Origin of the sequence: Amycolatopsis albispora, from assembly GCF_003312875.1 — a bacterium.
Lineage (GTDB): Bacteria > Actinomycetota > Actinomycetes > Mycobacteriales > Pseudonocardiaceae > Amycolatopsis > Amycolatopsis albispora.
In genome coordinates this window covers 7,054,890-7,111,445 of sequence record NZ_CP015163.1, presented here as the reverse complement: position 1 = coordinate 7,111,445, position 56,556 = coordinate 7,054,890, and the positions used below count along the sequence as shown (strand labels likewise).

Sequence of the window (56,556 nt, the reverse complement as noted above, 5' to 3'; positions counted from 1 at the left end):
GACCCTCGTCTTCCGTGGAGTGACCTGTGAGAACGACGTTTTCCTCGGACCGAACGTGGTGTTCACCAATGACCTGCGCCCTCGCGCGCACATCAAGCGCGGCCCGGATTCGCTGCTGCTGACCAAGGTCCGCCACGGCGCGACGCTTGGCGCGGGCGTGGTGGTGGTGTGCGGCACGGAAATCGGTGAGCACGCCTTCGCCGCGGCCGGTGCGGTGGTCACGGGGGACGTGCCGGCGCACGCCTTTGTCGCGGGCAACCCGGCACGGCAGAAGGGCTGGGTGTGCGAATGCGGTGAGCCGCTGGACGCCTCGCTGACCTGCGCCGGGTGCCAGTCGGTCTACGAACACCGCGACGACGGCCGCGGCCTGCGGCGGCGAACGGCATGAGGGCGGCGCGGCAGGCAGCGCTGTGCGGAACCGTGCTGGTCACGCTCGCCTGCGCCCCCGCCGCGCCGGTGTCCACTGGGTCCACCAGCAGGCTCCCGGCACCGGTGACCTTCGCTTCGGTGCCCTGGGAAGGCGGCCCGTCGTACTATTCGGCGTTCGACAAGGCCGCCGCCTGGACCGACCCGTCGTTCTTCCCCATCGGCGTCTGGTTCGAATCGGTGCTCGCCCCGAAGGACACCGAGATCGACAAGGCCGCCGGGATCAACACCTACTTCGAACTGACCGCGAACAGCTCGCTGCCGCTGGTGCGCGAGGCCGGGATGCACGCCCTTCCCAGCGGTCCCAACGCCGAAGCCGGGCCGGAGACGGTCGGCTGGACGCTCACCGACGAACCCGACATGTGGGCGGGGCCGGGCCACGGCACCTGGACCGGGAACTCCCCCGGCCAGGGTGAGGTGTGCGTCGGCGGCCCGTGCGGGTACACCGTGCTGAAGTCCCTTTTGGACAAGCTGCCGCCCGACGGCCGCCTGCGTTATGCGAACTTCGGCAAGGGCGTGATGTTCTGGGAGACCGACGAGCAGGCGCGGCCGTTCGTCAACGACTACACCACCGCGGTGTCGGCGGATCTGTACTGGTACACGGATCCGAACATCTGCACGTCGCCGTCGGAAGGCCCGGCGATCGGGGTGCCGCCGTCACAGTGCCGGGTGGCGTCCAACTACGGGCGCACCATGGACCGGATGCGGTCGCTCGACCAGGCCGACGGGGAGCTGCAGCCGATCTACGCCCTGATCGAAACCGGCCACCCGTTCACCGAAGCGGATTCGCCCACCATCACCGGCGAGCAGCTGGCGGGCGCGGTGTTCAACTCCCTGATCCACGAAGCGCGGGGCATCATCTACTTCAACCACAACTTCGGCGGCGAGTGCATCTCACAACACGTGCTGCGCGATGCCTGCGGTGCCGCCATCCGGCCCGCCGTGACCGAGGTGAACCGGCGGATCACCGAGCTGGCGCCGGTGCTGAACACGCAGTCGCTGGTGCACCGGTTCAGCCCGGACCTGGACACCATGTTCAAGCGACACGACGGCGCCACCTACATCTTCGCCATGCCAGGCCAGGGAAGTGCGCCGGGCGCGCACACGCTGACCCTGCCCGCCGGACTGGGCGGTGAGGCGACCGTGCTGTTCGAAAACCGCAGCATTCCCGTGGTGAACGGCACCCTCACCGACACCTTCACCGCCGAACACAGCTACCACGTCTACAAAATCACCGGAGGTTAGGCGTCAGCGCAATTCGCGCAGCACGTGACGCAGCCGCCACACAAAGGGAACGTAGGCGAGCAAACCAAGACCAATACCCAAGAACAACTGCAACGCCGACGGCTCGGTGACAAACCGCACGCCGAACATCACCACCACCATCGCCACCACCCCCACCACCGGCCGCCACAACGCCACGCCCAACGCCCGCAGCGAAACGCCCGTCCGCCGCACCATCCACGCGAAAGCGGGCAGGATCACCAGCGCGGCCACCAACGCGTGCATCGCCGCCACCCCCGCGATGCCGTCCACCAACGCGCCCACCGGCAACGCGACCGCCAGCGCCAGGAACCACCCCACCTGCAACCACAGGCAGACCCGCGACTTGCCCAGCGCCACCAGGAAGTCGTAACACAGCTCGGCGAAAACCCGTACCACGCCCAGGATCGCCAGGAACTGCACCACAGCCGCCGCCGTGGCCCACTTGGCCCCGTACAAAGTGGTCACCGCGGGCAAGGCCAGCACCCCCAGCGCCGCGCACACCGGCAGCGTCGGCACCGCCAGCAGCACGGCCAGCCGCGTCAGCGCCTCCCCGCGCGTAGCCACCTCGTCCTGCACCCGGGCGAAAGCCGCCAGTGAAACCCGGCGCATCACCACGGAAAACGTGTTCACCGGCCAGCTCGACAGGTTGAACGCGACCACGTAGAAGCCCAGCGCCGTGACGTCCAGCAGCCGCCCGATCACCACGTAGTCCACGTTCAGCATGGCAAAAACGACAAAGCTCGCCGCCGCCAGCGGCAGCCCGAACGCCAGCAGTTCCCGCGCCTGCCGCCGGTCGAACCCCGGCCGCGGCCAGTAGTCGACCAGCTTCAGCAACATCAACGCCGACAACGCGTTCCCGGCCAGCTGCCCCCACGCCAGGCTCCACGCCCCCGCGCCGTCGAGCGCCAGCGTCACCGTCAGCCCGCACGTCACCACGAGGTTCAGCAGGTCCGCGGCGAGTTGCGCGCCCTGCCGGAACGCCCGGTTCACCAGCTGCACCGCGGTCGCGGTGACCCCGTCGATGAGCACCGACACGCACAGCAATCGCAGCACGCCCACCGCCTCCGGTGAGCCCATCGCCTCGGCGAAGGCGGGCGCGCCGAACCAGCACCCGGCGTACAGCAGCGCGCTGGACACCGTCGAAATCGTGGTCACCGTCGGCGCGATCGTGCGTGGATCGCCCTGCCACCGCACGATCGCCAGGCTCACGCCCAGCTCGTTCAGCGACAGCACGGCCTGCAGGGCCACCAGCGCCACCGCGAACACCCCGAAGTCCTCCGGCGCCAGCAACCTGGCCAGCAGCAACGAGACGAAAAACCCGCCGAACTTGCCGAGCACCGTGTTCAGCAGGCTCAGCACCAGCGCCCGCCGGACCTTCGGCGGCGCCTCGTCCTGGGTGGTCATTCCGCTCCCGCCTTCAGGCTCGCCTTGAACTTCTGCGTCCAGGTCACGCGGCCGATCCGAGCCGGCGGCGGGTTCTCCGCACGCGCGATCCGCAGCAGCGCACCGCACAGCCCCACGGAGAAGAAGCTGAGCCCGGCGATCACGCTGAAGCTCAGCAGGTCGAAGGTGGCCGCCGAGATCAACGCGATGAGCATCGCCGAGATCATCGCGCCCGCCAGGCTGCGCAGCTCGCGGTTCCGGCTGATCACGCACACCCGCACCGCCGCGTACAGCCCCACCACGAACATGCCGACGAAGGTGACCAGCCCGATCCAGCCGGTCTCGATCAGCGTCATCAGGTACTGGTTGTCGAGGATCAGGTACTTGTCCGGCAGGAAGGTGCCGAAGCCGCGGCCGGACACCGGGTGCAGCGCGATGTGCCGCCACGCCTCGTCGTAGTCGTCGGTGCGCGAGGTGACGCTCGGATCGGTGTCGATGTTGGCGAAAAGCGCGTAGATCGTGCCGAACAGGCCGGGCACCGCCAGCACCGCGGCCGAGGCGAAGCCGAGCGACATCCCGGCCACCACCAGCCTGCGCCGGCCGCGCACGGTGGCGAGCACCACCAGCAGCACCACCGCGAGGCTGAGGATCGCGGTGCGGGACAACGAAACCAGCGCGCCACCGCCGACCGCGCACAGGCACAGCGCCCACAGCCAGCGCGGCTCGCCGCGGTCCATCGCGCGGAACAGGTAGTGCGCGGCGAACGGGATCGCCAGCGCGCACACCACGCCGAATTCGATCGGGTGGTTCGTGGTGCCGGACGGCCGCCGGAAGCTGGCGCGTTCCGGGTTGCTGTACTCCGAGGTGGCGCGCAGGCCGGGGAAGTTCAGGTACTGCGTCAGGTCGAGGTCCAGCGCGAACTGCACCAGCCCGATGCCCGCGCAGATCGCGATCACCGTGACCAGCACGCGCAGCACGCGGTTCAGCCGCTCGCGCACGGTCACCGTGTCGCAGACAAAAACGCCGAGCGCGGTCATCGCGGTGATCCGGATCATCCCGCTGTCGGCCAAGTTCAGCTCGTCGTCGGGCAGGTACCGCCGGGTCGCGACGCCGTAGGTGATCAGGTTCGCCGCGAGGAAGCAGGCGAGCGCGACGCGGGGTGCGTTGTGCCCCTTGGCCACACCGAGCGTGTCGACCAGCTGGCTGCACAACCACAGCACGCCGAGCAGCGCGGCGAAGGCGATGGTCGGCGCCAGCGTCATCGGGATGCGGGAGAAGACCAGGCGCGCCGGGACGATCAGCAGCATCGCCAGGTAGACGCACACCAGCCCGGCGCCGTCGATCCGCTTCCAGATCGGCTCGGCCAGGGGCGCGGTCGGCACGCCGGTCTCCGTCAGCGTCTTGGCTCGGACTGCAACGGCCCGACGCTCGCGATGAAAACGGTCGCGTCGTCGTCCGGCTGCCCGTTCTCCAGCCGCGGCCGTGCGGGCTCGCCCTTCCCTTCCTCACGACGGCGCCGCATCGCGCGCGCCACGCTGTCGAAGGCGAACGTGCCCGCGAGGGTGAGCAGCAGCGACAGCACGAGCGCGGCCCCGGCGAACCGGATCTTGCCGCCGGTCAGCGGTTCGGGCTGGGTGGGCTGCACCAGGTCCTGCACCTTGATGAAGGTCGACTCGGGTGCCTGCACGGCGCGCTGCCGGTTGTCCAGCTCGGTCCTGGCCCGCTCCAGCACCCGTGCCACCAGGTCGCGGCTCTCCTGTTCGGAGGTGGCTTCGGTGGTGACGAACACGAAGGGCCCGTTGGTCTGGCCGTTGTTGGCCAGATAGGTGCTACCCGATTCCGGCCCGGCGCCGACCTGCTCCTTGGTCTGGGGGTCGTTGAGGATCTGGGAGACGATCTGCGCGGAGATGACCAGGCTGCCGTCGAAGGAGAGCAGGGGGTTGGTGAGGGAGCCGGTGGTGTCCTCGGCGGAAACCTTGGCACCGGTGGAGGGGGCGGTCAGGACCAGCGTGCCGGACGAGCTGTAGCGGGTGGGGATGGAGAGGTAGGTGAACGCGGTCAGCCCGAGCGCCACCGCGAGCGCGGGCAGTACCACGTACCACCGCCTGCGGGCGAGCTGAACGAATCCCCAGAAGTCCATCTACCCCTCCACGAGCCGGTCCTGGGGCGCCCAGGCGTCACTGGTGTAGTCGCACCTCGCGAGGATTCGTTACCGCTGCTCAGGGGGTTCGGTGGAGGTTGCCGATCGCCATGTCGAGCACCTGACGCGCGGCTTCGCAGGGATCCTTCGTACCGACGTTCTGCTTCGACAACGACACCGATGCCTCCACCGTCGACTGATCCGACGTGCCCACCGCGACATGGCACTCGCCGTGTGTCATGGTTTCGTCGTTAGTGCCCCAGGCGACCGCCGGGTAACCCCGAACGGGGGTCATTTCCTTGAAGAACTTGTACCTGTGGTCCTTCGCTGCGGCGTAGATGGCGGTGAGGCCGTTGTCGGTGATCTTCGGGAAGTCGACCGCAACGGAGGCCTGCGACTCGTAGCTGTACCACCGGCAACCCGGGCCACCGCGGTCGCCTCTGACTTCGTTGATGTCAGTGCCGAGCAGGCCGGTGACCTGCGCATCAGTGAGCATTTCACACGGCTGCGCTTCCGCCCCACTGGTATCGAGCGGGTTCTCCACCTTCGGCGCACCAAACCCGGGAACCCCCGCTTCGACCGACCCCGCTAGCGGCTTACCAGGCACGTCCTTGCCCCCGCAGCCACTGAGCAGCAGCACCAGGCAAAACACGCTCCAGGTGACGCGGCGCATCTACAGCGAACCCCCTCGCTTACCGGTTCGTCAGTTGGACCCTTGAATATTGCCGATCACCATGTCCAACACCTGATGCGCCGCCTCACACGGATCCTTCGTACCGATGTTCTGCTTCGACAACGTCACGGTTGCTTCCACGGTGGCCCGGTCGGACGTCCCCACGGCAACGTTGCACACGCCCCTTGTCATGGTGTCGTCATTGGTGCCCCAGGCCACCGCCGGGTAGCCCCGAACGGGGGTCATTTCCTTGAAGAACTTGTACGTCTGGTCATTCGCCGCAACGTAGATCGCAGTGAGACCGTTGTCGGTGACATTCGGGACCCCGACTGCGACCGACGCGGACTGAGACCCGTATCGGTACCACCTGCAGGTCGGGCCCGAGCGATCATCCCGGGTCTCGTTGATGTCAGTGCCGAGCAGGCCGGTGACCTGCGCATCGGTGAGCATTTCGCACGGCTGCGCTTCCGCCCCACTGATGTCGAGCGGGTTCTCCACCTTCGGGGCACCGGAAACATCTGCTGCTGGTTCGCTGGGCGGCGGTGAGGGTTCGATCGCGCCCGCGGTGGGCACGGTCGGCGTGCCAGGCACGTCGTTGCCTCCGCAGCCACTGAGCAGCAGGACCAGGCAGGCTGCCCAGCACAGGTTCCGGGTCGAGCGGCGCATCTAGAGCGAACCTCCTTGGTTGCCGATCTGGTCACCGGCACTGGCTTCGGCCTCGGCGTATTGCCCGGCGGCCGCGCGAAACTTCTCGGCCTGGGACCGGCAGTATTCGATCCGGCTCCACAGCGCGGACAGGAGCGCTTCCCCCGATTGACGTACGCACAGGGCGTTGTCCCCCGATGCGTATTCGGCACCAGGCCCCTCCACCCGCGCGAGCCGCTCGGCTAGCAATATGTCCCCCGTGTAGGCCTCCGCCAGGTCATCCCACTCTCGGGCGATTTCGTTCAGTTGATCGGGTTCGAACGAGTAGCCACCCGAAGGCGCCCCCGCGGAACTGCCGGTGGCATGTGCCAGTTTACCCAGGTCTCCAACCGCGTCGCCCAGTTGGTCCAGGAAGCCGCCGCTTCCGGGTGGGGTGTCGGGCGTGGTCAAGCTGGTCTCCTCCCCCGAGGCCATCGGCGACCGACGGGTCACCATCCGAACGCCGTACGTAACTTACACGCCGCCGCCCGGGCTTGTCCGCCGTTCAGCTGATCAGGGCGCCACGGCCGTCGCGAGCAGGTTGTCCCGGAAGCGAGGGACGCGCAGCAGGGGCTTGCCGACGCGCATCAGCAGCCGGTCCGTGCGGCGGTGCGGGACGTGCGCGAACTCCCGCAGTTCCAGCTCGATGTCGGCGAAACCGGCCCGTTCGATCTGCCAGCGCAGGTGCTCGGCCGAGTACTCCAGCACGTGCCCGCAGCCGCGATCGCCCGGGGTGTCGAAGTGGTCGAAGATCGGCCGCCCGAGCGCCAGGTAGACGACGTTCCGCAGCCGGTACAGGTTCGGCGTGGTGCAGATCAGGTGCCCGCCGGGGCGCAGCATGGCCCGCAGCCGCCGCAGCGCGACGTGCCCCGGCACCGGCAGGTGCTCGATCACCTCCGACAGCAGGATCACGTCGAACCGGCGATCGCCGCCGCTTTCGTCGAGCGCCAGGTTGAAGCGGAAGGTCTCGATGCCCTGCTCGGCCAGGGTCGGGAAGCACGCGTCGGTGATGTCGGCGACGGTCGCGCGATCGGACCACAGGTGCCGCGCCATCGCGGCCAGCTGCCCGCCGCCGACCTCCAGCACGTCCACCGGCTCGCCCGGCGCCAGCGCGGCGAACCGGTGCAGCACGGCTTCGTACCTGCTCTGGTACCGCGGGTAGTACCGCGGTTCCTCCTGCCACCGCCCGGCGAGCACCACCTGCTCGAAGGCGCGGGCGAAGTCCTCGGAGCCGAATGCGCGCATGCTCAGTCCTGTCTGGTCGCGGCCACGCACGCCCGCAGGGCCGTGTGCCGGTTTTCGGGTGAGGTACCGGACTTCGCGGAGATCATCACGGCCAGCGCGTCCGGGGCGAGGCGGCCGGCGAACTCCAGCGCACCGGCTTCGTCGAGCGGGGTGGTGTCCCAGTAGGTGTGGCAGTACAGCGAATCCGACGGCACCCGCGGCACACCACCGAGCACCTCGTCGGCGAACACGCCATACAGCACGAACTCCGAGATGTGCAGCCGCCCGGTGAACAGGTCCAGCCAGCTCTTGCCGCTGACCTCCTGAATGCGTTCCTGCAGCAACCGGACCACGGCGGGTTCCCACACGTTGAACGGGCTGACGTAGTCCGGCAACGGCAGTCCCGGCGACGGCGGCAGCCCGAGCAGCTCACGCGCGACGGCGTGCCAGCGCACGTGCCGCGGCATGCCCGCGTGCACCGCGTTCTCCGCGCGGAAGAGCCCGATCCGGCCGTTGACCGCGAAACTTTCCGCCGTGGTGCGGCGGACGAGCACCACGTCGGAGTCCATCATCAGCACGGCACGGACGTCGAACCGCGCGGCGGCCGCCAGCTTCACCGCCTGCTGCAGCACCCAGCCGCGCACCGGCGGCCACGGCCGCCTCGCGTTGAGCCAGATCCCCGCCTTCGGCGTGGCCAGGTACCGCTTCGGCAGCAGCTCGGGGTATGTCCAAATGCGACACCGATCGCCCTCGAACCGGGCAAACAAAGCGCGATCTGCGGGCGGCACCACCACGTGGTGCACCGCGTCGGTGTGGTCGAGCACGGACCGGTGCAGCGCTTCGAACAGCGGCGCGTCCGGCGCGTAACTCGGCGTCAGCACGGCAAAATCGGTCATCCGGCGCATTCCCGTCTCAGTACGGCCATCAAGGCGGCGCGGTGCCCGGCGTCGCGGAACCGCAGGAGTTCGTGCAGCACCACCAGTGAGCGGAACATCGCGACCGCGACCCGCCCGTGGTATTTGGCGAAGTACCGCACGCGGTTGACCGCGAGCAGCGCGGTCAGCGCGGGCCCGGAGCCCGAACCACCACCGCGGTGGACCACCGTGGCCTCGGGCACAAAAACCGTGCGCAGGCCGGTGGCGCGGACGCGGCGGAAGAAATCGACCTCTTCGGAGTACAGCCAGAACCTTTCGTCCCAGTCCCCGACCAGTGCACGGCAACGCGCGGTGATCAGCAGGGCCGCGCCACACGCCCATTCGGGATCGGCGGCCCCCGGCCGGTACGCGCTTTCGGCCCATTCCGTCTCGCTCCACCCGGCGGGCAGCCACGCCGCCCGGCGGCCGAGCAGGGCGTCGGCCAGCGCACGCCGCCGGGACGGCTCGAAGCGGCGCGACCGGGCCACTGCCCCGTCCGCCGTCCTGAGCGCCGGCACCGCCACGCCCACTCCCTCCCCGGCCGCGCGCACCAGCGCGGCCACCGACTCAGCGTCCACAGTGGAATCCGGATTCAGCACCAGCACCGCGTCGTCGGCGCCGACGTGGCGCCAGGCCACGTTGAGCGCCCCCGCGTACCCGAGATTGGCCCCGGTTTCGACCACCCGCGCCCCCGCCGCCCTGGCCACGGCGGCGGAGCCGTCGCCGGAGTCGTTGTCCACCACCAACGCGGGCAGTTCCGCTTCGGCGAGGCCCGCGAGCAGCGCGGGAAGGTCACGGGCACTGTTGTGGGTCACGACCACCGCAACCGGCATGCCCGGCTAATCGGGAGGTTTCGGCGGCCCGTTACGAAGGATGCCGATCCGAGACCTGGCGGCCGATAACGGCACGCGCCCGATAATCGATGCAACAGCCGGACGAAAGGCGCCGGCTGGTGTACCTCACTACGCGGAACGGACCACCGGTCACCGAAAAGCCGGTGACCGGCGGAAAACTGCCGTCGACGGTGTTCGCGCTGGGCGCGGTCAGCCTGCTCACCGACGTCTCCGCCGAAATGATCACCGCGTTCCTGCCGGTCTACCTGCTGTACACGCTGCAGCTCGGTTATGTCCAGTTCGGACTGCTGGACGGGCTGTACAACGGGGCCACGGCGATGCTGCGGCTGCTCGGTGGTTTTGTGTCCGATCGCCTGCGCCGCCCGAAACTGGTCGCCATGGCCGGGTACGGCGCCTCCGCGCTGGCGAAACTGGCCTTTCCGCTGGCCGGTGCCTCGGGTGCGGGCATCGGCGGGGTGCTGGCCTTCGACCGCGCGGGCAAGGGCCTGCGCACCGCCCCGCGCGACGCGCTGATCACGCTGGCCACCCCGCCGGGCAGGCTCGGCCGCGCGTTCGGGGTGCACCGGGCGATGGACACCTTCGGCGCGTTGCTCGGCCCGTTGGTCACTTTCTGGATCCTGGCGGAACTGGGCACCGGCGCTTCCCCGGTTTTCGCGGTCAGCTTCTGCTTTGCCGTGCTGGGCTGCATCGTGCTGGCCACCTTCGTCCGCGAGCACGTGCCGCCGTCACCAAAACCGGCGCGCTCGCCGGTGTCGTGGCGTGCCTGCGCCGGGTTGCTGCGTGACCGCCGCGTCCGCCGGATCACGCTCGCCGCCGGGCTGCTCGGCCTGGTCACCATCAGCGACGCCTTCGTTTTTGTGGTGCTGCAGAAGACCTCCGGCGTGCCGCTGGAACTGCTGCCGCTGCTGCCGCTGGGCACCGCGCTGGTATTCCTCACCGCGGCCGTGCCGATGGGGCTGGCCGCCGACCGGTTCGGGCGCTGGCCGGTGTTCTTCGCCGGGCACGTGGTGCTGCTCGGGGTGTACGCGGTGCTGCTGGTGCCGGGCGGCGGTTTCCCGGTCGCGATCGCCGCGCTGCTCGGGCACGGCCTGTTCTACGCGGCCACCGACGGCGTGCTGATGGCCTGCGCCGGGCCGCTGGTGCCGGAGCCGTTGCGGGCGAGCGGGCTGGCCGTGGTGCAGACCGGGCAGGCCGTGGCGCGCCTGCTTTCCTCGGTGGGCTTCGGTTTCCTGCTGGCGGCGATGTCCATGCGCGCGGCGGTGCTGCTGGTGCTGGCCGCCTTTGTGCTCGCGCTGGCCGGGGCCGCGCTGCTGCTGCGACGTCGGAGGCCGGATGCGCTGGCTGCGTGAACACCGGGTGGCGGCCGGGATCGTGTCGATGCTGCTGGTGGTGCTGGCCGGGGGCGCGTACGTCTTCTGGACGTCGGCGAGCGAGCGCGGCGGCGCCTCGGCGAGCGCGGCCGGGCCCGGTGACCTGCTGTTCATCGACCAGTCCGACGGCCGGGACGTGGTGCAGCGGGTGCGGATGGCCGATCCCGGCGGGCCGCGGCAGGACACCGCCGAACGCTGCCAGCGGGTGTATTCGGCGGGCGGCACCACGGTGTGCCTGCGCCTGGCCGGGCCCGGCCCCAGCTACGAGGTCGCCGTGCTCGGCGCGGACGGCAGGCTCCTGCGCACGCTGGGCCTGGCCGGGATCCCGAACCGCGCCCGGGTTTCGGCCTCCGGCCAGATCGTCTCGTGGACCTCGTTCGTCACCGGTGACTCCTACGCGGTTCCCGGCGGGTTTTCCACCCGCACCGGGGTGCTCGATCTGCGCACGGGCGCACTCGTGGAGTCACTGGAGGACTTCTCCACCACGGTGGCCGGAGAACCACTGCTCTCGGCGGATCGCAATTACTGGGGCGTGACGGTCGCCGGTGATGATCGCACCTTCTACGCGACGGTTTCTTCCCAGAACCGAACGTGGTTGGTGAAAGGCGATCTGCCCACCAGAACCATGCAGGAAGTGCGACCTGGACCCGAATGCCCGTCACTTTCACCCGATGGCACCAAAGTGGCCTACAAAAAGCGAGTGGGCAGGCTGGGTTCGTGGGAACTCGCGGTACTCGATCTGACCAGCCGTCACGAGCAGGTTCTGCCCGGTACAACGGGAATCGACGACCAGGCGGTCTGGCTGAACGACACCCGGTTGGCCTATGGACAGGTTCCCGGCGACGGTCGGAAATCTTCCGTCTTCGCCGTTCCCGCCGATGGTTCGGCCCCGCCGGAACTGCTGGTCGCCGACGCGTCCTCACCGGTTCCGCTGCGCTGAACGAACCACTGTAACGTTTCCGGGTCCCGGTCGACTAAATTCCCGGCGGCCGCATTCGCACCCGGTCGCGCAATTCCCTTCTCCCGGAATTCGAGGCGGCGTGCATGACTGCTGAGCTGGTCGGCGTTCGGACTAGTCCGGAAAGAGCAAAGGTCGGTGTGCTGGAAATAGCGGCGCTGACCGAAACCGATCTCATCGACCACGTCGGCCACGCGTGGACCCGCGGGGACGGCGGCTGGATCGTCACCGCGAACGTGGACATCGCCCGCGCGGCCGCCCGCCGCCCCGAACTCGCCGCGCTGATCGGCCAGGCGGACCTGGTGATCGCCGACGGCATGCCGCTGGTGTGGGCCGCGCGGATCGCCGGTGACCACCTGCCGGAGCGGGTCACCGGTTCCTCGCTGGTGTTCTCGCTGTCCGCCGCCGCGGCCGCCGCCGGTCGCTCGGTCTACCTGCTCGGCGGCGAACCCGGGGTGCCGGACGCCGCCGCCGACGCATTGACCGCGCGGTACCCTGCGCTGAAGGTGGCCGGGGCGCACTCGCCGTCGTTCGGCTTCGAGCGCGACCCGGGCGAACTGGCCGAAGTGATCGAGGCCGTGCGCGGCGCGAACCCGGACCTGGTGCTGGTCGGGCTCGGCTTTCCCAAGCAGGAACACCTGATCCGGCGATTGCGCGAGGTGCACCCCGACGCCTGGTACGTCGGCTGCGGAGCCGGGATCCCGATGGCCGCCGGCGAGTTCAGCCGGGCCCCCGAACGGCTCCAGCGCCTCGGCGGCGAGTGGCTGCACCGGCTGGCGCTGGAGCCGAAGCGGCTGGCCCGCCGGTACTTCGTCGACGACGCGCCGTTCGCCCTGCGCCTGCTGGCCGGGGCCGCCCTCCGGCGGGTGAGGGGATGACCGAACCGCTCGCCGTGGTGGTGGTGACCTACCACAGCGCGGACGTGCTGCCCGAGTGCCTGGCGTCGGTACGGACAGCGCTGGACGGCATCGAAAACGCGCGGATCATCGTGGTGGACAACAACTCCGGCGACCACACGCTCGACGTCACAAGATCCGCCTGCCCGGAAGCCGAGATCGTCCAGCTGCCCGAGAACCGCGGTTTCGCCGCCGGGGTGAACGCCGGGATCGACGCGGCCGGTGGGGCCGACGTGCTGGTGCTCAATCCGGACATCCGCCTCGAACCCGGCGCGATCCGGGCCCTGCGGGACGCGGTGACCGTGCCGGGCACCGGCATCGCGGTGCCGTTGCTGCTGGACAAGATCGGGCGCCCGGCGTTCTCCCTGCGCCGGAAGCCGACCGCCCTGCGTGCACTGGGTGAAGCCCTGCTCGGCGGCACCAGGGCCGGGCTCGTCCCGGCCTTCGGGGAGCTCGTCGTCCGGCACAGCCGCTACCGCGAACCGGGCACCGCGGACTGGGCGACCGGCGCCGCGTGGCTGGTGTCGCGGGAGTGCCTGGCCGCGACCGGCCGCCTCGAAGAGCGCTACTTCCTCTACTCGGAGGAAACCGAATACATGCTGCGCGCGGGCGATGCCGGTTACGCGGTCCGCTTCGCGCCGCGTGCCGCCGCCACGCACCTCGGTGGCGAGCAGTCGACCTCACCCGAACTCTGGTCGATGGCCACGACGAACCGGGTGCGCCTGCGACGCCAGCGTGCCGGCCGCCTCGCCGCGCTGGCCATGTGGTTCGCCGTGGTGCTCAACGAACTCCTGCGGATCCGCCGCGGGCCGAAGCACCGGCTCGCGTTGCGTGACCTCCTCCGCTGGCGGCGCTGGCCGTCACCGCCGGGCGCGGACATCGGCTACGTCTGCTTTTCCGCGCAGGACTGGTGGTACCACAACAAGGCGCATTCGGACTTCCAGCTGATGCGCGCGGTCGCCGGGAACCGGAAGGTGCTGGTGGTCAACAGCATCGGCATGCGCATGCCGTCGCCCGGCCGCAGCACCCAGGTGACCAGGAAGATCCTGCGGAAGCTGCGCAGCGTGGCGATGCTGGTGCGGCGGCCGCTGCCGGAGCTGCCGGACTTCCACGTGATGTCCCCGCTGCCGCTGCCGTTCTACGGTTCCCCGCTGCTGCGCCGGATCAACGCCGTTGTGGTGCGCGCGCAGGTCCGCGCGGTCAGCGCCGCGCTCGGGCTGCGGCGGCCGGTGCTGATGGTGACCATTCCGACCGCGTGGGACGTGGTGCGGCCGATGGCCCGCCGGTCGCTGGTGTTCAACCGGTCCGACCGGCATTCCGACTTCCCCGAAGCCGACCGGGCGACCATCGAGGAACTGGAACGCGGGCTGCTGCGCGAGGCCGACGCCGTGCTCTACGTCAGCCAGGCGCTGATGGACGAGGAGCGCCCGCTGACCGGCGAGCGCGCGCACTTCCTCGACCACGGCGTGGATTTCGACCACTTCCGGCCGCGGCCCGCCTCCGAGCAGCCCGCCGATCTGCGCCGGATCCCCGGGCCGCGGCTCGGCTTCTTCGGCGCGCTCGACGACTTCGTGGTCGACTTCGAACTGCTCGAACGCGTGGCCGCCGAACTGCCGGAGGCCTCGCTGGTGCTGATCGGCGATGCGAGCCACCCCATGGACCGGTTCGACAAGTACCCGAACGTGTACTGGCTGGGCTTCCGCGCGTACGAAACCATTCCGGCGTACGGCTCCGGATTCGACGTCGCGCTCATGCCCTGGCAGGACAACCCATGGATTCACCACTCGAACCCCGTCAAGCTCAAGGAATATCTTGCGCTCGGGCGGCCCGTGGTCAGCACGGGATTCGCCGAACTGGCGAAGTACGAAGGCCGCGTGCGGGTGGCGCCGGGCCACGCCGAGTTCGTCGAAGCGGTCCGCGAGAGCCTGCGCCTGGGCGGGTTGTGCACTCCGGAGCGGCTCCGAGCCTCGGTCGCCGGCTACTCGTGGCGCTCCCGTGCGGCGGCGCTCACCGAAATCGCCGAGAGGGCCCGTACCTGACCCGCGAGGGCAAGCTGCTGCTGGCGCTCGCGGCCGTCAGCGTGCTTGCCCTCGCCCTGGTGTTCGTCTAGCTACTTGCGAATCTCCATGGTGCAGCACTTCGGGCCGCCGCCCGCCTTGCGCAGCTCCGAGATGTCGACGTACACCGGCTCGTAGCCGCGTTCGGCGAGGCGGTCGCCCAGCGCGGTGGCCTCCACCGGCAGCACCACGTTCCGGCCGTCGGAAACCGCGTTGAGGCCGAAGCATTCGGCGTCGGCGTCGGTCGCCTCGACCGCGTCCGGGAAGAGCCGCCGCAGCACGCGCAGCGAGCCGGCGGAGAAGGCGGCCGGGTAGTAGGCCACCTGCGCCGGGGTGCTGTCGGTCGCCTCCGCCAGTACGAAGAGCGCGGTGTCCAGGTGGTAGTACTTCGGGTCGATCAACCGCAGCGACACCACCGGCACGCCCAGCACTTCCTGCGCTTCGGCGTGTGCCTCGGGATCGGTGCGGAAGCCGGTGCCCGCCAGCAGCAGCCGCCCGGTCCAGGCGAAGTCGCCCTCGGCCTCGTTGATCTTGGACGGCATGGTGAGGTCGCGGTAGCCGTGCTCGACGAACCAGCGGCGGAAGTGCTCGGCCTCGGCGGCCCGCTGCGGCGCGCGGAAGCGCGAGCCGAGCACCCGGCCGTCGATCACGGTGCCGGAGTTCGCCGCGAAAACCATGTCCGGCAGGCCGGGCTGCGGGGTGATCTCGTCGACGGTGTGGCCGAGGCGGCGGTAGGTGTCCCGCAGCTCGCGCCACTGCGCGACGGCGCGTTCGGCGCTCGCCGGCTTGCTCGGGTCCATCCAGGGGTTGATCGAGTACTCGACCGCGAAGTACCGCGGCTCGCACATCAGGTACCGGCGTGTGGTCGGCACGCGCACCGAGGCCCGCATGGCCTGATCGACAACCGTCATAGCGCCAAGGTAAGGGTGACCTCAGTGTGCAAGCAATCGCCGTTCCTTGCGCATATTCATGCTAAACATTGCGAATGAACACCATCGACCAGCGGATCGTTTCGTGTCTGGTGACCAACGCGCGCTCCAGCTACGCCGAGATCGGCAAGGTGGTCGGATTGTCCGCGCCGGCGGTCAAGCGCCGGGTCGACCGGCTGCTGGAAACCGGGGTGCTCAAGGGCTTCACCGCGGTGGTCAATCCGGAGGCGCTGGGCTGGGGCACGGAGGCCTTCGTCGAGGTGCACTGCCAGGGCAACATCGCCCCGGCCCGCATCCGCGCGCGCCTCGAACCGCTGCCCGAGGTGGTTGCCGCGTACACCGTGACCGGGGCCGCCGACGCCATCGTGCACCTGCGCGCCGGTGACATCCACCAGCTGGAAACCGCGCTGGAACGCCTGCGCGGGCTGGAGATCGTCGATCGGACCGTGTCCACCGTGGTGTTGTCGAGGCTGCTGGAGCGCCCGCCGAACCCGGGCGCATGATGGACCGATGATCCGCAGCGAGAAGCGCGGCAAGGTCGCCGTGCTCACCATCGACGCCCCGGACACCCGCAACGCCCTCACGCTGGACCTTTCCGCGCGGCTGGCCGCCGAGGTCGCCGCCGCGGAGGCCGATGAAGGCGTCCACGCCGTGGTGGTCACCGGAACCCCGCCCGGCTTCTGCGCCGGCGCCGACCTCTCCGCACTGGGCGAAGCGAAGGAAGCCGGACTGCGGGCGATCTACGAGGGCTTTCTCTCGGTCGCGCGCTGCAAGCTGCCGACGATCGCCGCGGTCGGCGGTGCCGCCGTCGGCGCCGGGCTCAACCTGGCACTGGCCGCCGACGTCCGGCTGGCCGGTCCGCGCGCGAAGTTCGTCGCCCGCTTCCTCGAACTCGGGCTGCACCCGGGCGGCGGCATGACCTGGATGCTCCAGCGGGCCGTCGGACGGCAGCGCGCGGTCGCGATGACGTTGTTCGGCGAAGTGCTCGACGCGGCCGCCGCCGAGGCCGCTCGTCTCACCATGCGGACGGTCGACGGTGACCACGGGCGACTGATCGATGCCGCGCTGGAACTGGCCGCGCCCGCCGCCGGCGCGCCTCGCGAACTCGTCATCGCGACCAAGGCGTCGATGCGCGCGACCGCCGCCGAGCCGTCGCACGAGGCGGCGGTCAACATCGAGATAGCGCCCCAACTGGACTCTTTGGAATCCCCGGAGTTCGCCAGGCGCCTCGGCGAACTCCGGTCGCGCCTTAGCCGCGATACAGATCGGGGCGCTATCAAGTAGCGGGGTGATCGGGCCCACGCGGGGATACCGGCGGTAACTGTTACCATGAGTCACAGGTAAGTCGGCTCACACCACGAGATACACCAGAAGCTCTCCAAGTAGCCTTGAGGTAGAGGCGGCATTGTGAGATCCCCGGTGCTAGGCACTGCCAGTCGGGAGAGAGGGAATCCCTGACCCATGAGCACGAGTGCGAACGGCAACGGCGCAGACGCACCGACCGCGCTGTCGCCTGCCAGGCGGACCGAGGTCAGCAAGCTGGACCGGGTGGTCATCCGCTTCGCCGGCGACTCCGGTGACGGCATGCAGCTGACCGGGGACAGGTTCACCTCGGAGGCGGCCGCCTTCGGCAACGACCTGTCCACCATGCCGAACTTCCCGGCCGAGATCCGCGCCCCGCAGGGCACCATTCCCGGCGTCTCCAGCTTCCAGGTGCACTTCGCCGACTACGACATCCTGACCCCCGGCGACCGGCCCGACGTGCTGGTCGCGATGAATCCCGCCGCGCTCAAGGCGAACCTCGGCGACGTCCCACATGGCGGGACGGTCATCGTGAACACCGACGAGTTCTCCGGCCGAAACATGACCAAGGTCGGCTTCGACGCGAACCCGCTCGAGGACGACACGCTCGCGCCGTTCCAGGTGCACAAGGTGGCCATGTCCACGCTCACCCGCGGGGCGCTGGAGGAAACCGGGCTGTCGAAGAAGGACGCCGAGCGCGCGAAGAACATGTTCGCGCTCGGGCTGCTGTCCTGGATGTACCACCGGCCGACCGAGGGCACCGAGCGCTTCCTGCGCGAGAAGTTCGCCAAGAAGCCGGACATCGCCGAGGCGAACATCCTCGCCTTCCGCGCCGGCTGGAACTACGGCGAAACCACCGAATCCTTCGCCACCACCTTCGAGGTGGCCCCGGCGAAGCTGGCGCGGGGCACCTACCGCCAGATCACCGGCAACACCGCGCTGGCCTACGGGCTGGTCGCCGCCGGGCAGCGGGCCGGGCTGCCGATCCTGCTCGGCACCTACCCGATCACCCCGGCTTCGGACGTGCTGCACGAGCTGTCCAAGCACAAGAACTTCGGCATCCTGACCTTCCAGGCCGAGGACGAGATCGCCGGCATCGGCGCCGCGCTCGGCGCCTCCTACGGCGGCGCGCTGGGCGTCACCTCCACCTCCGGCCCCGGCGTGGCGCTGAAGTCGGAGACCATCGGCCTCGGCGTGATGACCGAGCTGCCGCTGGTGGTCATCGACGTGCAGCGCGGTGGCCCGTCTACCGGCCTGCCGACCAAAACCGAGCAGGCCGACCTGCTGCAGGCGCTCTACGGCCGCAACGGCGAAAGCCCGGTGCCGGTGGTCGCGCCGCAGACCCCGGCCGACTGCTTCGACGCCGCCATCGAGGCCACCCGGATCGCGCTGAAGTACCGCACGCCGGTGCTGCTGCTGTCCGACGGTGCCATCGCCAACGGCAGCGAGCCGTGGCTGATCCCGGACGTGGACAGCCTGCCGGATCTGCAGGTCGAATTCGCCAAGGAGCCGAACGCCACCGACGGATCCGGCGAATTCTGGCCCTACGTCAGGGATCCCGAGACACTCGCCCGCGCGTGGGCGGTCCCCGGCACGGCCGGGCTGCAGCACCGCATCGGCGGGCTGGAGAAGGCCGACGGCACCGGGCACATCTCCTACGACCCGGACAACCACGACAAGATGGTCCGGCTGCGCCAGGCCAAGGTCGACGGCATCGACGTGCCGGACCTGGTGGTGGACGACCCGAGCGGCGGCAAGGCCAGGGTGCTCGCGCTCGGCTGGGGTTCGTCCTACGGCCCGATCGGCGCGGCCTGCCGCCGGGTGCGCAAGAACGGCATGCCGATCGCGCAGGCGCACCTGCGGCACCTGAACCCGTTGCCGGCCAACCTCGGCGACATCCTGAACTCCTACGACACCGTGGTGCTGCCGGAAATGAACCTGGGCCAGCTGGCCATGGTGCTGCGCGCCAAGTACCTGGTCGACGTCCGCTCCTACACCAAGGTCGCCGGACTGCCGTTCAAGGCCGAAGAACTGCAGGGCGTCTTCACCGACATCATCAAGGGGGTCGAGGGCAAATGACCGCGATCGATCTGGGCCTGCCCACGCTCGGCGGCCTCGACGGCGTGCCGACCACCGACGAGCCGCAGAAGGCCAAGGACTACAAGAGCGACCAGGAAGTCCGCTGGTGCCCCGGTTGCGGTGACTACGTGGTGCTCAACGCCGTGCAGTCGTTCCTGCCGACGCTGGGCCTCAAGCGCGAGAACATCGTGTTCATCTCGGGCATCGGCTGCTCGTCGCGCTTCCCGTACTACCTGAACACCTACGGCATGCACTCGATCCACGGGCGCGCGCCGGCCATCGCGACCGGGCTGGCCACCACGCGGCCGGACCTGTCGGTGTGGGTGGTCACCGGTGACGGCGACGCGCTGTCCATCGGCGGCAACCACCTCATCCACGCCCTGCGCCGCAACGTGAACCTGAAGATCCTGCTGTTCAACAACCGGATCTACGGGCTGACCAAGGGCCAGTACTCGCCGACCTCCGGGCCGGGCATGGTCACCAAGTCCACCCCGATGGGCAGCCTGGACACCCCGTTCAACCCGCTGTCGCTGGCGATCGGCGCGGAGGCCTCGTTCGTCGGCCGCGCGCTGGACTCCGACCGCAAGGGGCTGACCGAGGTGCTGCAGGCCGCGGCCGAGCACCGCGGGTCGGCGCTGGTGGAGATCTACCAGAACTGCCCGATCTTCAACGACGGCGCGTTCGAGGTGCTCAAGGACAAGGACGAGGCGCAGCGCCGGCTGATCCCGCTGAAGGCCGGTGAGCCGATCCGGTTCGGGCCGGAGGGCGAGTTCGGTGTCACGCGCAGCGGCTGGGGCGGCCTGGAGGTGGCCAAGGTCAGCGAGATCGGCGAGGACAGCCTGGTCGTGCACGATCCGTCCATTGAGGACACTTCGTACGCGTTCGCGCTGTCGCGGATCGGCGACCAGAACCTGAACCACACGCCGATCGGCATCCTGCGCCAGGTTTCCCGGCCCACCTACGACGACCAGGCCCGCGCCCAGGTGGCGCAGGCCGCGGCGGCGAAGCAGCCGGACCTGCAGTCCCTGCTGCACGGCAAGGACACCTGGACCGTCGTCTGAGGTTTTTCAGCCGAGCGGGCGGAAGCCGACCCGCTCGGCGTCGGTCGCGCTGCGGAACCAGACCTCGGCGACCATGCGCGGGAACTGCGGTGAATCCTCGGTGCAGTAGCGCAAAGCGGTCACACTGGCCTTGACGGTGAACTCCTCGGACGGGCGGCCACCGCCCGGCTTCGGCATGGCCGAGCCGGGTCCGAACGGGCCGATCGGCACCGAGACGTCGGGGGCGAACTCGCGCGCGGGCGGGGCGTCCGGAATGGCACCGTTGGCGCCCGCGGGCACCGCCGGTTCGAAGAGTGAGCCGCTGTTCTGCTCCAGTGCGGGCTCACGACGCTCGACCTGGCGGACCGACGGCTCGATCGGCTGCGGCGGATCGAACCCCCCGGGCGGCGCCTGGCGGGGCTGGCGCTTGGGCAGCACCTGGGTGCGCTCGGCGGCCAGTTCGTCCTCAAGGGACGGTTCGGGCTCGTCGTCGCTGAAGGCGTAGGCGGGCGGCTCTTCGTCGACGGGCGCCGGGGTGAAGAGACTGCCGGGACGTTCGTCGTCGAGTACGCCACTTCCGTTGTAGTAGGCGGTTTCCTCGGCTTTGCCGCGGTCGCGGTCGCGGTCGCGGTCGCGGGAAAACCAGCTCTGCTCCACGGATTCATGGTGGGGCTGGTCTTCTTCGTCGTCTTCGCGTGCGTGAGCGGGCCGGGATTCCTCGGCTTCGTAGTGATTGCCGATCTCGATGTCCGCCTGAATCGGCTCAGGCTGGTACGCCTCGGTGACCGGCTCCTCGTCACGCACCGGCTCGTCCTCGAACGCGGACTGGTACCCAGTCGCTGACGGCTCCGGCTCGCTTGGCGCCCGATGGAACCCAGTGGGCTCGGGCTCCGGCTCCACAGCAGCCTGCCGATAGCCCGTCGGCTCAGACTCGGCACCAGCCTGCCGAAAATCCATCGGCTCGGGCTCGACACCAGCCGGGCGATAAGCCGTCGGCTCAGAGTCGATGCCAGCCTGCCCATAACCAGTCGGCTCCCGCTGGCCAGCAGACTGCCCATAACCAGTCGGCTCCCGCTGGCCAGCAGACTGCCCATAACCAGTCGGCTCCCGCTGGCCAGCAGACTGCCCATAGCCAGTCGGCTCGGGCTCGGCCGCAGCTGGGCGGTATCCGGTCGGCTCAGCGTCCGCGGCAGGCTGGAGATACCCCGTCGGTGCGGCGGCCGGCGGCTCGAAGGTCCGGGTCGGCTCGGCCCGCGGCGCGTCCGGCGTGAACTGGCGAGTCCCCTCGCGCGGCGCCGCCTCCGCGGCGGTCAGCCGCCGCTGCAGCTCCTTGACCTGCTTGCGCGCGGGGAGAACCAGCAGCAGAACGGTCAGCAGCACTCCGATCGCGAACGCCGCCACGCTCCACAACCAGACCTGCGTGAAAATGGACATCTCCGCCGCGTCCCTCCTTCCGGTCCCCTCCGTGGGGTGACGGGACCGGGCAGCCTTCCTTACGCCCCTTTCGGGGGACCCCTCAGCCGGTCCGCGCCACCAGGTAGTCGGCGACCGACTCACAGGCATCCCGCGCCGGTGACGCGGGCAGCGCGGCCAGTTCGACCCGTGCGCGCTGAGCGTAGTCGGCCAGGGTGTCCTTCGCCCGATCGAGTCCGGAAGAAGCCCGCAGCAAGCCCAGCGCCTCGTCTACCAGGTGGTCTTCGGTGATCGGCCCGGAGAGCAGTTCAACCAGTCGAGGGTCGGTCGCCGGGTCGGCCAGCGCGTACAGCATCGGCAGCGTGCGCACGCCCTCGCGCAGGTCGGTGCCCGGCGACTTGCCCGACTGCTCGGAGGCCGAGGCGATGTCGATGACGTCGTCGGAGATCTGGAACGAGGTGCCGATGATGTCGCCGAAACGGCGGAGCGCGTCGATGTGCTCGGCGGGCGCGTTCGACAGCATGCCGCCGAAGCGACCGGCGGTGGCGATCAGCGAACCGGTCTTCTGCGCGATCACCGACAGGTAGTGCTGGACCGGGTCCTCCCCGTCGAGCGGGCCGACGGTTTCCCGCATCTGGCCGGTGACCAGCTCGCCGAAGGTCTCCGCGATGATCCGGGCGGCGTCGGTGCCGAGGTCGGCGACCAGCCGGGAGGCGTGCGCGAAGAGGAAGTCGCCGGTGAGGATGGCGATCGTGTTGTCCCAGCGGGCGTTCACGCTCTGCGCGCCGCGGCGCATGGTCGCCTCGTCCATCACGTCGTCGTGGTACAGCGTCGCCAGGTGCACCAGCTCGACCGCGGCCGCCGCGGTCACCACCGCGTCCCGGCCACCGGTGCCGAACTGCGAGGCGAGCAGCGTGAAGAGCGGGCGGAAGCGTTTGCCACCGGCCTCCACCAGGTGCGATGCGGCGTCGTTGACCGCCTTCACGTCGCTGCGCACGGTTTCGCGCAGGAGCGCCTCCACGTCACTCAGGCCGCCGGCCAGGTCGCGCAGGAGTTGCTCGTCGGCGATCTGCAGGCCGACGGCCGCGCGCAAGTCCTCCATAGCGCCATCACGCACTGCCACTTCGGCTCCGCCCTCTCAGCACTGGGTCACGGGTTCACCCAAGCCTAATGGCTGTGCTGCTACCGCCGGTGGGCTCCTGCTACTCGCCACAGGTGACGAACACGACAAACCACGGGTGACGCGGGTCCGAGTGAACGTTGAACAAGGGGGTGGGTGGCGTGCTAGCTTCGGTGCGTAGCGAACTGCGTGTGCCTCCGTGACGACGCGCTGTCGCCGGAGCAAACGGCCCTTGGGGAGGGGACCTTTGACCACGCCCGACCAGTCACCGCAGTACACCCCGCCTCCGCGCGGGGGCGGCGGTGGCAGCTGGCTGGACGAGATAAGCGCCTGGGCGGCCGCGGCAGGCGAAGCCGCCGCCGCACCAGCAGGCGGCTACTCGTTCGAACCGGACGAACTCATCTCCATCGCCCGAGAATGGGACGACCTCGCGGCGGGCTACGAGCGGGACATCCGCTACGCCGACCAGCTCTGCACGGTCGAGGGGCCAGGTGCCGAGTACGCGTCGGGCGACAACGCCCAGCTCGTCCGCCAGTCGGGGCAAACACTGCGGTCCACGTTGCAAGAGCGGATCGACTACTGCCACGCCCAAGCCAAGAAGTTCCGCGCCGCCGCCGGCCACTACGCCGAGGCCGAAGCGGACGCGGGGGCCGAGATCGGCAAGCAAGGAGGCTCGCTCTAGATGCGTCGACCAGTCAAGCGCGTGCTGCCGTTGGCAGCAGGCCTGTTGTTGCTGGCCAGCGGCTGCGAAGGCAAGGACGTGCCGGGCACGCCCGCGCTGCCCGCCGCGAGCGCGAGTGAACCCTCACCGTCCGCGGGCGAATCGGACGTCCCCGCCTACGGGGCACCGAAGGTGGACAACCCGCTCGAAGTCGGCGACCTCGTCCAGCGCCCGTGCACGGCCCTCACCGACGCTCAGGTCACCGAACTGCTGGGCTCGGACACCACCGAAAAGGAAGAGAACGTCACCGGACCGGCGTGCTCGTGGCACAGCTACGGCTCGGAAGGCGCCTTCATCGCGGTCGGCTTCCCGACGGTGAACGACCTCGGGCTCACCGCGCTGTACCGGGGCAAGGGCCAGCAGTTCCAGTTCTTCAAGGAGATGCCACCGGTGCGGGGCCTTCCGGCGGTGGCCTGGGGCCAGGTCGACGACACGAAAACGCAGGGACGTTGCGGTGTTTCGATCGGCATCACGGACAGGTCGACCATGGACGCCACCGTCACCCTTTCGGACAAGAACATCGGCAAGAAGGACCCGTGTGAGGCCACGCATGATGTGCTGGACATGGTTGTTGGCAATCTCCAAGGGGGTAACTGATGAACGGCCCTCTTAACGCCTCTCAGATCTACGAACAGATCAACGGCGGCCCGGGCACGAACTGGCTGGTGGCGGCCCAGGAGAGTTCGGTCAGCCTGACGTCGAACCTGTCCGAGCGGGCGCAGCAGATCGCGAATCTGGCGTCCAAGATCCAGGCGGGCTGGACCGGGGAAGCCGGGAACAACGCGGCCAACGCCGCCCTGCCGCTGGCGAAGGCCTCCCTCGAGGACGCGAGTTTGCTCGCCAAGGCTGGCTCCGCGCTGGAGGACCAGACGTCCGCCTTCGGCACGGTGAAGAACAGCGTGGTGCCCGTGCCGCCGAACAAGCCCGAGCTGACCTCGGCCGATGTTTTCGAGGCGATCACCACCGGCAACTGGAACAGCTACAACGACAAAGTCGGTGATTGGCAGGCGAAAAGCCAGCAGAACATCGACGCCTTCGCCGGTTACCACGCGACGAGCATGGGCAACGGCGACACCATGCCGAGTTCCTTCACCCCGCTGGTCGATCCCGGCGCGTCCGTGTCGCTGGCCGAAGCCGGAGGCGAAAAGAACGCGCCTCCCGGGGGTGGCCAGCCGAACGGCCCGACCGGCGGAGTCGGCGGCGGTCAGCCGCACCCGATCGGTGGCGGGCAGCCGAACACGGGCCAGCCGAACGGCAGTCAGCCGAACGCCGGCCAGCCCAACGTGCCCGCCCAGGGCACGCCGCCCGCGCCGAATCCCACCGACAACACAAAGGCGGCCGCCTACAACCCGCCCACCACGCCCAAGATGCCGCCCACGACGCCGTACCTGCCGCCGAGCGGGCCGACCAATCCCGGCGTGCCCACGCCGGTCGGCGCGTTCAACACGAACTTCGGCCCTGGCGCGAACGGGCAACCGGGTGGCACCGGCCGCGTCGGCGGCGGTACCGGTCGCATCGGCCCCGGTGGCCAACCGGGCGTAGGCACGGGTGGACAGCCCGGCAAACCCGGCGCACCCGGGCCGGTGGCCGGCGGCCCCGGACGCCCTGCGGTGCCAGGCAACCCGGCCGGACCTGGCCGGATGGTCGGCGGCGGCATGCCCGTCGAGGGCGTCGCCGCGCGCGGTGGTGCGGCCGGTGCCACCGGACGGCCCGGCGCCCCCGGCGGCGCACCGATGGGCGGTGCCGCGCCCGGCGCCAACCGCGGCGAGGAGGACAAGGAGCACCAGCGCCCCGACTACCTGCTCGGCCCCGACCCGGACGTGCTGTTCGGCGGCGATCGGGAGAAGCCGGTGCCGCCGGTCATCGGTGAGACGAGAAAGCCCGACTGATCGTGGTTATCGGGCACCGCACCGAAATATCGCTGAACACCTTGCTCACCGCCATGCGGTGGACCGGCTACGACCACCCGCACCTGGTTTTCGCGGGTGGCGAACGCTACATTCCGCCGTCCGCGTCAACCGGGCTGGAAAAGGCCGCGATGGACGAGCTGCGTGACCTCGGATTCGCCGCGGGCAACCGCCTCACCGGCGATTTCGAGGACACGCTGCACCTGCTCAACCGCCCGCCGATCGAGTATTTCGCGCACGTCCGCACCCGGGACGAAAGCTACGAAATCCTCGTCGCCGGCCACGACCGGACCGCCGTGGTGGCGGTGCACCAGGACGAGCGGGTGTGGCTCAAGCCGTACCGCGGCAAGGACGCGGCGACGCTGCTGGTGGACCACCTGCCTAGCTTTCCCGCCGCCAGTTTCACGCCGTTCACCGTGCCCAGGCACGAAATGGCGGAGGCCAACGGCGTTCAGGGGATCTACGACGAGAAGCGTTCGCGAAGCCCGGAAGCCAAGGAGCTGGACGAAATCTTCTCCGTGCCGCACTACGGTTCCGGTCTGCTGCACGCGGCGAGGCGGGACTACCGCGGTGATCGGCACCAGGCACCGTCCGGGCTCAGCTATCTCGACCTCGACGCCGGTCGCGTCGGCCTGGCCAGCGGCGGCCCGCGCGGCAACGAGCACATCGTCGTGCTGCCCGGTGACCGTTCCCGGCTGAGCGAAAAGGTCGCCTCGTTGGGCGCAAGCGCGCACTGAGCCACACCCCGGTGTGCCACACTCGGCCTCCGGATGACTACGGACGTGAACAGGGGAGGTTCGCGCGTGACGAGCCCTGACCAGCTCTTCGCTGACTTCGAAGCCAAACTCGCCGAAACGCAGCGCAAAGCCGAACAGATGCGCGCGGAAATCGAGCAGATCTCGGTCAGCGAACGCAGCAAGGACGGACAGATCAAGGTCACCGTCAACCACGCCGGCAACCTCACCGGCCTGGAAATCGGCCCCATCGCCCGCACCAAGGCCGACCTCGACCAGCAGATCATGCGCACCATGCAAACCGCGCAAAGCAAACTCGCCGAAGCAATGCAAGGCGGCGTCCCCTCGATCGCAGGCACCGAAACCATGGCCGAACTGATCGAACAACTCAACGCCGCCTACCCCGAACCAGAACCCGACGACTACATCGAAGGCGGAGGCGGCTACGGCACCACCCCAGCCGACGACGACCACCGCTTCATCGCCGAAACCGACACCCCAGCACCCCCGCCACCACCCCCGGCCCCCACACCAGAACGACGACCCCGCCCCGCCCGCTCCACCGAAGACCCCCACGACGACGACTACTTCTCCGGCAACGACTTCCTCACCGACGAAGGCGACCGCCGATGAGCCGGGACATCGAAGCCGACCCGGAGGAGCTGCGGCACCACGCCAAGAACATCCAGAACCTGCAGCACGAGCTGTCAGCCGCACTCGGCGCGGTCACCCAGGTGACCGACCCGGACGCCTTCGGCATGATCGGCCGGCCGCTCGCGATGATCTGCGCCAACTTCATCGACGAGACGACGACCCAGCTGCGTACCGCGGCGGACACCACCAACGATCACCTGCAGAAGGTGCAGACCTGGGCCGAGCGCACCGATGACAACGAGGAGTCGATCAAGGCGCTCTTCGCCACCATCGAGGAGCGGAAGTGACCGAAGAGCACCAGCCGATGACCCAGAAGGATCTTCTCGCCGGAGCCCAGGAGGACATCGAGAAGAACAAGACCCGGTTATGGGACGGCGCGCCTGATTTCGAGGGCGCGGGCCTGATCCAGGACATCGCCGACGGCTACACAAAATGCACGAACGGGGAGTGGACCGAGGGCCTGCTCGACGTCGCGGTCGGCGCCGTCGTCGATGGTGCGGGCTACCTCAAAAACCCCGTCGAGTCGCTGCTCAGCATGGGATTCGGCTGGGTCATCGAGCACCTGTCGCCGTTGAAGGACCTGCTCGACTGGTTCGTCGGCAACCAGGACCAGCTGAGCCTGGCCGTGAACGCGTGGAGCAAGGTTTCCGACGGGGTGCAGGCGGCCGCCGAGCACTTCACCGCCAAGGTGATGGAGGACAGCGCCACCTGGTGGGGCGTCGCCGCGGAGCAGTACCGGAAGTACGCGCAGCAGCGCGTCGACATCCTGCGTGCCCTTTCCGACTCGGCCCGCACCGTGGCCACCGCGGTGGAGATCAGCAAGTCGATCCTGAAGGTGGTCCGCGACATCATCCGCGGCATCCTCGCCGACACCGCGGCCAAGGTGATGATGATCCTTTGCCGCACCCCGCCGCCGGGGTATGCCGTCGCGGTCGCCACCGAGGTGGCGCCGACCGTCGCGCAGCAGTCGACGAAGGCCATGTCGTGGACCCAGCGCCTGGTCAAAGCGTTCCAGAACCTGCAGAAGCTGCTTTCCGACCTGATGGGCCGGCTCGGCGGGCTCGGCAGGCTGATGACGAACCTGGGCAAGGAGGGCGGCGCGTACGGCAGCGTGCTCAAGAACGCGACCACCCAGGCCTTCAACGAGCAACTGCTGAACCTGCCCAAACGCGTGGGGACGGAAATCGGCAAGGAAGCAACCAAAAGCGCTGGCGGCAACTACGTAAAGAGCCAAACTTCGGAAGGCAGAACCGAAGCAGACAAGCAGGCTCGCTGGAGTGAGTCGGACGCCAAGCAGCAGAGCGACCAGCAGAAGACCCACATCTACGACACCCGGCCCGAGTACGACGTGCCCGAAGAACCCGCGGCGGCGCAACCGGTCATGCCGTTCCAGACCAAGGGTGACAACACGATCAGCGGATCGATCGACTGAGCCATGCACGTCTCGGTACTGAGGAGACTGGCCCAAGAGCAGACCCTGCTGGAGAAGCTCGGCGGTCTGCTCCGGTTCGTGGTGTTCTGGCTGTCGATTCCGGGAATTTTCTTCCTTGGCTTGACCGTCATGCACGCCGACCAGCTGAACAAGCGCGGCGCTGCTTACACCGTCGAGGAAACCGACCGCGTCGCCTACGTCAAGGAATGCAACCAGTACGGGCCGTTCAGCCACGCCGGCTTCGGTTTCCATTGGGAGTGTTCGGTCGACTACGGTGCCCCGGGTGGAAAACTGAAGCCTTTCAGTCAAAAAACCAGGAGCAGCATCTTCACCCCGGCCGACATCGGAAAGACCTTCGCGGTCAAGAAGATCGGCAAGTTCCTCGAGCGCTATCACGAGGTGGACCGGTTCAACTGGGCGTCTCTTCATAGCGTGTTCCCGTTCGCGATAGTGGCCTTGATCGCCACCGGTCAGTATTGGGGACTCATGCGCTGGGCGGTGGGCAGCCTAGCGCTGGGCATCAAGTTGAACCCTCACGTCGGACGCAAGTTCGTCGAAAAGCTGATGCGTCAAGGACGACTCGAAGCTCGGCCCTACAACCCCGGCTACTACCCCGAAGCGGCCGCGACCGTGGAACTGAACCGGCAGCACGGGAACTCCGTCAAGTTCGGCAAGATCGGGATCACGCATTACCATTCGGCGAAGTACAGAAAGAAAGTGCACACCTGGACGCTGAAGTGGGTGCAGCTCGAGAAGGTCGAGCTGACCGCGTTCTACCGGCCCGACGACAAGGACGGCGAGTACCCCATCGCCAGGGTCATAGACATCTACACCATTCCCAGGGAGTGGGCTTCGGTCGAACCGGGGCTCAAGAAGCACTGGGGCGCAATGGGAATCCAGGGCGGCGCGCGGTTCGAGTACTTCCTCAGCCGGGAGAAGGCGCTGGCCATCAACACCACCGTCGCGGCCTACACGGCCATCAACGCGAAGAAGCAACAGGGGGAGGTTCGCCCGTGACGAGCCCTGACCAGCTCTTCGCTGACTTCGAAGCCAAACTCGCCGAAACCCAGCGCAAAGCCGAACAGATGCGCGCGGAAATCGAGCAGATCTCGGTCAGCGAACGCAGCAAGGACGGACAGATCAAGGTCACCGTCAACCACGCCGGCAACCTCACCGGCCTGGAAATCGGCCCCATCGCCCGCACCAAGGCCGACCTCGACCAGCAGATCATGCGCACCATGCAAACCGCGCAAAGCAAACTCGCCGAAGCAATGCAAGGCGGCGTCCCCTCGATCGCAGGCACCGAAACCATGGCCGAACTGATCGAACAACTCAACGCCGCCTACCCCGAACCAGAACCCGACGACTACATCGAAGGCGGAGGCGGCTACGGCACCGCCCCCGACGACGACTACTTCTCCGGCAACGACTTCCTCACCGACGAAGGCGACCGCCGATGAGCGGCCCGGTGGGCGGGGACCAGGGCTTCAACGCCGACCCGGACGAGATCGACGCCCACGCCAGGCGAGTGGGCGAGGTGCAGGCCCAGCTGGACACCGCGCTGGACGCCGCCAACCAGCGCATGGGCGAAGAAGCGTTCGGCAAGCTCGGCGCACTGGTGGCCTCGTGCTGCAACAGCTCCTTGGAAGAGCTCCGTGCCACCCTGCAGGCCGCCACCGAATCCAGCCAGCACCACGTCGACCTGGTTCGCAAGTGGGCCGAGGTCAAGCGCGTCGACGAAGACAGCATCGGCGCACTGCTCAAGAAGGCAGGCGAGTGATGGGGCAGCCGCAGGGAGAAAACTCGATCATCACCGCCGCCAAGGCGGAAACCGAGGCGGGCAAAACCCCGGTCAAGAGCGCGCTGCAGGGCTCAGGCCTGCTCCAGGACACGGTCGGCGGCGTTGAGCAGCTGATCAAGGGTGACTGGACCGAAGGGCTGCTCAGCCTGGCCGCGGCCGGCCTGGACTTCAGCGTGAAGAAGGCGAGTGGGGACAACCCGGCCGAGGTCCTGATCAGCATGGGCCTCGGCTGGGTCATCGAGCACCTCTCCCCGATGAAGGACTGGCTGGACCAGCTCACCGGGAACCAGGACGAGCTCGATCTGACCATCCAGACCTGGTCGCAGGTCAGCAAGCAGGTGCAGACCACCGCCGAAGAACTCAACAAGACCGTGCGGGAGGACTGCGCGACCTGGAGCGGAGCCTCCGTCGACCGCTACCGCGAGTACATCCAGCGCCGGCTGGACGCCCTGGTTCAGCTCTCCGACGACGCGAAATCGGGCGCCGGCCTGATCGACGTGGCAAAAACGGTGCTCGGCGTGGTGCGGAACCTGATCCGCGACCTGATCACGGACGTCTGCGCCAAGTTGATCTACATCTTCGCCAGGACTCCTCCGCCCGCCTACCCCGCGGCGCTGGCTGCCGAAGGCATGCCCGTGGTCGTGTCCAAGACCCAGGAGGGCGTCAGCCTGCTGCAGAAGCTCATGCGGGTGTGGCAGCGGTTCGTGGACCAGCTCACCCAAATCGGCCTCCGCATGCGGGAGGCGGGGAAGACCTTCGCCGCCGAAAGCGGCGACATCTTCGGCGGCAGGAAACTCGCTGAGCGGGTCGGCCTCGAAGGCTTCAAGGAAAGCGGCAAGAAGGTCTTCGGCGAGCAGGGCAAGGGCATCACCGCCGGGATCACCGGCAGCACCGAGCACAACGACCAGGCGGCGTCCGGGGAAACGCTGGAAAAGCGCGAGCACGACGAGAAGATGACCAGGGTGTTCCCGGTGAGCAATCCGGAGACCACCCAGACCTGGACGGGGAGAATTGACTGAGCGGCTGGTCATCGGCAAAACCGAGAAGTTCACTCGGCGCCGATGGGCCGCGGCTGTCGCGCTGACGGTTGTCGGCGGCTGGCTCGGCGTTCTCACGATCAGGGACGACCTCGGCCACGACAGCATGTACCTGGGCGGTTTCCTCGCCATTCTCGGCCTGCTGCTGCTCGGCTGGATGCTCAACCGCAAGACCCGGAAACGCACTCTCCTGCTCGGCGACCAGGCCGTCGAACTCCGCGCGTCCGACGGTTCCGGGTGGCGGATCGCCCTGGCCGACATCGAACGCCTGGTCCTGCGCCGGAGCAGGCAGGCCGACGACCACCACGATCTTCCGGTCTACGCGTACGAACTCAGGATCAGGCTCCACCCCGGGGCCGAACCGGGAAAGCAGCCCGGGCTGACCAGCACCACCCGCGGCTTGGTGCAGACCACCCCGGACCGGTTCACCGAGGCGGAGGCGTGGCGGATCCAGGAGTTCGCCCGCGATCGGCTCGGGGTCCCGGTCGTCGCCAGCCAGGTCCCGCCCACCGTCCGCGGCGAGGTGGTCAGGGCCGTCCCGCCGCCACCTGCCGAGGCCCCGGACCGCCGCCAGGTTGTCGTCTTCCCGGCGGGCCTGTCGACGCCGCTCGGCACGGTCTACGCGACGAGGCCGAACCCGCGGGTCAAGCGGGTGTTCGCCACCGTCATGGGGTGGACCGCGCTCGCCGCGGTGGTCGCGATGGGGACGTTCCGGGAGATCGCCGAGAGCACCGCGCTCTTCTTCACCTTCTTGGGCGTCGTCATCGGTGGTGTCACCATCCCCGGCTGGGTCAGCCTGCTGGACAGCGAGTGGCGCGCGCGGCGCAGGCGGGCTCCCGAGTTGCGGATCACCGCGACCGGACTGCTCTGGAAGTACTACAAGCCGACGAAGTACCGCGAGCCCCAGGTCCCGTACCGGTTCGAACTCCGCTGGGCCGAGGTGAGCGCCATCCAGGTAACCACCCACGTCGTGGACGGCTCCACCGTGCGCACGGTGGAGATCGTGCCCGGCGACGACGAGTTCGCGAAGCGCCATCCGGAAATGCAACGCCTCTGGGAGGCGGGCCTGCAGCTGGGTGAGGCAGTGCCGCCGGCCACCGGGGCGTACCGGTTGCAGACCGAGTTCGCGGCCAAGGCGGCGCGCCGCCTGGCGGGTGCGGCCGGACTGCGCCGGCCTGGAGTGCTGCGGGACCACAACCTGACTGGAAGTGGACGGTCATGAGGCGGAAACCCGGCGAGCCCGAAGCGTCCTTGCTCGCCCAGTTGCAAACCCCGCGGGAGAAGCTCGTCGGCTGGCTCCAGTGCGCCGTGTTCTGGTTGTCGATCCCGGTCCTCTTCTTCGGCACGCTGACGCTGTTCCACCTCGACGACCAGCTGCAACGCGGCGCCGAGTACACAGTGGACGAAACCGGCGAGACCGCCTACGTCAGGGAATGCGCCGAGTACGGACCGATCAGCCACGCCGGCTTCGGCTATCACTGGAGTTGTTCGATCGATTACAAGCGAACCGGCCTCGCGGTGAGACCCGAGAGGAAAGAAACCTTGAGGAGTGTCTTCACCCCGGCCGACATCGGAATGACCTTCGCGGTCAAGAAGAGCGGCAAGCACTTCTACCGCCACCACCACGACAACCCGTACCCTTGGGCTCACGTGTTGCTGGTGTTCCCTCTGGCCTTGGTCATCTTCGTGCTCATCTACGCGTTGTCGAAGCGACGATGGCCGGACTGGGCGAAGGGGAGCCTGACCGCCCGGATCAGGGCCAATCCGGCCGTGGGTGACCGGTTCATCGAGCAACTCCTGCGTCAAGGGCGTCTCGTGGCGCGGCGTTATGCCCCTGCACGCGCGCCGAAGCCCGCCTCCTCGGTGGAAATAGCCGGGCGAGACGGCCACCGGATCTATCTCACCAAGTCCGGGATCGCCGACAAGCGCCACGACGCACCCGTCTGGTCGGTGCGGTGGGCACAGGTCGAGAAGGTGGAACTGACCGCGTTCCACCGGGCCGACGACTGGACTGGCGAGCACCCCATCGCCCGTGTCATGGACATCTACACGATCCCCAGGGAATGGGCTTCCCGTGAACCGGGACTCAAGGAACACTGGGGCACCTGGGGAATCCAAGGCGGAGCCCGGATCGGGTATTTCCTCAGCCAGGAAAAGGCCACCGCGATCCACTCGATGGTCACGAACCGTCAGGAAACGAGCCGCTGAACGGGGGAGGTTCGCCGTGACGAGCCCTGACCAGCACTCTCCGGCTCACTTGATGAGTGACGCCGGGGCACCGGTCGTCGATCGCGGCGTGCGGCGGCGGCTCAAGCGGTGGTACATCGCGCTGGCTGTGTTGGTGTATGCCACCGGTTGGAACGTGTACATCGTCAACACCGGGAGCACCGAGTTCCTGAAGTGGGCGATCCTGTTCGGCCTGGCGACGGTCGGGTGCGCCGCCCGGATCGTGGTGGGGCTCGTTCGCGGCACCGGCGGCTGGCGACTGCACGTGGACGCAGCGGGCATCCGGCTGGTTTGGCTCCCGACCGGTGGGTGGTCGTTGCCGTGGGCGGAGATCGGCCGGGTCGAGTTGCGGCGCCGCTGGTTGCGGCCCCGATACCTCACGGACCCGGCCTACGGGTACGAACTGCGGTTGACCGTTCCGCCCGAGTTCTTCCGCAAGGCCCGCGCGGGCAGGCGCGCGCGTGACGTGTACACCGCCGAGATCGAGTTGTCCGAGGTCGAGGCGTACGCCGTCCAGGAACGGGCTCGCGTCCACTACGACGGCCCGGTGCGGGCCACCGCGTTGCCGCCCGCGGAAAAGGGTGGCCCGCAACAGAAACTCATTCCGCGGCCAATCCCGCCCGGCACCGAGAGCTACTGGGGCGACCGGCCGTTCGGGCCGTACTTCCTGTACACAGTGGACCTTCCCGCCGGTGGCTCGGTGCGCACCACCAGCACGGTGCAGAACCCGCTCAAGTTCGCCGGTTTCCTGGTCAGCGCGGTCGGCGTGCGCTGGAACTCGTTCCTGGGCGACAACTGGAGCCGCGACCCGCTGGCGAGCGGGTTCGAGCTCACCTGGGCGGAGATCGGCACCTTCCGCGCGAGCGCGGAGGGCGACGAGTACCTCGTCGACATCGTGCCCGGCGACAACCGGTTCGCCCAGCGGCACCCCGAAATGCGCAAGCACTGGCTGCGGCCGGACGGCACCTACCGCCTCGACCGCACGTTCAGCGCCGGCGCGCTCCAGGAGCTGCGTGGCTTCATCGAGCGCTACCACCCCGGCGCGTACGAGGAAGCCCATCCCGAAGGCGTGGAGCGGTGACGACCACGACCAGCTCCGTGGCGCACCGGCTCGCGGCGTTGCAGACACCGCGGGAGCGGCTCGCCGGCTGGCTGCGGTTCGTGCTCTCCTGGCTCGCGCTCCCGGTCCTGTTCTTCCTCACCCTGACGCTGGGCACCGTGGATCTCCACCTCCAGCGCGGCGCCGCGTACACCGTGGAGGAGACCGGCACGGTCGCGTACGTCAAGGAATGCTCGGAGTACGGCCCGATCAGCCACGCGGGCTTCGGCTTCCACTGGGCTTGCTCGGTCGACTACGGCTACGCCGGGCACACGCTGGAGCCGCGGTCGCGGGAGACGCTGAGCAGTGTCTTCACCCCGGCCGACGTCGGCAAGACGCTGGCGGTCGAAGAGATCGGCAAGGACCTGCACCGGTACCACGAAACGGGCGAACTCACCTGGGCCAAGGTGTGGGTCCTCGTCCCGATCGGCTTCCCCGTGCTCGCGCTCTGCTACGCGGGCCTGCGGCGGTGGCCGAGCTGGATGGTGCCCGGGCTGGCCCGCAGGATCAAGGCCAACCCCGTCGTCGGCGAGAAGTTCGTCGCGAAGCTGCTGCGCGAAGGCAGGCTGGTGACCCGGCCGTACGCCGCCGACCTGACCACGGCGGAGGTTTCGCTGCGCCGCGGCTACCAGGTCCACCTCACCGAGGTGGCCATCAACGGCAGGCGCAACAACCAGCCCGTCTGGTCGCTGCGCCGGACCGACATCGAGCCGGTCCGGTTGACCGCGCTCCACGCACCCGGCGAGCACGGCGATCCGGTGGCACTGGTGATGGACCTCCACACCGTGCCGCGCGACCGGGCGCGGCACACGCCCGAGCTGAACAAGCATTGGGGCGCAATGGGTATCGAGGGCGGCTGCCGGTTCGGGTACCACTGGCTTCGATAAAAGCCCCTGAACGCGGAAGTGGGGCGCTGCCCGTAAGCAGCGCCCCACTTTCGAATACTGGTTCAGCTGGCGAAGCCGCCGGCGCCTGCCCAGTCGAGGGCGAAGGCGGGCAGGATGCCCAGCACCAGCGTGACGATCACACCGAGGGTGATGGCCACCGTGGTGAAGGTGCCCGGCACGGTCACCGTCGGGCCTTCCGGCGAGGGTTCCGAGAAGTACATCAGCACCACCACGCGCAGGTAGAAGAACGCCGCCACGGCGCTGGCGACCAGGGCGATCACCACCAGCGGGGCCATGCCGTCGGTCAGCGCGGCCTCGAACACCACGAACTTGCCGACGAACCCGCTGGTCAGCGGGATACCGGCGAGCGCGAGCAAGAGGAACGTGAACGTGCCGGCCAGCAGTGGCGAGCGCTTCGCCAGCCCAGCCCATGCCGACAGGTGCGTGGCCTCGCCGTTCGAGTCGCGGACCAGGCTGACCACACCGAACGCGGCGAGCGTGGTGAAACCGTAGGCCAGCAGGTAGAACAGCGTGCCCGACAGGCCCTGCTCGGTCATCGCGATCGAGCCCACCAGCAGGAAGCCGGCGTGCGCGATGGACGAGTAGGCGATCATGCGCTTGACGTCGGTCTGGGTCAGGCCGAGCACCGCGCCCAGCACCATCGACGCGATCGCCACGCCCCACAGCACCCCGCGCCATTCCCAGCTGGTCGACTCGAAGCCGACGGTCAGCACACGCAGGATGGCCCCGAACGCGGCGACCTTGGTGCAGGCCGCCATGAAGGCGGTGACCGGGGTGGGCGCGCCCTGGTAGACGTCCGGCGTCCAGGTGTGGAACGGGCCGACCGAACCCTTGAACAGCAAGCCGACCATGAGCAGGCCGAGACCGGCGAACAGCAGCGTGTCCGAGCGGTTGGTGCCCGCGGTGGCGTTCGCGATGTCGGCCAGCTTCACCGAGTTCGCGTAGCCGTACAGCAGCGCCAGCCCGTACAGGAAGAACGCGCTGGAAAACGCGCCCAGCAGGAAGTACTTGACCGCCGCCTCCTGCGAGATCAGGCGGCGACGGCGGGCGAGGCCGCACATCAGGTACAGCGGCAGCGAAAGCACCTCGAGCGCGATGAACATGGTGAGCAGGTCGTTCGCCGCGGTGAAGACCATCATGCCGCCGAGCGCGAAGAGCGTCAGCGGGAAGACCTCGGTCTGCATGCCGGTGGAGCCGACCTGCGCGCGGTCCTGGAAGGTGCCCGGCCGGATCGCCGCCTGCGCGACGAACGCGCCGCCCGGCTCCACCGACCGGTCACCGATCAGCAGCACCGCGCCGATCGCCAGCGCCAGCAGCGTGCCCCACAGGAACAACGCGGGCTTGTCCACCGAGAGCGACCCGCTCAGCGTGGTGACCCCGCGCTCCGGCGAATCGGCCACGTAGAGCACCAGCGCGAGACCGGCCGCCACGATGGCGAGCAGCGACAGCGTGACCTGCGCCCACCACCGCTGGTGCTTGATCAGGAACGCCTCGAACAGTACGCCGACGCACGCCGCACCGAGAATGATCAGGATCGGCAGGATCGCCGCGTAGTCGATCGCCGGCGCGGAGATCTTGCCCGGATCCTGGGCCAGGAATACCTCGAGCATCAGTTGCCTTCCTGCACGGCGGACATCGTGGCTTCCACCGAAGGAGTAATCGTGTCCAGGACCGGCTTCGGGTAGAAGCCCAGCCCGATGATCAGCACCACCATCGGCGCCAGCACGCCGATCTCCACTTTGGACAGGTCGCGAATGGACTTGCGAGCACCGATCTCCGGCGCCACCGCCGTGCCGGGACCACCACCGGCGCCGATCAGCGCGTCACCCCGCACCGGCCCCTGGAAGATCCGCTGGTACAGCCAGAGCACGTAGGCCGCGGCGAGCACCAGGCCCAGCGTGGCCACGATGGTGAACACCGGCCGGGTGTCGAAGGACCCCAGCAGCACCAGGAACTCGCTGATGAACGAGTTCGTCCCCGGCAGGGACAGGGTGGACAGACCGGCGATGAAGAACAGCCCGCCGAGCACCGGGGTCACCTTGGCCATGCCGCCGTAGTCGGCGATCCGGGTGGACCCGCCGCGGGCGATCACCATGCCGATCACCAGGATCAGCATGCCGGTGGCCAGGCTGTGGTTGAGCATGTACGACACCGAGCCGACCTGGGCCTGCTCGGTGAAGGCGAAGATGCCCAGCGCGATGAAGCCGAAGTGGGCGATGGACACGTAGGCGATGAACCGCTTCATGTCCGACTGCCCGGCGGCCAGCATCGAGCCGTAGACCACACCGGCCACGGCCAGGGTGAGCACCAGCGGCGCGAGCGCCTGGCTGGCGTCGGGGAACATCGGGATGCAGTAGCGCAGGAAGCCGAACGTGCCGACCTTGTCCAGCACGCCGACCAGCAGCACGGCCACGCCGATCGGCGCCTGCCCGGCCGCGTCCGGCAGCCAGGTGTGCAGCGGCACCAGCGGCGCCTTGATCGCGAAGGCCAGGAAGAAGCCGAGGAACAGCCAGATCTGCGTACCGGTCGGCGCGTCCCGCACCACCGAGACCAGCGTGGCCCAGTCGAAGGTGCCCTGGCCCAGTTCGTCCGACGCCATCGAGTAGGCGCCGATCGCCGAGGCCAGCATGATCAGGCCGCCGAGGAACGAGTACAGGAAGAACTTGACCGCCGCGTACTGCCGGTTCGGGCCGCCGTAGCCGCCGATCAGGAAGTACATCGGGATCAGCATGATCTCGAACAGCACGTAGAACAGGAACACGTCGGTGGCCGCGAAGACCGCGATGGTCAGCGACTGCTGCACCAGGATCAGCGCGAAGTAGCCACCCGCGCTGCGCCCCTTCGGCAGCTTGTCGATGGCCGCGGTGCCGCCGATGATCAGCGGCACCAGCAACGCGATCACCGCGATCATCACCAGCGCGATGCCGTCCATGCCGAAGGAGATGTGGATGCCGAAGTTCGGGATCCAGTCCATCGAGGACGCCTGCTGGATGCGCTCGCCGCGCGGCTCGTAACCGAGCCACAGCGGGATGATCAGCAGCAGCTCGACCACCGAGACGCCGAGCGCGGTGAGCGTGGCGACCCGGTCGTTCGAGCGCAGCGCGGTGACCGCGATCGCCCCGGCCAGCGGCAGCAGGATGAGGACTAGCAACAGGGTCATGAGAACCTCACCAGCAGGAGCGCGGCGATGACGACGAACGAACCGCCGAGCATGGACAGCGCGTAGGAGCGGACGAATCCGGTCTGCAGCCGGCGCAGGCGACCGGAGCCGCCGCCCAGGCTCGCGGCCAGGCCGTTGACCGCGCCGTCCACACCCCGGTTGTCCAGGAACACGGCGAACCGGGTGAGCCAGATGCCCGGCCGGGCGACCAGCGTCTCGTTCAGCGCGTTGCCGTACAGGTCCTTGCGGGCCGCGCGGACCGGGAAGGAGACCCGCTCCGGCCGCTCGACCGGGGTGTCGCGGCGGAAGATCAGGTAGGCGGCCAGCGCGCCGAGCGCGGACAGGCCGACCACCAGGAACGGGATGAGGCCGTGCGGCAGCGCGGTGTGCTCGGCCTCCCGCAGCTCACCCAGCGCCGGCGTGAGCCATTCGACCAGCGCGTCGCCGGTGGTGAACAGGAAGCCCGCGGCCACCGAGCCGACCGCCAGGATGATCATCGGCACGGTCATCACCGGTGGGGACTCGTGCGGGTGGAAGTCGCGGCCATCGCTGGACTTGATCTCCTTCCAGCGCTGCTTGCCGAAGAAGGTGAGCATCACCAGTCGGGTCATGTAGAACGCGGTGAGCGCCGCGCCGAAGGCGGCCGCGCCACCGAAGACCCAGCCCTGCCAGCCGGGCGCGCCGAAGGCCGCTTCGATGATCGCGTCCTTCGAGTAGAAGCCCGACAGGAACGGGAAGCCGATCAACGCGAGGTAACCGAGGCCGAAGGTGGCGAAGGTGATCGGCATCTTGCGCCACAGCCCGCCGAACTTCCGCATGTCCACCTCGTCGTTCATGCCGTGCATGACCGAACCGGCGCCGAGGAAGAGCCCCGCCTTGAAGAAACCGTGGGTGAGCAGGTGCATGATGCCCAGCGCGTAACCGAACGGGCCGAGCCCGACCGCCAGCATCATGTAGCCGATCTGGCTCACCGTGGAGTAGGCGAGCACCTTCTTGATGTCGTCGTACGCGCAGCCGATGACGCACCCGATCAGGAGCGTGACCACGCCGACCAGGGTGACCACCAGCCGCCCGGACTCGGTGGCGTTGAAGATCTCGCCGGAGCGGGCGACCAGGTAGACGCCCGCGGTGACCATCGTCGCGGCGTGGATCAGCGCGGAAACCGGGGTCGGGCCCTCCATCGCGTCCGGCAGCCACGCCTGGAGCGGGAACTGACCGGACTTGCCGCACGCCCCGAGCAGCAGCAGGATCGCGATCGCGGTGACCACGCCCGGCGGGATCTGGTCCACCGCGGCGAAGACCTCGGCGTAACCGGTGCTGCCGACGTACTTGAACATCAGGAAGATCGCCAGCGCCAGCCCGACGTCACCGACGCGGTTCATCAGGAACGCCTTCTTCGCCGCGGTGGCCGCGGACGGGCGGTCCTGGTACCAGCCGATCAGCAGGTACGAGGCGAGGCCGACGCCCTCCCAGCCGAGGTACAGCGTGACGAAGCTGTTGCCCAGCACCAGGATCAGCATCGAGGCGACGAACAGGTTCAGGTAACCGAAGAACCGCCGCCTGCCGCGGTCGTCGTGCATGTAACCCACCGAGTAGAAGTGGATCAGCATGCCCACCCCGGTGATCAGCAGCACGAAGGTCATCGACAGCGGATCCATCCGCAGCCCGAAGTCCACCTGCAGCTCGTTGACCGGGATCCACGAGAACAGCTTGACGTCGCTGGGCGTGTCGAAGCTGTTCGCGAAGAACAGCACCAGACCGTACACAAAGGACAGTGCGACGGTGGCCGTACCGAGCAGGTGCCCCCACGCGTCGGTGCGCTTGCCCCCGACCAGCAGGATCAGCGCGCCGAGCGCCGGGAAGGCGACCAGCAGCCACGATGATGCGATCACTCTATGACCCCTAGTACTTCAGCAGGTTCGTGTCGTCGACCGAGGCCGACCGGCGGGTGCGGAAGATCGACATGATGATCGCCAGCCCGACCACCACTTCGGCGGCGGCCACGACCATCACGAAGAACGCCATCACCTGGCCGTCGAGATTGCCGTTGATCCTGGCGAAGGTGACCAGCGTGAGGTTCACCGCGTTGAGCATCAGCTCGATGCACATGAACACCACGATCGCGTTGCGGCGCACCAGCACCCCGACCGCACCGATGGAGAACAGCAGCGCGGAGAGCAGGAGGTAGTTCGTCGGCGTCATTTCGCTTCGCCTTCGTCCTTTTCTTCCTTGCCACCGACCAGTGCGTGCGCGTCGGGGCCGGGCTCGTCGCCGGCGACCTGCTTGCGCTCGCTCTCGAAGTGCGAGGCGGTGGTGGACTCGATGATCTCCGACAGCGACTCGGGCGCCACCGAACCGTCCGGCAGCAGCGCGGGGGTGGCCACCGAGTTGGCGGTGGCGAACACCCCGGGGCCGGGCAGCGGCGAAGGCCGGGCGTGCTCACCGCGGAAGCGGGCCACCACCAGTTCCTTCTGCGACTTCTTGCCGCCCTTGCCGTGCCGGTCGGAGAAGGCCAGCACCATCGCGCCCATCGCCGCGGTGATCAGCAGCGCCGAGGTCAGCTCGAACGGGAAGAGGTACTCGGTGAAGATCTTGCGGCCGAGACCGCCCGCCGCACCGCCCTGCGGGCTGGCCGGGTCGACCAGCGGAGCCGGGGTGACGTCGGCCAGCGACCGGGCCAGCGCGGCGGCGAACAGCCCGGCCATGCCGATGCCGAGCAGCGCGGCGGCGAGCCGCTGCCCGCGCAGCACCTCCACCACCGAGTCCGAGGAGTCGCGGCCGACCAGCATCAGCACGAACAGGAACAGCATCATGATCGCGCCGGTGTAGACGATGATCTGGGTGAAGCCGAGGAACGGCGCCTGCTGGACCATGTAGAGCACGCCGAGCGAGAGCATGGTCAGCACCAGCCACAGCGCGGAGTGCACCGCGTTGCGGGCGAAGATCATGCCGAGCGCACCGGCCACCGCGAGCGGGGCCAGCACCCAGAAGGCGATGGTCTCGCCGGTGGTCACCGGCACCGCCTCGGGCAGCGGAGCCTGCGCGAGCAGCGCGGTGATCATGACGCGCTCCCTTGCTCACGAGCCAGCTGCGGCCCGTTCACGTAGTAGTCCTGCTCGTTCTCACCGAGCCGCATCGGGTGCGGCGGCTGCTCCATGCCGGGCAGCAGCGGGGCGAGCAGGTCCTCCTTGGTGTAGATCAGCCGCTGGCGGTCGTCGTCGGCCAGCTCGTAGAAGTTGATCATCGTCAGGGACCGGGTCGGGCAGGCCTCGACGCACAGGCCGCAGCCGATGCAGCGCAGGTAGTTGATCTGGTAGTCCGCGCCGTACCGCTCGCCGGGCGAGTAGCGCTCCTCCTCGGTGTTGTCACCACCCTCGACGAAGATCGCGTCGGCCGGGCAGGCCCAGGCGCACAGCTCGCAGCCGACGCACTTCTCCAGCCCGTCCGGGTGCCGGTTGAGCTGGTGGCGCCCGTGGTAGCGCGGCGCCGCCGGCGCCCCGGCCTCCGGGTACTCCTCGGTGGCCACCTTCTTGAACATCATCGAGAAGGTGACGCCGAAGCCCTTGATGGGATCAAACATCCCCATCGGTGTTCTCCCTTCCGGCGGAGACCGCGGCGGGCTGCTTCTTCGACACCCGTGCCTTGGCCTTGAGCGCCCGTTGGCGCGGGGTGGTCTCGGGGACCTTGAGGTCGAGCGGGGGCAGCGGGTAGTCGCTGCCGGTGACCGGCACGCTGTCGGCGTCGCGCAACTGCTTCTCCGGCACCATGAACGCGATCACGACCAGCACCAGGAGCACCACCGCGCCGACCGCGATCCACACCCCCAGCGGCACCTCGTCGGTGCCGCGGATGGCCCGGATGGTGGCGATCATGACGATCCACACCAGGTTCAGCGGGACCAGCACCTTCCAGCCCAAGCGCATGAACTGGTCGTAGCGGTACCGGGGCAGCGTGCCGCGCAGCCAGATGAAGCCGAACAGCAGCACGAACATCTTGGCCATGAACCAGATGACCGGCAGCCAGCCGCTGTTCAGCGCGTGGTCGGCGCCGACGAACGGGAACATCCAGCCGCCGAGGAACAACGTGGTGGCGAACGCCGAGACGATCACCATGTTCACGTACTCGGCGAGGAAGAACATGGCGAACTTCATCGAGCTGTACTCGGTGTGGAAGCCGCCGACCAGCTCGGATTCGGCCTCCGGCAGGTCGAACGGCGCGCGGTTGGTCTCGCCGACCATGGAGATCAGGTAGATCACGAAGCTCGGCAGCAGCAGGTAGAAGTACCAGCCCGACTGCTGCGAGGCGACGATGTCGCTGGTGGACATCGACTGCGCGTACAGGATCACGCCGACGATCGACAGGCCCATCGCGATCTCGTAGGAGATCACCTGCGCCGCCGAGCGCAGCCCACCGAGCAGCGGGTACGGCGAACCGGACGACCAGCCGGCCAGCACGATGCCGTACACGCCGATCGAGGAGCAGGCGAGGATCACCAGCACGCCGACCGGCAGGTCGACCAGCTGCAGCAGGGTCCGCTCACCGAAGATCGAAACCTCCGGGCCGAACGGGATCGCCGAGAGCCCGACCAGCGCGGGCACCGCGGACAGCACCGGCGCCAGGAAGTAGACCTTGCGGTCGGCGGTGTCCGGGATGACCTGTTCCTTGAACGGCAGCTTCAGCGCGTCCGCGAGCGACTGCAGGTACCCGCCGGGGCCGACCCGGTTGGGGCCGGGCCGGTTCTGCATCCGGCCGACCGCCTTGCGCTCCCAGACGATCAGGAAAATCGTCAGGATCGGGCCGATCAGCAGGATGACCACGGCCTTGATCAGCACCAGCCACCACGGGTCGTCGGCGAGGATCTCGGCCCTGGTCATTTCCTGGGCCTGCATCAGGAACGGGGTCACCGCGCACCTCCAGCGATCGAGACCACCGAGCCGTGCCCGGCCGCGAGCGCGGCGCGGACCCGGGAGCCTTCGGAGTTGCCCGGCAGCCAGACCACGCCGTCGGGCAGGTCGGCCACTTCGACCGGCAGCGTGATGGCGCCGCGCTCGGTCGACACGGTCACCGTCTCCATGCCGTTCGCGGTGGCCGCGGACAGCCGGGCCACCACCGGGCGGGCGGTGCCGGCCAGGTGCGGTTCACCGTCCTGCAGCGAGCCCTCGTCGAGCAGCTGCCGCCAGGTCGCCAGCACCGCCTGGCCCGCGCCCGGCTTGGGCGCGGACGCCGCCGGGACCTCGGGGGCCTGGCCACCGCGGCGGGTGGCCAGCCGGGCCAGGTCGCCCGCGGCGGCGGCCGGGGTCTGGGTGAACAGGTCGGCGTCCATCTCGACGGCGAGCGTGTCCAGCACGCGGCAGTCGGGCAGCGCGCCGGTGCCTTCGAGGGTGACCGCGAACTCGCGGCGGCGGCCCTCCCAGTTGAGGTAGGAGCCGGACTTCTCGACCGCCGGGGCGATCGGCAGCACCACGTCGGCGTGCTCGGTGACCGCGCTCGCGCGCAGTTCCAGGCTGACCACGAAGCCCGCGTTGGCCAGCGCGCGCCGCGCCAGGTCCGGGTCGGGCAGGTCGTCCGGGTCCACCCCGCCGACGAGCAGGCCGTCGAGCTGACCGCCGGAAGCCGCCTCGAGAATGCCGGTCAGGTCGCGGCCGGGCTCGCCGGGCAGGCCGTCCACGCCCCACGCCCTGGCCACCTCGACGCGGTCCTCGATGCTGGTGACCGAGCGGCCGCCGGGCAGCAGGGTCGGCAGCGCACCGACCTCGACCGCCCCGCGTTCACCGGCGCGGCGCGGGATCCACGCCAGCCGGGCCCCGGTGCGGGCGGTCAGCCGCAGCAGCGCGGAGAACAGGCCGGGCACCTCGGCGGCGCGTTCGCCGACGAGCACCACCCCGCCCGCGGCCAGCGCCTCGTCGAGGTCCGGCGCGTGCTGGGCGAGCGCGTCGATCGCGGCCGCCTCCCCGCCGGGCACGCAGGCGAGCAGCTCACCGAAGGTCTTGCGCACCGACGAGGTGGTCCACTGTCCCAAGTGGACGATCTTGGCCTGCTTCGTGCGCGCGGCCTTGCGCAGCCGCAGGAAGACGATCGGCGCCTCTTCCTCGGGCTCGAAGGCCACGCAGAGCACGGTCGGCGCGTTCTCGATGGCCGAGAAGGTCACCCCGGTCTCGGGGGTGGTGCCGACCACGTGCGCGGTGAGGAAGTCCAGTTCCTCTGCCGAGTGCGCCCGCGCGCGGTAGTCGATGTCGTTGGTGCGCAAGGCGATCCGGGCGAACTTCGAGTACGCGTAGGCGTCCTCGACGGTCAGCCTGCCGCCGGGCAGCACGGCCGCGCCCTTGCCGTCGCGGGCCTTGGCCAGGCCTTCGGCGGCCACGCGCAGCGCGTCGGTCCAGGAGGCTTCCTTCAGCTCACCGGATTCCGGGTCACGCACCATCGGGCGGCGCAGCCTGTCCTCGGCGGTGGTGTAGCGGAAGGCGAACCGGCCCTTGTCGCAGATCCACTCCTCGTTGACCTGCGGGTCGTCCCCGGCGAGCTTGCGCATCACCTTGCCGCGCCGGAAGTCGGTGCGCTCGGCGCAGCCCGACGAGCAGTGCTCGCACACGCTCGGCGAGGACACCAGGTCGAACGGCCGCGACCGGAACCGGTACGCCGCGCTGGTCAGCGCGCCCACCGGGCAGATCTGGATGGTGTTGCCGGAGAAGTAGCTCTGGAACGGCTGACCGCTGGTGGTGCGCGAAGCCATGTCCAGCACGTCGGCCGTCTCCGCGGTGCCGATCTGCTGGTGCGCCCCGCGTTCGAGCAGCTCGATGAACGGGTCACCGGCGATCTGCGCGGAGAACCGGGTGCAGCGCTGGCAGAGCACGCAGCGCTCGCGGTCGAGCAGCACCTGGCTGGAGATCGGCAGCGGCTTCGGGAAGGTCCGCTTGCGGTCCACGAACCGCGAGTCCGCGCGGCCGTGCGCCAGCGCCTGGTTCTGCAGCGGGCACTCACCGCCCTTGTCGCAGATCGGGCAGTCCAGCGGGTGGTTGATCAGCAGCAGCTCCATCACGCCCTGCTGCGCCTTGTCCGCCACCGGCGAGGTCAGCTGGGTCTTGACCACCATGCCGTCGGCCACCGTCATCGTGCACGAGGCCTGCGGCTTCGGCATCGGGCGGCCGTTCATCTCCACCTCGACCAGGCACTGGCGGCAGGCGCCTGCCGGGTCGAGCAGCGGGTGGTCGCAGAAGCGCGGGATCACCGTGCCGAGCCGCTCCGCGGTGCGGATCAGCAGCTCACCCTTCGGCGCGATGACCTCCTCGCCGTCCATGATCAGCTTGACGTGGCCTTCGGGGACCGGGGTTTCCTCGGTCGAAGGCTTGTCGGGTGCGATGGTCATGCCTGCGCTCCCACCAGCTCGCGCTTGTTGCTCTCACACAGTGCCAGGAACTCGTCCCGGAAGTACTTGATACCGCTGGTGATCGGGCTGACCGCGCCGTCACCGAGCGCGCAGAACGAGCGGCCGAGGATGTTGTCGCAGACGTCGAGCAGGGTGTCGATGTCGGCCTCGGTGCCCCGGCCCTCGACCATGCGCTCGAGGATCTGCGCCAGCCAGTAGGTGCCCTCGCGGCACGGCGTGCACTTGCCGCACGACTCGTGCTCGTAGAACTGCGTCCACTTCATCACCGCCCACGGCACGGAAACCGTCTCGTTGAACACCATCACCGCGGTGGTGCCGAGCATCGAGCCCGCCTCGGCGGCGCCTTCGAAGTCCAGCGGGGTGTCCAGGTGCTCCGCGGTGAACATCGGCGTGGACGAGCCACCCGGGGTCCAGAACTTCAGCGGGATGCCGTCCTTCATGCCACCCGCCATGTCCAGCAGCTGGCGCAGCGTCGTCCCGAGTGGACACTCGTACTGCCCGGGATTGGTCACGTGCCCGGAGATCGAGTAGATCTTCGGGCCGGGTGACTTCTCGCTGCCCATCTTGCGGAACCAGTCGGCACCGGCGTTGACGATGTAGGGCGCGCTGGCGATGGTCTCCACGTTGTTCACCGTGGTCGGGGCGGCGTAGAGGCCGGCGGCCGCGGGGAACGGCGGCTTGAGCCGCGGCTGGCCACGACGGCCCTCCAGCGAGTCGAGCAGCGCGGTTTCCTCACCGCAGATGTAGGCACCGGCGCCCGCGTGCACGGTGATGTCGAGATCGAACCCGCTGCCGACGATGTTCTTGCCGAGGTAGCCGGCTTCGTATGCCTCGCGCACGGCCGCGTTGAGGCGGCGGATGCAGTGCAGCGCCTCACCGCGGACGTAGATGAAGCAGTGGTGCGAGCGCATCGCGTACGAGGCGATCACGCAGCCCTCGATCAGCGAGTGCGGGTCCGCCATCATCAGCGGGATGTCCTTGCAGGTCCCCGGCTCGCCCTCGTCGGCGTTGATCACCAGGTAGTGCGGCTTGTCCTCGTTGGGCGGCATGAACGACCACTTCACACCGGCCGGGAAGCCCGCACCGCCGCGGCCGCGCAGGCCCGCGTTCTTGATCAGCGTGACCAGCTGCTCCGGGGTACCGGCCAGCGCCTTGCGCAGCGCGGTGTAGCCCTCGAGGCGTTCGTAGGTGGCCAGCCGCCAGGATTCCGGCGAAAGCCAGCGCTTGGTGAGGACCGGGGTAATGGGGTCAGCCATCGGCTTGCCTCACTTCTTCTCTTCGACGGCGGGCAGCGGCACGTCTTCCATCACCGGCGCGGTCCAGCCGCGCTCCTGCGCGACCTGGGCGCCCCGCAGGGTTTCCACGGCCTGCGACGGCCCGTCCACGTCGGCGCGGTAGGTCTGCTCGTCCTCCGGGAAGAACCCGGCGAGCTGCAGTTCCGCGCCCTTGAAGTCGGTCAGCGGGGCACCGCGCGTCGGGGCCGGCTTCTTGCCCGCCCGCAGCGCGTCGACCAGCGCGACCGCCTTGTCCGTGGTCTGGTTGTCGAAGTACTCGTAGTTGACCTGGATGACCGGGCCGAGGTCGCAGGCGGCGAGGCATTCCGCGTGCTCGAGCGTGATCGAGCCGGGCTCACCCGGCGTGCCCGCGGTTTCCTCGTGCCCCAGCGGCTTTTCCTCGGAACCGAGGTGCGTCTGGAGCTTTTTGTAGATGTCGTCCCCGCCGAGCGCGGCGCACAGCGTGTTGGTGCAGACGCTGACCAGGTGCTCACCACACGGGCGGCGCTTGTACATGGTGTAGAAGGTGGCGACCGCGCTGACCTCGGCGTCGGACAGGTCGAGCTGCTTGGCGCAGAAGGCGATGCCCTCCTGCGTGACGTAGCCCTGCACCGACTGCACCAGGTGCAGCATCGGCAGCAGCGCCGACCGGCTCACCGGGTAGCGCGCGATGATCTGCTGCGCCTTGTCCACGATGTCGGGGCCGAACGGGTCCTCCAGCACCGCGGTGTCCAAAATGGACGCCGAGTCGCCGGGGGCGATGCCGCGCACGTCCACGTCACCACCGGCCGCGACGTGCGTCTGGTCGGCGTAGTCGGGGCCCGGCTCCGGGCGTTCCGTCGAAGAGGTCATCGGTCCACTCCCCCCATCACGGGGTCGATCGACGCGATCGCCGCGATCACGTCCGCCACCAGCCCGCCTTCGGCCATCGCGGGCATCGACTGCAGGTTCACGAAGCTCGGTTCCCTGATGTGCACGCGCATCGGGCGGGTGCCGCCGTCGGAGACCAGGTGCGCGCCCAGCTCCCCGCGCGGCGACTCGACCGGCACGTAGGCCTGGCCCGGCGGCACCTTGAAGCCCTCGGTGACCAGCTTGAAGTGGTGGATCAGCGATTCCATCGACTGGCCCATGATCTTGCGGACGTGCTCGAGCGAGTTGCCGAGCCCGTCGCTGCCCAGCGACAGCTGCGCGGGCCAGGCCACCTTCGCGTCGTCCACCATCACCGGGCCGGGGCCCTCGTCGGCCAGCTTCTTCAGCGCCTGCTTGATGATCTTCAGGCTCTCGCGCATCTCCTGCACGCGGATCAGGTAGCGCGCCCAGCAGTCCGCGTCGGTCGAGGTCGGCACGTCGAACTTGAACTCGTCGTACCGCGAGTACGGCTCGGTCTTGCGCAGGTCCCACGGCAGCCCGGCCGACCGCAGCACCGGTCCGGTCACGCCGAGCGAAAGGCAGGCGTCCACCGGCAGGAAGCCGACGTCCTTGAGCCGGTTGCGCCAGATCGGCTGGCCGGTGAACAGCTTGTCGTAGAGCGGAAGCCGCTCCTCCATCGTCTTGACGAAGGCGGACACCGCCTCCTGGTAGTCCTCCGGCATGTCCTGGGCGAGCCCGCCGGGCCGGATGAACGCGTGGTTCATCCGCAGGCCGGTCAGGTGCTCGAGCAGGTGCAGCACCTCTTCGCGCTCGCGGAAGCCGAGCGTCATCGCCGTGGTGGCCCCGAGTTCCATGCCGCCGGTGGCGATGTAGACCAGGTGCGAGCCGATCCGGTTGATCTCCAGCAGCAGCACGCGCAGCAGCTCGGCCCGCGGCGGCGCCTTGATGCCGAGCAGCTTCTCCACCGCGAGGCAGTAGGCCATCTCGGTGGACAGCGGTGCCAGGTAGTCCATCCGCGTGACGAAGGTGACGCCCTGGGTCCAGGTCCGGTATTCGCAGTTCTTCTCGATCCCGGTGTGCAGGTAGCCGATCACCGAGCGGAGCTGGGTGACGGTCTCGCCCTCCATCTCCAGCACGAGCCGGAGCACGCCGTGCGTGGACGGGTGCTGCGGGCCCATGTTGATGACCATGCGGTCGTCGTGCTCGGCGTCGGAGAGCACGTCGTCCCAGTCACCACCGGAAACCGTGTAGACCGGGCCTTCGGTGGTGCGGCGCTCTTCGGCGTAGGCCTGCTGGCTGGACGAGCCGGACGGCGAGGTGTCGGTGCCGGTCTCGACGTCCGAGATCTTTTCGGTGCTGCTCACGAGTAAGACCTCCGCTGGTCCGGCGGCGGGATCTCCGCGCCCTTGTACTCCACGGGAATCCCGCCGAGCGGGTAGTCCTTGCGCTGCGGGTGGCCGTCCCAGTCGTCCGGCATCAGGATCCGGGTCAGCGCCGGGTGGCCGTCGTAGACGATGCCGAACATGTCGTAGGCCTCCCGCTCCTGCCAGTCGGCGGTCGGGTAGACCTCGACCACGGACGGGATGTGCGGGTCGTCCACGTCCACCGCGACCTCCAGCCGGATGCGGCGGCGGAAGGTCATCGAGGTCAGGTGGTAGACCGAGTGCAGGCGCTGCGGCACGTCCACGCCGTAGTCCACGCCGGAGACCGAGCTGCACAGCTCGAACCGCAGCCCGCCGTCGTTGCGCAGGGTCCGGCAGATCTCCAGCAGGTGCTCGCGCGCGACGTAGAAGGTGATCTCGCCGCGGTCGACGGTGACCTGCTGGATCGCCTCGGCCGGGATGCCGTTTTCGCCCAGTGCGGCGAAGAACTCGTCGGCGAACTCGTCGAACCAGCCGCCGTACGGGCGTTCCGCCGGGGGCGGCGAGTACGCCGGGAGCCGCAGGCCGCCGTAACCGGAGGTGTCCCCGGTGCCGGAGACGCCGAACATGCCCTTGCGCTCGCGCCCGGCCACCACCGGTTCGGCCGGGCGCGGGCCGGCGGGCCGCAGCTCGGCCGACTCGGCGCGCTCGGCGCTGGACTGTTCTCCGCCGGGGACCGGCTTTTCTTCCTCGGGCATCTGCGTCACTTCTTCGCGTACTTGATGGAGGACGGGATCAGCTCGGTGCGGGCACCGCTGGCCGCGCGCAGTTCGGCGCGCCGGGCGTTGAGCGGTTCGTCCTGGATCTTGGCGTGCAGCTTGAGGATCGCGTCGAGCAGCATCTCCGGCCGCGGCGGGCAGCCGGGCAGGTACATGTCCACCGGCACGATGTGGTCCACGCCCTGCACCACCGCGTAGTTGTTGAACATGCCGCCGGACGAGGCGCACACGCCCATCGCCAGCACCCACTTGGGCTCGGCCATCTGGTCGTAGATCTGGCGGAGCACCGGCGCCATCTTCTGCGTCACGCGGCCGGCGACGATCATCAGGTCCGCCTGGCGCGGGGTGGCGCTGAAGCGCTCCATGCCGAAGCGCGCGATGTCGTAGCGCGAGCCGCCGACGGTCATCATCTCGATGGCGCAGCAGGCGAGCCCGAAGGTGGCGGGCCACATCGAGTTCTTGCGCGCCCAGTTGACCAGGCCCTCCAGGCTGGCCAGCAGGATTCCGTTCGGGAGTTTCTCTTCGAGACCCATGCTTTGCCCCTAGTTCCAGTCGAGGCCGCCGCGCCGCCACACGTAGGCGTAGGCGAAACCGACCGTGGCGATGAACAGAACGATCTCCACCAGGCCGAACAGGCCCAGCGCGTCCGCGGAGACCGCGAACGGGTAGAGGAACACCATCTCGATGTCGAACAGGATGAACAGCATCGCCGTGACGTAGTAGGCGATCGGCATCCGGCCGCCGCCGACCACCGGCTGCGGCGAGGGTTCGATCCCGCATTCGTAGGCCGAAAGTTTCGCCTTGTTGTAGCGGCTGGGGCCGACGAGCGGGCCCAGCAGCACCGAGAGCACGGCGAACGCGATCGCCAGCACGAACAGGATGACCAGCGGGAGGTACACGTCCAACGTGGGAGCGGCGGCCCCCTGAGCGAGTTGTCCCGCGAAGTGTGGTGGTTGCAACGCCAGCACGGTTCGTCCATCCCTTCCGCGCCGCTGCGATCGAACTTGGTCTGAGTGCCTCGTGGCGCACCCTAAGCGACCCGGATCACACCTCCGAGCGTTAGGGCAGCCTTACTGCCGGTGCGTTATGGCCCGCGACCTCGGCGGCCGCTTGTGAAAAAGTTCACAAGCGTGCCGTCGTTATTGTGAAGCGGTTCACAAGGCACGGCGTCAGTGTAGGACGCGAGTCACACCCTTGTCGCCATCCCCCGTGGTATAAGGCTTACCTAACTTCCGGGGTGATCACGGAACGCCCGTACTGCGTCACAGCTCGCAGACCTGCGACAAAGGGACTGAACGCGCCCATTCCAGGCGCTGACACGGTTTGTCCGGTGTGAGGTAACACACGCCAACCGAGAAGGCGGCCGCCTGCCGAGGACACGAATGTGGCTTTGGGGGCCGATTTCGCCCCGAAAGCCACATTCGTGTCCAGGGGTCGCTCAGCGCGGGCTGGGGGTGGCGCGCGCGGCCGCGGCGATCAGGCGGTCGACCACGTCGCCGCCCTTCGCGTCGTAGCAGCCGGAAAGTCCCTTGTACACCAAGGGAAGCAGGGCGTTGATGCGCAGCCCGTACTTGGTCGCCGCCCGCATCACGGCCGGTTTGCCGATCAGCTTCGCGAACACGTTGCCGAGCCGGTAGTAGCCGCCCATCAGCTCGGCGACGGCCATCGGGTAGCCCTGCAACGCGCGCTCGCGCGAGGAGCCTTCCGGCCGCGCGAGCGCCTGGACCACGGCTTCGGCGGCCAGCTGCGCCGACTCCATCGCGGCCGAAATGCCCTCCCCGTTGAACGGGCTGACCATGCCGCCCGCGTCGCCGAGCAGCAGCAGGCCGTCGCGGTAGTGCGGGGTGCGGTTGAAGCCCATCGGCAACCCGGCGCCGCCGACCTTGCCGATCGCGTTCTCCTCGCGGTAGCCCCATTCCTCGGGCGTGCCGTCGAGCCACTGGCGCAGCAGCGCGCGGTAGTCGGTGCTGCGGAAGGCCTTCGAGGTGGACAGCATGCCGAGGCCGACGTTCACCGTGCCGTCGCCGAGCGGGAACGCCCAGCCGTAACCCGGCAGCAGCTTCGGGCGCGCGGGATCGCTGCGGTCCCACAGCTCCAGGTGACCTTCGATGAACGGGTCGTCGTGCCGCGAGCTCTTGTAGTAGCGCCGCACGGCCACACCCATGGGGCGCTTCTCGTTCTTGCCGATGCCCACGCTCAGCGCGAGCCGCGCGGACACGCCGTCGCACGCCAGCACCAGCGGCGCGCGGTAGCTGACCTCGCGCTTGTCCTCGCCGGTCTTCGCTTCGACGCCGACCACGCGCCCGGTGGCGTCGGTGATCGCGCCGGTGACCGTGGTGCGCTCCAGCAGCCGCGCGCCCGCCTTGACCGCGGTTTTCGCCAGCAGGTCGTCGAAGTCCTGGCGGGTGCGGGAAACGCCGTAGGGCGGGTAGCTGGTCAGCTCCGGCCAGTCCAGCTCCAGGGTCAGGTCCCCGGTGAGGATGCGCAGGCCGCGGCTGTGCACCCAGCCCGCGTCCTCGCTGGTGTCGATGCCCAGGTCGATCAGCTGCTTCACGCCACGCGGGGTGAGCCCGTCACCGCAGACCTTCTCGCGCGGGAAGACCGTCTTCTCCAGCAGCAGCACGTCCACGCCGGCCCTGGCGAGATAGGTGGCGACGGTGGAGCCCGCCGGGCCCGCGCCCACCACGATCACCTCGGCATCGCGCTGCTGAAGACTGTTCATGCAGGCGAGTGTACGGGCGGCTTGGTGGCCCGATGGATTGCTACGACGCCGAATGTGAGGTTCATCCACTCCACGTCGGTCCAGCCGGCGGAGGCGATGATCTCGCCGAACTCGCGTTGCGCGGGCCAGGTCAGCATGGATTCGGCGAGGTAGCCGTAGGCGTCCGGATTGGACGAGACCCGGCGGCCGACCCAGGTCAGCAGCCGCAGCATGAACTTGCGGTAGATGAACCGGATCGGCGGGAAGGTGGGGGTGGACACCTCGCAGATGACCAGCCGCCCGCCCGGCCGCACCACCCGCGCCAGCTCCTGCAGCGCGGCCTTGGTGTCGACGAAGTTCCGGATGCCCAGCGAGACCGTGGCGGCGTCGAAGCTGCCGTCGGCGAACGGCAGGTGCAGCGCGTCCGCGGCGACCATCGGCACCTTGCGGTGCAGCCCCGCGCGCAGCATGCCCAGCGAGAAGTCCGCGGCCAGGCACCACGCGCCGTTCGCGGCGTACTCGGTGGTGGACACGCCGGTGCCGGCGGCCAGGTCGAGCACCTTCTCACCGCGCTTGGCGTCGAGCACCCGCGAGGTGGTGATCCGCCAGCGGCGGTCGAAGCCGAAGGTCATGAACGAGTTCGCGCGGTCGTACCCGTCGGCGACGCCGTCGAACATGGCGGCGACTTCGTGCGGATCCTTGTCGAGGCTGGCTCGGGACATGCCGCCACATTACGTCGCTACCCGCCCATCACGCGCAACATGCCCCGGACCGCGCTCGGCCAGGTGAACTGCTCGGCCCGCGACCTGGCGGCCGCGCGGCGTTCCGGTTCCGGCCGGTCGAGCACGGCGGTGACCCCGGCGGCGAAGGCGGGTGCGTGGTCGTCGACGGCCGCGCCACCGGGCGGCCGCACGATTTCACGCAGCGCGGACGACGCCGAGACCACCGCGGGCGTGCCCGACGCGAGAGCTTCGAGCGCGGCCAGGCCGAAGGTCTCGTGCGGGCCGGGCGCGAGCGAGACGTCCGCCGACGCCAGCAGCCTGGCCACCTCGGCGCGTTCGCTGACAAAGCCGAGGAAGGTCACCGGCAGCCCGCGGGCCCGGCGCTCCAGCGCCCGCCGCCGCGGCCCGTCCCCGGCCACCACCAGCCGGACGTCCACTCCGGACTCGGTCAGCTCGGCCACGGTGTCCACGCTGCGTTCCACGTGCTTCTCCGGCGACAGCCGTCCACAGTGGACGATGAGCGCGTCGGCGCCGCCGAGCAGTTCGGCGCGCAGCGCGTGGTCGCGCAGGTGCGGGGCGAACGCCAGCAGGTCCACGCCGAGTGGCACCCGGCGCACGTTCGGCACGCCGATCCGGTCGAATTCGGCCCGCGCGAAGGCGGTGGTGCAGACCACCGTGTCGTAACTGCCCGCCATCCGGCGGTTCGCCGCGTCCGCCCAGTGCCTGGCCACCGGCGCGGGCACCAGGAACTGCTCCAGCAGCCGGTCCAGCCGCTCGTGCGAGATGACCACGCTCGGCACGCCGTGCCTGCGAGCCCAGGTCCCCATGCCACGCAGGGTCAGCCGGTCGGACACCTCCAGCCGGTCCGGCCGCAGCCCGCGCAGCACCCAGCGCACGCGGTGCGGATCGACCGCGCGGTACCCGCCGGTGCCCGGGATCCGCGGCGCCGGCAGCTGGAACCGGCGCACCCCGGTGGGCAGCACCTCCTCGGCGTAACGCCGCCCCGGCACCACCAGCGTCACCTCGTGACCGCCCGCGACGTACCCGGCGCCGAGGTGGTGCAGCGCGGTGCGCAGCCCGCCCGACCGCGGCCCGTAGAAGTTGGCGAGCTGGACGATGTGCACTCAGGCCGCCTGCGCCGCCCGGCCGGCCACCGCTTCGTAGTGGCCCATCAGCTCACCGCACACCGCGGGCCAGGTCCGGCCGAGCACCACCTTGCGCGCCTTGCCGCCGAGCCGTTCGCGCAACGCGGCGTCACGCAGCTCGTTCACCCTGGCCACCAGCTGGGTGGCGAACCGCTCGCGGTCGGCGGGCAGGAGGAAGCCGGTGCGCCCGTGCAGCACCAGGTCACGCGGGCCGCCCGCGTCCGGCGCGAGCACCGGCAGCCCGGAGGCCATCGCCTCCTGGACCGCCTGGCAGAAGGTCTCGTGCGGGCCGGTGTGCACAAAAACGTCGAGGCTGGCGTAGGCGGTGGACAGCTCGTCGCCGTACTTCGCGCCGAGGAAGGCAGCGCCGGGCAGGCGGTCACGCAGGCCTTCGAGATCGGGACCGTCACCGACCACCACCACCCGGATGCCGGGCACCCCGGCCAGCGCGGTCAGCCGGTCGACCTCCTTTTCCGGGGCCAGCCTGCCGACAAAGCCGACCAGCAGCTCGCCGTTGGGCGCGAGTTCGGCCCGCAGCGCCGGGTCGGCGTGCGACGGCGAGAACCGCTCGATGTCCACACCACGGCCCCAGCGGTGCACGCGCGGCACGCCGTGCGCCTGGAGTTCCCGCACCGAATCGCTGGACGGCGCGAGCGTGCGGTCGGCCCGCGAGTGCACCCGCCGCACCCAGCGCCAGGCCGCCCGCGCGCCCAGGCCGAGGCCGTACGCGGCGGCGAACCCGGCGATGTCGGTCTGGTAGACCGCGATCGACGGCACGCGCAGCCGCCGGGCCGCGGCGAGCCCCCGTGCGCCGACGACGAACGGGGACGCCAGGTGCACCACGTCCGGCTGGAACTGCGCCATCGCGGTGAGCACGGTCCTGGTCGGCACCCCGATCGGCAGCGAGTTGACCACCGGCAGGCCGAGCGCGGGAATGCGCACCACCGGCGCGCCCCGGTACTCCGCCGGACCGGCGCCGGGGGCGATCACGAGCACCTCGTGCGCCCGGTCGCGCAGGTGCTCGACCACCCGCAGCACGGAGTTGGTGACGCCGTTGACCTGCGGCAGGAAGCTTTCGGTGACGATGGCGATACGCACGATCGGACTGTCGCACGCGTGCTCGGCCGCCGGGTGACGCACCGGCCAACGGCGTTCGAACTCCTCGGCTCCTGGTCGGCTTCTGGTCCGCTTAGTGCGAACTCGCCATGGCCCGGTCACCTCATCGTCGGGTTCCGGTCACCGAGCGCGGCCATGCTAGAGCGGCGTGACCCTCTTGTCCTCACGTCCGGCCCGGCCCGTCGAGCCCGCCCTGCTGTCCAAGGCCCTCGAAGTCGCCGGACGCCTGGCCAACGACGCCACCGACGTGATCACCGCGACCGCCGGGCGGGGGGCCCGGCCGGAGACCGGGGACACGCCCTTCGACTGGGTCACCGACACCGAACGGATCCTGGAGCGGCACACCCGGCGGGTGCTGACCGCCGAGTTCCCCGGGGTGCCGGTGGTCGGCGAGGAGTTCGGCGCCGACCTGGGCGCGGACGTGGCCGAGTACCGCTGGGTGGTGGACCCGGTGGACGGCACCGCGAACTACGTGGCCGGCATGCCGTGGTGCGCGTTCAGCCTGGCGCTGGTCGACTCGTCGGGGCCGGTGGTCGGGGTGATCGCGGACCCGTACCGGGGCCAGATCTACGCGGCCGCGCGCGGTCGGGGCGCGCGGGCGAACGGCACGCCGGTGCGGTTGTCCGGGGAGCCGGTGCGGACCACCGGCGCGATCATCTGCACCGAGCTGGGCCGGGGTGGCGCGTGGCCGGGCATGGCGGGGTTCATCGAGCAGGCGTCCGCCGCGCACGCCGGGGTCCGGGTGCTGGGCTCGGCGGCGTTGTCGGTGGCGCAGGTCGCGCTGGGGCACGCGGGGG

56 protein-coding genes (2 of these 56 running past the window's edge) are annotated in these 56,556 nt (G+C 69.3%); 26 read left to right on the top strand and 30 right to left on the bottom strand.

Annotated features, from left to right (window positions below; genetic code table 11):
• Both A4R43_RS33750 and A4R43_RS33745 read left to right on the top strand, forming a co-directional pair.
• On the top strand, positions 1-388 hold the 3' portion of the coding sequence (locus tag A4R43_RS33750; RefSeq protein ID WP_113695792.1) for an acyltransferase. Its footprint begins 185 nt before the window's first position; 388 of the gene's 573 nt are visible here — the last part of the coding sequence; its start codon lies beyond the left edge, outside the window; its stop codon occupies positions 386-388.
• Positions 385-1,671 carry a hypothetical protein gene (locus tag A4R43_RS33745; RefSeq protein ID WP_162788683.1) on the top strand — a complete coding sequence of 429 codons (1,287 nt, stop codon included), beginning with the start codon at positions 385-387 and terminating at the stop codon, positions 1,669-1,671. Before A4R43_RS33750 ends, A4R43_RS33745 begins: the two co-directional genes overlap by 4 nt.
• 3 nt (positions 1,672-1,674) lie before the next feature.
• Here the strand turns inward: A4R43_RS33745 and A4R43_RS33740 are convergent, their stop codons facing one another.
• The 9 genes from A4R43_RS33740 to A4R43_RS33700 form a co-directional block, all read right to left on the bottom strand.
• A complete protein-coding gene (locus tag A4R43_RS33740) occupies positions 1,675-3,096 on the bottom strand; it encodes a lipopolysaccharide biosynthesis protein (protein ID WP_113695790.1) in 1,422 nt (473 codons plus the stop codon).
• Positions 3,093-4,457, bottom strand: a complete 1,365-nt coding sequence (locus tag A4R43_RS33735; protein ID WP_113695789.1) for an O-antigen ligase family protein — start codon at positions 4,455-4,457, stop codon at positions 3,093-3,095. The genes A4R43_RS33740 and A4R43_RS33735 overlap by 4 nt, the downstream gene beginning before the upstream one ends.
• Positions 4,458-4,468: 11 nt before the next feature.
• A complete protein-coding gene (locus tag A4R43_RS33730) occupies positions 4,469-5,215 on the bottom strand; it encodes a hypothetical protein (protein WP_113695788.1) in 747 nt (248 codons plus the stop codon).
• Positions 5,216-5,294: 79 nt separating this feature from the next.
• Positions 5,295-5,888, bottom strand: a complete 594-nt coding sequence (locus A4R43_RS33725) for a DUF3558 domain-containing protein (protein WP_113695787.1) — start codon at positions 5,886-5,888, stop codon at positions 5,295-5,297.
• A gap of 30 nt (positions 5,889-5,918) precedes the next feature.
• Positions 5,919-6,554, bottom strand: coding sequence for a DUF3558 domain-containing protein (locus tag A4R43_RS33720; RefSeq protein ID WP_113695786.1), 636 nt, complete (start codon positions 6,552-6,554; stop codon positions 5,919-5,921).
• Entirely contained in the window at positions 6,555-6,983 is a 429-nt protein-coding gene (locus A4R43_RS33715; protein WP_162788682.1) for a hypothetical protein, read from the bottom strand.
• Positions 6,984-7,085: 102 nt separating this feature from the next.
• The gene (locus tag A4R43_RS33710) at positions 7,086-7,817 is read right to left on the bottom strand and encodes a class I SAM-dependent methyltransferase (protein ID WP_113695784.1); all 732 of its coding nucleotides are present in this window, start codon (positions 7,815-7,817) and stop codon (positions 7,086-7,088) included.
• Positions 7,818-7,819: 2 nt separating this feature from the next.
• A complete protein-coding gene (locus A4R43_RS33705; protein WP_162788681.1) occupies positions 7,820-8,692 on the bottom strand; it encodes a DUF6492 family protein in 873 nt (290 codons plus the stop codon).
• Positions 8,689-9,525, bottom strand: coding sequence for a glycosyltransferase family 2 protein (locus A4R43_RS33700; protein WP_162788680.1), 837 nt, complete (start codon positions 9,523-9,525; stop codon positions 8,689-8,691). Before A4R43_RS33700 ends, A4R43_RS33705 begins: the two co-directional genes overlap by 4 nt.
• A 137-nt stretch (positions 9,526-9,662) precedes the next feature.
• Between A4R43_RS33700 and A4R43_RS33695 the strand changes: the two genes are divergently transcribed.
• The 4 genes from A4R43_RS33695 to A4R43_RS33680 all read left to right on the top strand — a co-directional run bounded on the left by A4R43_RS33695 (position 9,663) and on the right by A4R43_RS33680 (position 14,827).
• Positions 9,663-10,913: an MFS transporter gene (locus tag A4R43_RS33695; RefSeq protein ID WP_236808446.1), complete on the top strand. Its 1,251-nt coding sequence runs from the start codon at positions 9,663-9,665 to the stop codon at positions 10,911-10,913.
• The gene (locus A4R43_RS33690; protein WP_113695780.1) at positions 10,897-11,874 is read left to right on the top strand and encodes a TolB-like translocation protein; all 978 of its coding nucleotides are present in this window, start codon (positions 10,897-10,899) and stop codon (positions 11,872-11,874) included. Before A4R43_RS33695 ends, A4R43_RS33690 begins: the two co-directional genes overlap by 17 nt.
• Positions 11,875-11,978: 104 nt before the next feature.
• Positions 11,979-12,770, top strand: a complete 792-nt coding sequence (locus A4R43_RS33685) for a WecB/TagA/CpsF family glycosyltransferase (protein ID WP_113695779.1) — start codon at positions 11,979-11,981, stop codon at positions 12,768-12,770.
• Entirely contained in the window at positions 12,767-14,827 is a 2,061-nt protein-coding gene (locus A4R43_RS33680) for a glycosyltransferase (RefSeq protein ID WP_113695778.1), read from the top strand. The genes A4R43_RS33685 and A4R43_RS33680 overlap by 4 nt, the downstream gene beginning before the upstream one ends.
• A gap of 71 nt (positions 14,828-14,898) precedes the next feature.
• Here A4R43_RS33680 and ddaH read toward each other — a convergent pair whose 3' ends face one another.
• Complete coding sequence (ddaH, locus tag A4R43_RS33675) at positions 14,899-15,693, bottom strand: dimethylargininase (protein WP_162788881.1); 795 nt, start codon at positions 15,691-15,693, stop codon at positions 14,899-14,901.
• Between the two features lie 137 nt (positions 15,694-15,830).
• On the opposite strand from ddaH, the gene A4R43_RS33670 reads away from it, so the two are divergent.
• From A4R43_RS33670 to A4R43_RS33655, 4 genes are all read left to right on the top strand, one after another.
• Entirely contained in the window at positions 15,831-16,277 is a 447-nt protein-coding gene (locus A4R43_RS33670; protein ID WP_113695776.1) for an Lrp/AsnC family transcriptional regulator, read from the top strand.
• 7 nt (positions 16,278-16,284) lie between these two features.
• Positions 16,285-17,058 carry an enoyl-CoA hydratase gene (locus A4R43_RS33665; protein ID WP_113695775.1) on the top strand — a complete coding sequence of 258 codons (774 nt, stop codon included), beginning with the start codon at positions 16,285-16,287 and terminating at the stop codon, positions 17,056-17,058.
• 177 nt (positions 17,059-17,235) lie between these two features.
• On the top strand, positions 17,236-19,155 hold the full coding sequence (locus A4R43_RS33660) for a 2-oxoacid:acceptor oxidoreductase subunit alpha (RefSeq protein ID WP_113695774.1): 1,920 nt from the start codon (positions 17,236-17,238) through the stop codon (positions 19,153-19,155).
• The gene (locus A4R43_RS33655; RefSeq protein WP_113695773.1) at positions 19,152-20,216 is read left to right on the top strand and encodes a 2-oxoacid:ferredoxin oxidoreductase subunit beta; all 1,065 of its coding nucleotides are present in this window, start codon (positions 19,152-19,154) and stop codon (positions 20,214-20,216) included. Before A4R43_RS33660 ends, A4R43_RS33655 begins: the two co-directional genes overlap by 4 nt.
• A 6-nt stretch (positions 20,217-20,222) precedes the next feature.
• Here the strand turns inward: A4R43_RS33655 and A4R43_RS33650 are convergent, their stop codons facing one another.
• Positions 20,223-21,629 carry a sunset domain-containing protein gene (locus A4R43_RS33650; RefSeq protein WP_113695772.1) on the bottom strand — a complete coding sequence of 469 codons (1,407 nt, stop codon included), beginning with the start codon at positions 21,627-21,629 and terminating at the stop codon, positions 20,223-20,225.
• 82 nt (positions 21,630-21,711) lie between these two features.
• Entirely contained in the window at positions 21,712-22,710 is a 999-nt protein-coding gene (locus A4R43_RS33645) for a polyprenyl synthetase family protein (protein WP_113695771.1), read from the bottom strand.
• Positions 22,711-22,975: 265 nt separating this feature from the next.
• On the opposite strand from A4R43_RS33645, the gene A4R43_RS33640 reads away from it, so the two are divergent.
• The 15 genes from A4R43_RS33640 (at position 22,976) to A4R43_RS33570 (ending at position 35,226) form a co-directional block, all read left to right on the top strand.
• Entirely contained in the window at positions 22,976-23,410 is a 435-nt protein-coding gene (locus tag A4R43_RS33640; RefSeq protein WP_162788679.1) for a PE domain-containing protein, read from the top strand.
• Positions 23,411-24,046 carry a DUF3558 domain-containing protein gene (locus A4R43_RS33635; protein ID WP_113695769.1) on the top strand — a complete coding sequence of 212 codons (636 nt, stop codon included), beginning with the start codon at positions 23,411-23,413 and terminating at the stop codon, positions 24,044-24,046.
• On the top strand, positions 24,046-25,338 hold the full coding sequence (locus A4R43_RS33630; protein ID WP_236808443.1) for a PPE domain-containing protein: 1,293 nt from the start codon (positions 24,046-24,048) through the stop codon (positions 25,336-25,338). The genes A4R43_RS33635 and A4R43_RS33630 overlap by 1 nt, the downstream gene beginning before the upstream one ends.
• Positions 25,339-25,340: 2 nt before the next feature.
• Positions 25,341-26,093, top strand: a complete 753-nt coding sequence (locus tag A4R43_RS33625; RefSeq protein ID WP_257791781.1) for an ESX secretion-associated protein EspG — start codon at positions 25,341-25,343, stop codon at positions 26,091-26,093.
• Between the two features lie 66 nt (positions 26,094-26,159).
• Positions 26,160-26,723 carry a YbaB/EbfC family nucleoid-associated protein gene (locus A4R43_RS33620; protein WP_113695767.1) on the top strand — a complete coding sequence of 188 codons (564 nt, stop codon included), beginning with the start codon at positions 26,160-26,162 and terminating at the stop codon, positions 26,721-26,723.
• On the top strand, positions 26,720-27,031 hold the full coding sequence (locus tag A4R43_RS33615) for a type VII secretion target (RefSeq protein WP_113695766.1): 312 nt from the start codon (positions 26,720-26,722) through the stop codon (positions 27,029-27,031). Before A4R43_RS33620 ends, A4R43_RS33615 begins: the two co-directional genes overlap by 4 nt.
• On the top strand, positions 27,028-28,176 hold the full coding sequence (locus tag A4R43_RS33610; protein WP_113695765.1) for a hypothetical protein: 1,149 nt from the start codon (positions 27,028-27,030) through the stop codon (positions 28,174-28,176). The genes A4R43_RS33615 and A4R43_RS33610 overlap by 4 nt, the downstream gene beginning before the upstream one ends.
• Before the next feature lie 3 nt (positions 28,177-28,179).
• Positions 28,180-29,193, top strand: coding sequence for a DUF6346 domain-containing protein (locus tag A4R43_RS33605; protein WP_113695764.1), 1,014 nt, complete (start codon positions 28,180-28,182; stop codon positions 29,191-29,193).
• Positions 29,190-29,636: a YbaB/EbfC family nucleoid-associated protein gene (locus A4R43_RS33600; protein WP_113695763.1), complete on the top strand. Its 447-nt coding sequence runs from the start codon at positions 29,190-29,192 to the stop codon at positions 29,634-29,636. Before A4R43_RS33605 ends, A4R43_RS33600 begins: the two co-directional genes overlap by 4 nt.
• On the top strand, positions 29,633-29,956 hold the full coding sequence (locus tag A4R43_RS33595; protein ID WP_113695762.1) for a hypothetical protein: 324 nt from the start codon (positions 29,633-29,635) through the stop codon (positions 29,954-29,956). The genes A4R43_RS33600 and A4R43_RS33595 overlap by 4 nt, the downstream gene beginning before the upstream one ends.
• Positions 29,956-30,996: a WXG100 family type VII secretion target gene (locus tag A4R43_RS33590; protein ID WP_113695761.1), complete on the top strand. Its 1,041-nt coding sequence runs from the start codon at positions 29,956-29,958 to the stop codon at positions 30,994-30,996. Before A4R43_RS33595 ends, A4R43_RS33590 begins: the two co-directional genes overlap by 1 nt.
• The gene (locus tag A4R43_RS33585) at positions 30,989-32,236 is read left to right on the top strand and encodes a hypothetical protein (RefSeq protein WP_113695760.1); all 1,248 of its coding nucleotides are present in this window, start codon (positions 30,989-30,991) and stop codon (positions 32,234-32,236) included. Before A4R43_RS33590 ends, A4R43_RS33585 begins: the two co-directional genes overlap by 8 nt.
• Positions 32,233-33,222, top strand: a complete 990-nt coding sequence (locus tag A4R43_RS33580; protein ID WP_113695759.1) for a DUF6346 domain-containing protein — start codon at positions 32,233-32,235, stop codon at positions 33,220-33,222. Before A4R43_RS33585 ends, A4R43_RS33580 begins: the two co-directional genes overlap by 4 nt.
• A 52-nt stretch (positions 33,223-33,274) precedes the next feature.
• Positions 33,275-34,321: a hypothetical protein gene (locus A4R43_RS33575; protein ID WP_113695758.1), complete on the top strand. Its 1,047-nt coding sequence runs from the start codon at positions 33,275-33,277 to the stop codon at positions 34,319-34,321.
• Positions 34,318-35,226, top strand: coding sequence for a DUF6346 domain-containing protein (locus A4R43_RS33570; RefSeq protein WP_113695757.1), 909 nt, complete (start codon positions 34,318-34,320; stop codon positions 35,224-35,226). The genes A4R43_RS33575 and A4R43_RS33570 overlap by 4 nt, the downstream gene beginning before the upstream one ends.
• A 62-nt stretch (positions 35,227-35,288) precedes the next feature.
• Here the strand turns inward: A4R43_RS33570 and nuoN are convergent, their stop codons facing one another.
• The 18 genes from nuoN to A4R43_RS33480 form a co-directional block, all read right to left on the bottom strand.
• The gene (nuoN, locus tag A4R43_RS33565) at positions 35,289-36,857 is read right to left on the bottom strand and encodes an NADH-quinone oxidoreductase subunit NuoN (RefSeq protein WP_113695756.1); all 1,569 of its coding nucleotides are present in this window, start codon (positions 36,855-36,857) and stop codon (positions 35,289-35,291) included.
• Positions 36,857-38,407 carry an NADH-quinone oxidoreductase subunit M gene (locus tag A4R43_RS33560; protein WP_113695755.1) on the bottom strand — a complete coding sequence of 517 codons (1,551 nt, stop codon included), beginning with the start codon at positions 38,405-38,407 and terminating at the stop codon, positions 36,857-36,859. The genes nuoN and A4R43_RS33560 overlap by 1 nt, the downstream gene beginning before the upstream one ends.
• On the bottom strand, positions 38,404-40,299 hold the full coding sequence (gene nuoL, locus A4R43_RS33555; protein WP_113695754.1) for an NADH-quinone oxidoreductase subunit L: 1,896 nt from the start codon (positions 40,297-40,299) through the stop codon (positions 38,404-38,406). Before nuoL ends, A4R43_RS33560 begins: the two co-directional genes overlap by 4 nt.
• Positions 40,300-40,309: 10 nt before the next feature.
• Complete coding sequence (gene nuoK / locus A4R43_RS33550; protein WP_113695753.1) at positions 40,310-40,609, bottom strand: NADH-quinone oxidoreductase subunit NuoK; 300 nt, start codon at positions 40,607-40,609, stop codon at positions 40,310-40,312.
• Positions 40,606-41,469, bottom strand: a complete 864-nt coding sequence (locus tag A4R43_RS33545) for an NADH-quinone oxidoreductase subunit J (RefSeq protein ID WP_113695752.1) — start codon at positions 41,467-41,469, stop codon at positions 40,606-40,608. Before A4R43_RS33545 ends, nuoK begins: the two co-directional genes overlap by 4 nt.
• A complete protein-coding gene (nuoI, locus tag A4R43_RS33540) occupies positions 41,466-41,993 on the bottom strand; it encodes an NADH-quinone oxidoreductase subunit NuoI (RefSeq protein WP_113695751.1) in 528 nt (175 codons plus the stop codon). The genes A4R43_RS33545 and nuoI overlap by 4 nt, the downstream gene beginning before the upstream one ends.
• The gene (gene nuoH, locus A4R43_RS33535) at positions 41,980-43,296 is read right to left on the bottom strand and encodes an NADH-quinone oxidoreductase subunit NuoH (RefSeq protein ID WP_113698059.1); all 1,317 of its coding nucleotides are present in this window, start codon (positions 43,294-43,296) and stop codon (positions 41,980-41,982) included. The genes nuoI and nuoH overlap by 14 nt, the downstream gene beginning before the upstream one ends.
• Before the next feature lie 11 nt (positions 43,297-43,307).
• Positions 43,308-45,770 carry an NADH-quinone oxidoreductase subunit G gene (locus A4R43_RS33530; RefSeq protein WP_113695750.1) on the bottom strand — a complete coding sequence of 821 codons (2,463 nt, stop codon included), beginning with the start codon at positions 45,768-45,770 and terminating at the stop codon, positions 43,308-43,310.
• Positions 45,767-47,047, bottom strand: a complete 1,281-nt coding sequence (nuoF, locus tag A4R43_RS33525; RefSeq protein WP_113695749.1) for an NADH-quinone oxidoreductase subunit NuoF — start codon at positions 47,045-47,047, stop codon at positions 45,767-45,769. Before nuoF ends, A4R43_RS33530 begins: the two co-directional genes overlap by 4 nt.
• A gap of 9 nt (positions 47,048-47,056) precedes the next feature.
• Entirely contained in the window at positions 47,057-47,917 is an 861-nt protein-coding gene (gene nuoE / locus A4R43_RS33520; protein WP_113695748.1) for an NADH-quinone oxidoreductase subunit NuoE, read from the bottom strand.
• Positions 47,914-49,299, bottom strand: coding sequence for an NADH-quinone oxidoreductase subunit D (locus tag A4R43_RS33515; protein WP_113695747.1), 1,386 nt, complete (start codon positions 49,297-49,299; stop codon positions 47,914-47,916). The genes nuoE and A4R43_RS33515 overlap by 4 nt, the downstream gene beginning before the upstream one ends.
• Positions 49,296-50,054 (bottom strand): NADH-quinone oxidoreductase subunit C, encoded by a 759-nt coding sequence (locus tag A4R43_RS33510; RefSeq protein ID WP_113698058.1) that lies wholly within the window; start codon positions 50,052-50,054, stop codon positions 49,296-49,298. The genes A4R43_RS33515 and A4R43_RS33510 overlap by 4 nt, the downstream gene beginning before the upstream one ends.
• 5 nt (positions 50,055-50,059) lie before the next feature.
• Positions 50,060-50,608: a NuoB/complex I 20 kDa subunit family protein gene (locus A4R43_RS33505; RefSeq protein WP_113695746.1), complete on the bottom strand. Its 549-nt coding sequence runs from the start codon at positions 50,606-50,608 to the stop codon at positions 50,060-50,062.
• Between the two features lie 9 nt (positions 50,609-50,617).
• Positions 50,618-51,034, bottom strand: coding sequence for an NADH-quinone oxidoreductase subunit A (locus A4R43_RS33500; protein WP_113698057.1), 417 nt, complete (start codon positions 51,032-51,034; stop codon positions 50,618-50,620).
• A gap of 479 nt (positions 51,035-51,513) precedes the next feature.
• Positions 51,514-52,797, bottom strand: coding sequence for a geranylgeranyl reductase family protein (locus tag A4R43_RS33495; protein ID WP_113695745.1), 1,284 nt, complete (start codon positions 52,795-52,797; stop codon positions 51,514-51,516).
• Entirely contained in the window at positions 52,794-53,498 is a 705-nt protein-coding gene (locus A4R43_RS33490; protein WP_113695744.1) for a demethylmenaquinone methyltransferase, read from the bottom strand. The genes A4R43_RS33495 and A4R43_RS33490 overlap by 4 nt, the downstream gene beginning before the upstream one ends.
• A 17-nt stretch (positions 53,499-53,515) precedes the next feature.
• Positions 53,516-54,622: a glycosyltransferase gene (locus A4R43_RS33485; protein ID WP_113695743.1), complete on the bottom strand. Its 1,107-nt coding sequence runs from the start codon at positions 54,620-54,622 to the stop codon at positions 53,516-53,518.
• Positions 54,623-55,741: a glycosyltransferase family 4 protein gene (locus A4R43_RS33480; RefSeq protein ID WP_205215124.1), complete on the bottom strand. Its 1,119-nt coding sequence runs from the start codon at positions 55,739-55,741 to the stop codon at positions 54,623-54,625.
• Positions 55,742-55,907: 166 nt separating this feature from the next.
• Between A4R43_RS33480 and A4R43_RS33475 the strand changes: the two genes are divergently transcribed.
• On the top strand, positions 55,908-56,556 hold the 5' portion of the coding sequence (locus A4R43_RS33475; protein WP_113695742.1) for an inositol monophosphatase family protein. 194 nt of this gene lie beyond the right edge of the window; only the first 649 of its 843 coding nucleotides appear in the window; its start codon is at positions 55,908-55,910; its stop codon lies off the right edge, out of view.

Coding starts and splice junctions, on each gene's coding strand:
- nuoF (WP_113695749.1), bottom strand. CDS start 47,047: ATGGCTGACCCCATTACCCCGGTCCTCACCAAGCGCTGGCTTTCGCCG.
- A4R43_RS33680 (WP_113695778.1), top strand. CDS start 12,767: ATGACCGAACCGCTCGCCGTGGTGGTGGTGACCTACCACAGCGCGGAC.
- A4R43_RS33655 (WP_113695773.1), top strand. CDS start 19,152: ATGACCGCGATCGATCTGGGCCTGCCCACGCTCGGCGGCCTCGACGGC.
- A4R43_RS33705 (WP_162788681.1), bottom strand. CDS start 8,692: ATGACCGATTTTGCCGTGCTGACGCCGAGTTACGCGCCGGACGCGCCG.
- A4R43_RS33615 (WP_113695766.1), top strand. CDS start 26,720: ATGAGCCGGGACATCGAAGCCGACCCGGAGGAGCTGCGGCACCACGCC.
- A4R43_RS33635 (WP_113695769.1), top strand. CDS start 23,411: ATGCGTCGACCAGTCAAGCGCGTGCTGCCGTTGGCAGCAGGCCTGTTG.
- nuoH (WP_113698059.1), bottom strand. CDS start 43,296: ATGCAGGCCCAGGAAATGACCAGGGCCGAGATCCTCGCCGACGACCCG.
- A4R43_RS33510 (WP_113698058.1), bottom strand. CDS start 50,054: ATGCCCGAGGAAGAAAAGCCGGTCCCCGGCGGAGAACAGTCCAGCGCC.
- A4R43_RS33595 (WP_113695762.1), top strand. CDS start 29,633: ATGAGCGGCCCGGTGGGCGGGGACCAGGGCTTCAACGCCGACCCGGAC.
- A4R43_RS33495 (WP_113695745.1), bottom strand. CDS start 52,797: ATGAACAGTCTTCAGCAGCGCGATGCCGAGGTGATCGTGGTGGGCGCG.
- A4R43_RS33490 (WP_113695744.1), bottom strand. CDS start 53,498: ATGTCCCGAGCCAGCCTCGACAAGGATCCGCACGAAGTCGCCGCCATG.
- A4R43_RS33560 (WP_113695755.1), bottom strand. CDS start 38,407: ATGACCCTGTTGCTAGTCCTCATCCTGCTGCCGCTGGCCGGGGCGATC.
- A4R43_RS33645 (WP_113695771.1), bottom strand. CDS start 22,710: ATGGAGGACTTGCGCGCGGCCGTCGGCCTGCAGATCGCCGACGAGCAA.
- A4R43_RS33650 (WP_113695772.1), bottom strand. CDS start 21,629: ATGTCCATTTTCACGCAGGTCTGGTTGTGGAGCGTGGCGGCGTTCGCG.
- A4R43_RS33720 (WP_113695786.1), bottom strand. CDS start 6,554: ATGCGCCGCTCGACCCGGAACCTGTGCTGGGCAGCCTGCCTGGTCCTG.
- A4R43_RS33575 (WP_113695758.1), top strand. CDS start 33,275: ATGAGTGACGCCGGGGCACCGGTCGTCGATCGCGGCGTGCGGCGGCGG.
- A4R43_RS33725 (WP_113695787.1), bottom strand. CDS start 5,888: ATGCGCCGCGTCACCTGGAGCGTGTTTTGCCTGGTGCTGCTGCTCAGT.
- A4R43_RS33545 (WP_113695752.1), bottom strand. CDS start 41,469: ATGATCACCGCGCTGCTCGCGCAGGCTCCGCTGCCCGAGGCGGTGCCG.
- A4R43_RS33730 (WP_113695788.1), bottom strand. CDS start 5,215: ATGGACTTCTGGGGATTCGTTCAGCTCGCCCGCAGGCGGTGGTACGTG.
- nuoE (WP_113695748.1), bottom strand. CDS start 47,917: ATGACCTCTTCGACGGAACGCCCGGAGCCGGGCCCCGACTACGCCGAC.
- A4R43_RS33670 (WP_113695776.1), top strand. CDS start 15,831: ATGAACACCATCGACCAGCGGATCGTTTCGTGTCTGGTGACCAACGCG.
- A4R43_RS33530 (WP_113695750.1), bottom strand. CDS start 45,770: ATGACCATCGCACCCGACAAGCCTTCGACCGAGGAAACCCCGGTCCCC.
- A4R43_RS33505 (WP_113695746.1), bottom strand. CDS start 50,608: ATGGGTCTCGAAGAGAAACTCCCGAACGGAATCCTGCTGGCCAGCCTG.
- A4R43_RS33665 (WP_113695775.1), top strand. CDS start 16,285: ATGATCCGCAGCGAGAAGCGCGGCAAGGTCGCCGTGCTCACCATCGAC.
- ddaH (WP_162788881.1), bottom strand. CDS start 15,693: ATGTGCGAGCCGCGGTACTTCGCGGTCGAGTACTCGATCAACCCCTGG.
- nuoN (WP_113695756.1), bottom strand. CDS start 36,857: ATGCTCGAGGTATTCCTGGCCCAGGATCCGGGCAAGATCTCCGCGCCG.
- nuoK (WP_113695753.1), bottom strand. CDS start 40,609: ATGACGCCGACGAACTACCTCCTGCTCTCCGCGCTGCTGTTCTCCATC.
- A4R43_RS33690 (WP_113695780.1), top strand. CDS start 10,897: ATGCGCTGGCTGCGTGAACACCGGGTGGCGGCCGGGATCGTGTCGATG.
- A4R43_RS33710 (WP_113695784.1), bottom strand. CDS start 7,817: ATGCGCGCATTCGGCTCCGAGGACTTCGCCCGCGCCTTCGAGCAGGTG.
- A4R43_RS33590 (WP_113695761.1), top strand. CDS start 29,956: ATGGGGCAGCCGCAGGGAGAAAACTCGATCATCACCGCCGCCAAGGCG.
- A4R43_RS33685 (WP_113695779.1), top strand. CDS start 11,979: ATGACTGCTGAGCTGGTCGGCGTTCGGACTAGTCCGGAAAGAGCAAAG.
- A4R43_RS33605 (WP_113695764.1), top strand. CDS start 28,180: ATGCACGTCTCGGTACTGAGGAGACTGGCCCAAGAGCAGACCCTGCTG.
- A4R43_RS33740 (WP_113695790.1), bottom strand. CDS start 3,096: ATGACCACCCAGGACGAGGCGCCGCCGAAGGTCCGGCGGGCGCTGGTG.
- nuoI (WP_113695751.1), bottom strand. CDS start 41,993: ATGGGGATGTTTGATCCCATCAAGGGCTTCGGCGTCACCTTCTCGATG.
- A4R43_RS33745 (WP_162788683.1), top strand. CDS start 385: ATGAGGGCGGCGCGGCAGGCAGCGCTGTGCGGAACCGTGCTGGTCACG.
- A4R43_RS33580 (WP_113695759.1), top strand. CDS start 32,233: ATGAGGCGGAAACCCGGCGAGCCCGAAGCGTCCTTGCTCGCCCAGTTG.
- A4R43_RS33660 (WP_113695774.1), top strand. CDS start 17,236: ATGAGCACGAGTGCGAACGGCAACGGCGCAGACGCACCGACCGCGCTG.
- A4R43_RS33630 (WP_236808443.1), top strand. CDS start 24,046: ATGAACGGCCCTCTTAACGCCTCTCAGATCTACGAACAGATCAACGGC.